The following is a 57,671-nucleotide window of genomic DNA, read 5'->3' on the forward strand; positions in this document are numbered from 1 at the left end:
GCGCGAACGCCGCCCCGATCGCGCCATCGAGACCAACGTCGAATTCTGGGCCGCGGTGATCCTCGACTTCGCCGAGGTGCCCGCGCACATGATGCCCGCGATGTTCACCTGCGGACGTACCGCAGGCTGGTGCGCACACATCCTCGAACAGAAGCGCCTGGGCAAGCTCGTCCGCCCGGCCGCCCTCTACACCGGCCCCGAACCCCGCACCCCCGAGTCCGTCGACGGCTGGGTGGCGCGAAACCCATCCTGAGCGGGAAGTTGGTGGTGTGGCGCTATCGTCGTGCTGATGGCTGGGAACGTGCGGAATCCCGGGGCCTCTGTGGCCTCGCGTCTGTTGGCGTTGCTGGCCGTGTTCGACGAGAAGACCCCTGCGCTGACACTGACCGAACTGGCCGAGGGTGCCGATCTGCCCGTTGCCACCGCGCATCGTCTGGTGCGTGAACTGGTCGATTGGGGCGCGCTCGTCCGCGGCGACGACGGCCGCTACGTGGTGGGACGCCGACTGTGGACGTTGGGATTGCTGGCGCGGGATCAAGCCGATCTGCGAGAGATCGCCTCGCCGTTTCTGCACGACATCTACGGCGCGACCCTCGCCACGGTGCATCTGGCCATCCGCGACGGCGACGAAGTTCTCTATCTCGACAGGTTGGCCGGACACGCGTCGGTACCAGCGGTCAGCCGAGTCGGAGCTCGCCTGCCTCTCTATGCGACCGGAGTCGGCAAGGTGTTGTTGGCCTACGCCCCCCGCGAGGTGCACGATCGCGTGCTGAGGAACCTGGCCCGCATCACCCCGTACACCGTCACTCATCCGGGGAAGTTGGACGTCGAACTACGCCGAGTGCATCGTGAGGGGTATGCGCAGACGGTCGAGGAGATGACGTTGGGGGCGTGTTCGGTGGCCGTACCGGTCCGCGGCGAGGGCGAGAGTGTGGTGGCTGCGCTGGGCATCGTGGTTCCGAGCATCGGCCGTGATCGAGCCAGAATGGTTGCCGCTCTGCAGGTTGCCGCCCGAGGAATCGAGCGAAGCCTGCGGGGGTGAGAGGAAGCTTTTCACTGAGTGGAAACTCCGCCTTGTTCGCGGCCAGAACGCGCGGTGTACTCGATGCATGCGTACACAGGTCGCCATCATCGGTGCAGGGCCCGCGGGTCTGCTGCTGTCCCACCTGCTCGGGGAGCAGGGAATCGACTCCGTTCTGATCGAGTCGCGCACACAGGAATACGTGCTCTCCCGAATTCGCGCCGGCATTCTCGAACATTCGACGGTCCAGTTGCTCGACGAGCACGGCCTCGGTGAGCGGTTGCATCGCGAAGGCCACGAGCACCGCGGAATCTACCTGCAGTGGCCGGAAGAGCGGCACCACATCGACTTTCGCACCCTCGTCGATCGAAGCGTATGGGTGTACGGGCAGACCGAGGTCACCAAGGATCTCGTTGCCGCGCGCGAGAAGGCCGGTCAGCAAATCTTCTACGACGTCTCCGATACCGCGTTGCACGACGTCGAATCCGAGTCGCCGTTCGTGACGTTCACCGACGCGTCGGGAACCCCGATGCGGATCGACGCCGACGTCATCGCCGGCTGCGACGGTTCCTTCGGGCCGAGTCGGGCAGCGATGCCGGATTCGGTGCGCAACAACTGGGAACGGGTGTATCCGTACTCCTGGCTCGGCGTACTGGCCGACGTCGCGCCGTCGACGGACGAGCTGATCTACGCCTGGCATCAGGACGGATTCGCGATGCACTCCATGCGATCGTCGACGGTCAGCCGGCTGTATCTGCAGGTGCCCAACGGAACCGATATCGACACGTGGTCCGACGAGCGAATCTGGGATGCGTTGGCCACCAGGCTCGGTCACGGCCAGGACGGGTGGACGCTCAACCCGGGGCCGATCACCGAGAAGAGTGTGCTGCCGATGCGTAGTTACGTGCAGACCCCGATGCGACACGGGAATCTTTTCCTCGCCGGAGACGCCGCGCACATCGTTCCGCCCACGGGCGCAAAGGGTCTCAACCTCGCGGTGGCGGATGTGGCAATGCTTGCGCCTGCATTGGCGGCATTGCTGAAACAGGGCGACGCCGACAAAGCGAATGCCTACAGCGACACCGCCCTTCGTCGCGTCTGGCGCTGCACGCACTTCTCCTGGTGGATGACGACGATGCTGCATACCGGCGACGACCCCTTCGATGCGCAACTGCAACTCTCGCAATTGAAGTGGGTGGCCTCCAGCGAAGCGGGTGCGATGGGACTGGCCGAGAACTACGCCGGATTGCCGATCGGATTCTGACCCCTCTGGAGTGCCGAACTCGAGGTTATGGATGGAATCTGCCCGGAATCCATCCATAACTTCGAGTTCGGCGGGAAATTCACTTGCGACGATCCAGGACGTAGGTGACCGCGACGCCGGCGACCAATCCCCAGAACGGAGCACCGAGGCCTCCGACGTCGGTGCCGGAGATGGTGACCAGCAGGGTGATCAGGGGCGCGAGCACCGGGCGACCGGTCGGGTCGGAGAATGCAGCCGTGAATGCACCGCGCAGTGCCTCGAGCATGGCGAGGCCTGCGAGTGCGGCGATGAATGTTGCGGGTACCACGGCCAGGCCACGCACCAGTAGCGGAGCGAGCACACCCACCACGATGGCCAAAGCGCCGCAAGTGATTCCGGCGATGTACTGCCGCGACCGTTCGCCGACGGCAACGAGCAGCGCGTTGGTCGGGCCGGCAAGACATGTCGACACCGCACCCAGTGGAGCCACCAGAAGTGACCAGACGCCGCAGGCGATGGTGACGACGGTCATCGGGGGCCGATGGCCCGCGGAGTTCAGGACGGCAGCGCCCTGACCGTTCTGTACTGCGACCACGGTGATGGCGAGCGGTATGACCAACTGCGCCATTGCTGCCCCACTGAACGAGGGCGCAACGAGTTCGGGCAGACCGATCAGGGGTAGTTCTGTTGCGGGGCCGCTCACTCGGGTATAGCCGCCGGTGACCGCAAGAGCGGCGAGACCGGCGGCCAATGCGGCGAGTACCGGGGGAATCCGTCTCGACCACGTATCGGATCGCGTCAGGGCCAACCACGCCACGACCATGCTGCCTGCGACGAGCACGTGGGACGAAACAGACTGTACGAGTCCGGTTCCGAACGACAGGAAGGCGCCGGCCACCATCGCCATCACCACGCTGTGCGGGAGGAATGCCATCAGTTTCGACACGACACCGGTGGCCCCTAGGACGATGATGAGCACCCCTGTGGCGAGGTACGCCCCGACGACTTCCGGCCAGGTCAGCGAGGCCAACGACTGACCGACCAGAACGGTGCCCGGAATGGTCCAGAAGAAGCTCAGCGGCATCCGGTAGGCCCAGCTCGCCACCACGGTCAGGATGCCGTTGAGCACGAACACCCCGAACACCCATGACGCCGTCTGCGCGGCGGTGAGCGAACCGGCTGTCGCGGCACCGATGATGACCGCAACGGGCCCGGTCGCGCTGAACAGAACACCGGTTGCACCCGCGCCGACGTACTGCCCGCCGAAGTCGGCGCGCAGAGCACGCAGACCGGGCGGGCGACGGTCGGGCAGTTCGTTCGAGGTGAGACGCTCGAAAATGTCGGTCATTCAGCCACTTTCACTGGCTCGCTCGGTTGTGGATCGGATCGGCGCAGGGACCGAACAGCGGGAACGGCGGTGGTGACGAGAGCTCCGAGCACGGCCACGACCGCAAAGATGTAGAACGCCGTGGACGACGCGATGCCGGCACCGAGCAAGATGCCGCCGAGCAGGGGCCCGAGGATGCCGCCGAGACGCCCGAATCCGGCGCACCATGCAACACCTGCGGCGCGGGCGGTGGTGGGGTAGTAGTTCGAGACGAATCCGTAGATCAACACCTGGGTACCGATGGCACCGATGCCTGCACCTGCCACGGCGACGAGCAGGACTCCGAGTGGGAAGTTCAGCGTCAGCAGAACCAACGACAGCGCGGCGAGACAGAACGTGACCGCAATGACGCGTTGCGGTCCGGTCCGGTCGGCGACACGGGATGCAGTCAGACCGCCGACGATGGCACCGCCGTTGAGGACCAACAGGAACGACAGTGATCCCTTCGCGTTGTATCCGGCCTCGGACATGATCTGTGGCAGCCAGGTGTTGAGGCCGTAGGTCAGCAGAAGACCGGAGAAGCTCATCAGTCCGAGGAGGGCCGTCGGGCGCAGCAGTGGTTTGCGGGCCAGTGCGGCGAACCCGACGCGATCGCCGGCGACGACAGGCTCGGCCTCGGGCATCGGAATGCCGGTCCGAGCGCAGATCTGCTGCGCATCGTCGACGCGTCCGTGTGCCAGGAGCCACCGTGGGGACTCCGGCATCCGCAGCAGGGCGAGGGGGAGCAGTACGACCAACGGGAGTGCGCCGATCCAGAACAGCCCGCGCCAGCCGATCGAATCCTGCAGGGTGATCGCGGCCAGTGATGCCAGCACACCGCCGGCCGGAATGCCGCTGTAGACGATGGCATTGAACAGGTTTCGTCGTCCGGGCGGTGCGAATTCGGCAATCATGGCACCGACGGTGGCGACGAGTCCGCCGACTCCGATGCCGGTCAGGAACCGGAGAATGCCGAACATCGTGATGTTCTGCGCCAGTGCGGTTGCCGCCATCCCGACCGAGAACCAGACGATGCACGTCAACATCGTTCTGCGGCGACCTATCCGATCACCGAAGGCACCGGCTGTCAGTGCCCCGACCATGACTCCGATCAAGGCATAGGAGCCGAGTGCGCCTGCGGTTTCCGGATCCAGCGCGCCCAGCTGGGCGGAATCGGCGAGCAGAGTCGGCAGTACGGTGCCGTAGACGACGAGGTCGTAGCCGTCGAAAACAATTGCTGCAGTGGACAGTGCGACGATCCACAGCACGCTTCGGCGGTGTCGGTCGCTGGCCCAACTGGTGGTGGCGGTGGAGTCCGGTGCAGTCATCGGGGATCCTTTTCGGTCAGGGAGTACCGCAGGGAAGCTGAATCGGCGCTGACGGCCGAGCGGGTGAGACAACTGTCGCAAACTGTGTGCCGTGTCACACCAGGGCTTTGCCTAGTGCTTACCTTGACATTGCGAAACTTGTTGTGCTCCAATCATGTTGTCGAGGATTCGTCGGCCGAACGGGCAGCGGCCAATTCGGCCCTGGAACGGATGCCCATCTTGGCGTACACCCTGGTCAGGTGAAACTGAACGGTCTTGACCGACAGGAACAACTCGGCTGCTACCTCACGATTGGTCATTCCTGTGGCGACCAGGCCGGAGACAGCGTCTTCCTGCGGGGTCAGAGCATCGTGTGCGCGGTTCTTCAGAACAGCATGCACGCCACCCGCTTTGAGTTCACGGTCGCACCGTCGAACGTACGTGGTGGCACCCAGTGCGAGATAACCCTCGCGTGCCGCGCTGACGACGGCATCGGCCTCGCGCCTCTTGCCGGCCCTGCGCAGTGTCTGCCCGTAGGCGTAGTTGACTCGCGCGCGGTCGTACGTCAGGGGCAGCGGTGCCAACGAGGCGAGTGCATCCTCGAACGATGCTCGGGCAGAGTCGAGATCGCCCATCGCGCCGTGCAGCCGGCCACGAGCGCACGCCAGGCGCGCGTGTGCCGAGCGATGACCACGATCGCGCACTCTCGCCTCGTGCGGAATCAAGAATTCGTCGGCCTGCTCCAGTCGGCCCTCGACTATCAGCGCATTGGCGTACACGTCGGGCCACGCCCAGAAACCGGGCTCGGACACATCGGCGTGAGCCCACTGCTCGGTCAACGGGGCAAGGGCGCGGAGAACTCCGGCGTAGTCGGCTTGCGCCTCCGCGATGGCGGCTCGGCCGAGAGCCGCTGGCACGCGCATGATCTCGTAGTCACGAGCGCCGGAATCGCCGCGGTGTGCGCTGGTCGCAGCGGCCTCCCAGTCTCCGCGGAGTGCGTGGATCTGCGAGGCGGTCCACTGGAGCAGAGGAACGATCAATGCGGCTCCGGAACGGTCGGCCAGGTCGGAACCCGCTGCGACCAACCGCAGGGCCGCATCCCACTCGCCGGTGACGAAGTAGGTGCGCGCCAGCCAACCGTGTGCCCACAACGAGATTCGGGTCGAACCACCGAGAAAGTCGGTCGGTGCTGCGGCTTCGAGTTCGGAGCGTGCGAGATCGATGTGGTCCGTCGCGAAGTGCAACCAGCCTGCGCCCATCTGCACCCGTTGTCCGACGGCCCCGGTGCTCGCGTGGCCCCACAGATCCCGATAGCTGCTCAGTGCTTCGGCGACCCGGCCGGTGCCCGCCAGGCCGAGACCACGAATGGACTGCGCCTCCACCGCTGTTGCGTGGTCGGCTCCGACGAGTTCGACTGCGCGATCGGCCCACAGCACGAGGTTGGCACCGTCGCAGCGCGCCAGATTGTGCAGTACCTGCCGATGGCAGATGACGGCAGCGACCTCGGGCTCGTGCCGCGTCCGTACCAGCTGCCAGGCCCGGGTGAGTCGAGCTTCGGCCTCGTTGGGGCGGCCGCGCAGTATTGCCAGATAGCCGAGAACGGCATTGCGAGTCGGGGTCTCGCGCAGGCTTTCGATCTCGGCGAGGTAATCCGAGGCAGTGCGCATGTCCCCGGCACCGATCAGTGCATCCACCGCGCGAACCAGACGATCCTCGCGTGCGTGCGGTTCCTGGGTGGACCTACTCGACAGCAGGTAAAGGCGTGCTGCCGTTGCCCATTCGCCTATCCCGGCACGGGTCGCGGCCAGGGCGTCCAAGCGGTCCGACAGCAGCGGATCGGGTAGTGGCGACGCTTCGACCAGGTGCGCCAGCCGATCGGCCGGGTCGGCCTCGGCTGCGGCGGCAGCTCGATGTACCTGTGCGCGCTCGACTCTGCTCATCGTCGCGAGCACCGCGGCTCGGACCGCTGGATCGTGAACCTCGAGGATGGTCGCCGCGGAGCTGCGTCGGACGGTCACCAGTGCGAACTGTTCTGCGAGATCGACAGCAGGCCAGGGATCGTCGATGCCGGCGACCTCGCACACCGTGGTCAACGGTCGGCCGTCTTCGAGAACGGCGACGGCCGACACCAGACGTCGAGCTTCGTCCGTGCAGAGAGCGAGAGTGGTCCGAACGTCTGCCTCGACGAAGGCGGGCGCAGGGAGGTCGGGTCGAACACCCTTCCAGCTCTCGCGCGGCACCTCGTCCAGCAGCGCCAAGACGTGTCGAGGACGTCCACCGGTGTGACGTGTCAGGTGAGCAGTCGAGGACGGTGACAGGATGATCCCCTGTAGTGCGGCGAGTTCGGCAACGGCCGACACCGTCATTGCCGGTACGGCCAACGAGAGGTCGGCGGCGCGATCGAGAACCCGATGGGCCTCGATGTTGCCCTGGGGCAGTGGTTTTCGGGTACACACCACCGCCAGGCCCGCTGCTCGGTGGTGTCGGACCGCGGAGGCGAGCGCACGGAGCGAGTCCGCGTCGGCGTCGTGCGCATCGTCGATCAACAGAAGTGTCGGACGATCCGGAGGCAACGCGTCGGCGATTCGATTGCCCCACTCGACCGCGTCGGAACTGTCGGCACGGCTTCCGGGTACGAGTTGGGTGACGAGGCCGAACGGGAGCTGTGCTTCCCACGGCACCGCACCGGTGCGCTGCACTTCGGCGTCGACTGTCCGCTCCAGCTCGCGCAGAATCGACGATGCGCCGATGCCCGCCGGGCCGTTCAGCACCACAAGAGCCGATGCCGTCGCGGAGGCGTCGACCGCCCGAACCAGGACGTCCAGCAGTTCACCGCGGCCGATCAACGGTGAGGGGGACATGACGTCACCGTATCCGCGGCGGAAGAGTGCGTCCGGCGATCGAGCCAACACGGTCATCACTCAGCCCGGGTCGCCGCCGGCCACCGGGAGCACGGTGCCGGTGATGTACGACGCCTCGTCGGAGGCGAGGAAGCAGATTGCTGCGGCTTGCTCGTCGAGTGTTCCGTAGCGCTTGAGCAGAGAGGACTCCACGGTCTGATCGACGATGGCCTGGTACCAGTTCTTTTCCTGCTCGGTCGAGGGCGCAGGGCCACGGGCGACTCGTCGCGCCGGTGCGTCGGTACCCCCGGGGGCGGTGGCAACCACTCGAACACCGTGCGGCGCTGCCTCGAGGGCGAGTGTGGCGGTGATCGCGTTGACGCCGCCCTTCGCTGCGGCGTAGGGGACCCGGTGGATGCCGCGGGTGGCGACCGAGGAGACATTGACGATGGTGCCGCCGCCGCGTTCGATCATGTGTGGGATCACGGCACGGCATGACCACAGCGTCGGGAACAGTGACCGGGAGATCTCCTTCTCGATCTGTTCGGGCGGGTATTCGGCGAACGGTTTGGCCCAGATGGTGCCGCCGACGACGTGAATGGACACGTCGACGCGTCCATGTGCCGCGAGTGCGGCGTCGACCACCGATGACGCGCCCTCCCAGGTTTCGAGGTCGGCGATAACGGGTGTGGCGTCGACACCGTCGTGCCGAAACTCCTCGGTGAGCGATTCGACCAACTCGGACCGGTCGGCCAGGATCAGTGATCCGCCTTCGGCTCCGATGCGCCGGGCGACGCATTCGCCGATGCCCTGGGCTGCGCCGGTGATCAGCACGACCTTGCCGGCGAACCGACCAGGGCTGACGAACCTGGGGCGCTTGTTCGACCGGGATTCGTGCATGGCGCGTTTCATCGTCGCTTTCGAGCGGTCGGCGTGATCGGCGATCAGCGTTCGGGCGCGCTCACGGTCCCCGGCCTCGAACGCGTCGACGATGTCGAGGTGATCTTGGGCGCACAGCGGATCACACCAGGTCGCGTTGCGCAGCACCTCCTCCATCGCAGCCTTGACCCCGAGGGCCCGATAGGCCTGCAGCAGATGCTCGTTGCCCGTCTGGGTGAAGAGGTAATCGTGAAAAGCGGCATTGGTCTCGGTGTACGCGGCGGCATCGACGAACCGATCGCCGTCGACGTAGCGGGTGGTGGTCTCGGCCAACAGCCGGTATCCGGAGATCTGCTGCGAGGACAGTCGCCCGATCACGAGTTCGAGGGCACCGAGTTCGAGGGCGCGCCTGGCCTCGAACACCGCGTCCGACTCGTGCACGGAGGGATGTTCCTCGCCGATCTCGTACCCCGAACTCGAAGCAGACACCGGGGGAGCTTCGGAACTCCGCACGACGAGCGGCTGGATATCTCGTGAGGACCAGATGCGTTGCGCTGCAACGGAGTGTGCCTCCGGAGTCAGGACCAGGTCTGAGCCCTCGTCCAACCCGCCCTGGTCGGCCGTCGAGCCGACCACGGCGACGCGCTGACCTGCGATCGCGCGCATGGTTTCCGCCTCGTCGGACGCAGAGAAGCCCGTGTCCCGCTTGTGCAGGGGTTCCTTCACGCGACTTCCGAACACCGCTCGTCCGAAGATGCTCCTGCCATCGAGAGCGGGTTCGAGATCCGCCGACGCCGCAGGAACGACGTCGGCATCGGCCGTGGCGACTGCCGCATCGATGGTCGATGTCCGGTCGTCGTTCGCCAGAACCTCTGTCGCAGAATCGGTGTCGTCGTCGAGACTCTCCTTCGCAGCTGCCGAGGACGGCGCGAACTTCTCGTAGTAGAAGCCGGTCGGTTCGATTCCGGCCTCGGTGAAATGCGTTCTGACGGCCTCGACCATGGGAGGCGGACCGCACAGGTAGACCGCGACATCGCCGCCGTTGAGGTGTGCGTCGTTCAACAGGGTAGTGACGTACCCCTTGTTCGCAGCGGTGGTCGAGGGGTCCGAGACACAGTGATCCCACGTGAATGCGTCCAATGTCGAGGCCAGGCCAGCGAGCTCGTCCAGCTGGACGACGTCGTCGTCGGTGCCGACGCCGTACACGAGATGCACGGAACGAGTGCTGGATTCGGCCGCCATGGTGCGCAGTATCGACAGGATCGGAGCCAACCCGGTGCCGCCGGCCAGCAGCAGTGCAGGTCGCTGGGCCTCGCGCAGAAAGAAGCTACCGTGTGGGCCGGTGAACGAGATCTTGTCGCCCACGGCCGCCGTGTCGCTCAGGTAGGTGGACATCAGTCCGCCCGGGGTGAGCTTGACCAGGAATTCCAACTCGTCCGATCCGGAGACGCAGCTGAAGGAGTAGGACCGGGTTTCCTCGGAGCCGGGGACGGTGATGTTGACGTACTGGCCGGGAAGGAAGGCGAGCGTGCCACCTGCCGGTGCCTCGACAGCGAGCCTGACCGTCGTGGGAGTGAGTTTCTCCACGGCGGTCACGACCGTGTCATGTCTTGCCGCTTGGGTTTTCGCCACCGCCGAGGTGCTGGCGATCTGCAGCACCAGATCGGACGTGGGCTTCATGCTGCAGGGCAGGCAGTAGCCCTCGTCCGATTCCGACTGCGAGAGCGCGTCGTCGAGGTAGGTACCGCCGTCGTACTCACCCGATTCGCACAGAGCCTTGCAGGTTCCGCACGCGCCGTCCCGGCAGTCGAGAGGGATGTTGATCCGCGAGCGGTACGCGGCGTCGGCGACGGTCTGTTCGTCCTCGCACGTGATGAAGCGGGTGACGCCGTCCTCGAAGGACAGTGCGACGGAATGACTCACGATGGAACTCCTCGGGATTACGGCAGGTCGATCAGAAGTGATAGATGTCGACGACGTGGTGGATGTAGTCGTTCTTCAGCACCACGGTCTTGCGCCGGATGAGTGGCGAGTCGCCGGAGAAGTCGATCGTGTAGAACGAGGTTCCGTAATACGGATCGATGGTCTTGTACCGGAAATACATGGTGTGCCAGTTGAATCGGACGTCGACGATATCTCCTCGACGTTCGATGACCTCGACGTTGCTGATGTTGTGACTGGTCCGCGGCTCGGGTATCGATGTGGCACTGGAACGTTCGGTACGGATGCGGAACACGCGGTCTTCCAGGCCACCCTTGTTCTCGTAGTAGATCAGCGAGATGTCGGTCTGAGGATCCTCGGTGAGCAGGTCGTTGTCGTCCCAGCAGGGCATCCAGTATTCGACGTCGTCCGCGTAGCATGTGAGCCACTTCTCGAACTCGCGATCGTCGAGGTAGCGCGCTTCGCGGTAGAGGAACTGCTCGATGGAGGACTGGGTGATCAGCCGAGCCGGGGCGGTCTGCCGGCTGTCGGTGTTGTCGACGGTGGCAGTCATGTCAGACCTCCTGTGCGGCAGTGGGTGCGGAATCGGCTGCGCGCTGCTTGTCGAGAGCAGCGAGCAGTGTCGTGCGCCAGTAGCCGTGTTGAACGGGGAACAGGCCCTCGTCTTCGTTCTTGACACCCGCCGAGATGACACCGGGCATGTCGAGTGCCTCGGCCACCGGATCGGGTCCGGTGAGCCAGTGCTCCGCGCCGCGGCTCATGTCGTTCCACGGCGCATTGGTCGCCTGGAACGTCAGCTGGCACGAGCGGAACTCTTCCAGGTCGTCGGGGGTCGCCATGCCGGAGGCGTTGAAGAAGTCCTCGTACTGCCGGATGCGATGTGCGCGAGCCTCTTTGCTCTCACCCTTGGGTGCGATGCAGTAGATGGTGACCTCGGTCTTGTTGGGCGCGATCGGCCGGAAGTGCCGGATCTGCGTGCTGAACTGATCCATCAGGTAGACGTTCGGGTACAGGCACAGGTTGCGTGAACCCTTCACCATGAATTCGCCCTTGGCGTCGCCGAACTTCTCCTTCAGCGAGTCCATCTGGTCCCACAGCGGGCGGTCCTGAGGGTTGGCCGCCCAGGTCCACAGGCAGAGATGGCCGTTGGGGTAGGACCAGTAGCCGCCGCCGGACTTGCCCCAGCCACCTGCGTCGAGCGCCTTGGTGGTGTTCTTCGATTCGCCGTTGTTGCGGCGCGAGGTGGTCGCGGCGTAGTTCCAGTGCACGGCGCTGACGTGATAACCGTCGGCACCGTTCTCCGCCTGCACTTTCCAGTTTCCGTCGAAGGTGTACGACGAGGACCCGCGCAGAACTTCGAGGCCCTCGGGAGACTGGTCGACCAGCATGTCGATGACCTTCGTCGTGTCACCGAGGTGCTCGGCGAGGGTCGAGACATCGTCGTTGAGGCTGGCGAAGAGGAAGCCGCGGTAGCTCTCGAAGCGAGGGACCTTGGTGAGGTTGTGCGAACCGTCGACGTCGAACGTGTCGGGGTAGCCGGCACCGTCGGGATCCTTGACCTTGAGCAGAGTGCCGTCGTTACGGAACGTCCAGCCGTGGAAGGGGCAGGTGAGCGTGGTGCGGTTGTCGGTCTTGCGTCGGCACAGCATCGCACCGCGGTGCGCGCAGGCGTTGATGAGGCAGTGCAGTTCACCGTCCTTGTCGCGGGTGATCACGACGGGTTGACGGCCCATGTGCACGGTGAAGTAGTCGCCGTTGTTCGGGAGCTGACTCTCGTGGGCGAGGTAGATCCAGTTGCCCTCGAAGATGTGCTTCATCTCGAGCTCGAAGACCTCCTCGTCGGTGAAGATGCTGCGGTTGGCGCGGTAGATGCCCGCCGCGACGTCGTCGATCACCGCGCTGTCGATCGTGTTCTGTACGTGATCCAGCATGTCGGTCATATCGGGTTCCTCCAGGCGCTTCGAGTTCGATTACAAGCGACTGTGTCAGGGAGTGGTCGCCGTCACACCAGGGCTTTGCCTAGGCCCAACCTGGGTGACCATTGATCGCTGTTGCTTATCAATCAGTCGAAAATAGGTCTTTGTCAACGATGGATTCCATCCCTACTGTGGTCAGGGTCACCCACCATGCACAGAGAGGCTCGGTCATGGAACTTCGGCACCTCTACCACTTCGTAGCCGTTGCCGAGACTCGGCACTTCGGGCAAGCCGCTACGAGGTTGCACCTGGCTCAGCCGGCGCTGTCGCAATCGGTGCGTCAGTTGGAGGCCGAGTTGGGTGTGACGCTGCTGGCCAGGACGACCCGTCAGGTGAGCCTGACTCCGGCCGGGGAGTTCTTCTATCGAGAGACGCTGCGCAACCTGGACAATCTCGAGCAGAGTGCGCGGGGAGTGCGCAGGATCGCCGACGGCCGATACGGACTGGTGCGCATAGGTTTCACCGGCACAGCTGCCTTCGACCAACTGCCGCCGATCGCACGCGCGATCAAGCAGAGGCTGCCCGGCATTGCCCTGGAAATTCACGGGGACCTACTCACCCCGGCGCAGGTGGACGGTCTGCGCTCGGAACACCTGGACATAGCGGTGCTACGTCCTCCCGTTGCGGGTGACGATCTGGTGTTGCGCACGATCACCACGGAATCGTTGGTGCTCGCGTTGCCCGTCGATCACCGGTTCTCCACCGAACCGGCGCTCGACGTCGCCGATCTCGCCTACGAGGACTTCGTCATGTACGCCGACACGCATTCGGTGGTCAACGAAGCCGTGGTGACGAGCTGTCGCGCTGCGGGCTTCAGCCCGAGGCGCGAGCACGAGGCCCCGGACACCTCGGTGTTGCTCGCGCTCGTCGCGGCCGGATTGGGCGTGGCGTTGGTTCCCGAATCCGTCCGCGCTCTGCAGTTGAACGGCGTCGTGTTCCGCGACATCGCCGGCGCGAGCACTATCGATCTGGCGTTGGCCTGGTGCCGAGATCGGCCGTCGGCACTCGTCGATGCGCTTGTCGGTGCCCTCGAGGACGCAGGAGTGCTCCCTCGACTCGAACCATCCGTACCGTTTGCTCAGCCGAAGGACATGTCATGAAGATCGTCGCAGTCGAGGCTGTCCCGTATTCGATCCCCTACCGGAAGCCGCTGAAGTTCGCCAGCGGTGAGGTTCACGCGGCCGAGCACGTACTCGTTCGGGTTCACACCGACGACGGTGTGGTCGGTATCGCCGACGCTCCGCCCCGGCCCTTCACCTACGGCGAGACCCAGCGTGGAGTGGCTGCGGTGATCGAGACCCTCTTCGCGCCCGCAATCGTCGGCCTCACCCTCGTCGAGCGCGAGGTGGTACACGCGAAAATGGCTCGTACCGTTGGCAATCCGGTTGCGAAGTCGGCAGTGGACATGGCCATCTGGGATGCCCTGGGGCAGACCCTCGACCTACCCGTCACCGAATTGCTCGGCGGATACACCGACCGGATGCGAGTGAGCCACATGCTCGGGTTCGATACGCCGGCTGCGATGGTCGACGAAGCCACCAGGATGCGGGAGACATACGGAATCGAGGTCTTCAAGGTCAAGGTCGGCCGTCGGCCCGTCGACCTCGACACAGCAGTCGTACGTGCTCTGCGAGAAGGACTGGGCGACGGCGTCGAACTCTACGTGGACGGCAATCGAGGCTGGACCGCCGCCGAATCGGCGCGTGCCATGAAAGAGATGTCGGATCTGGGGCTCACTCTCGCCGAGGAACTGTGCCCGGCCGACGACGTCCTCGGCCGCCGCTGGCTCGTCCAGCAACTCGACATCCCCTTCGTAGCAGACGAATCCGCGACCACCCCGGCCGAAGTCACCCGCGAAATTCTCGGCGGATCGGCGACCGCGGTGAGCATCAAGACCGCCCGCACCGGATTCACCACGTCGCAGCGGACCCACCACCTGTGCGAGGGCCTCGGCGTCGACGTGGTGATGGGGAACCAGATCGACGGACAGCTCGGCACGGCCTGCACGGTTGCCTTCGGCGCGGCGTTCGACCTGACATCGCGTCGAGCAGGCGAGCTGTCCAACTTCCTCGACATGAGCGACGACCTGCTCACCGAGAGTCTCGAGATTCGCGACGGTGCGCTCGGTGTCCTGCCGGGATCGGGACTCGGCGTGCGCATCGACCCGGACAAACTCGCGAAATACCGCACCGACCAGTGATTTTCAGCCTCCGATAACACGTACCAGACACAAGGAGTTCACCATGAGCATCGACCACGCAGCAACGACAGACCTCCCCGCCGAGGTGGCAACAGCTGCCGCGTCGGGTGCGAACGCCACCCAGCGCTTCACCTCCGACAAGCAGGCCGCTGCCGACACCCCGCCCGAACGCGTGAGTCTGCTCGCCCGTCAGGTGATTTCGGCAATCTACGACACGGTCCGCGAACACAAGGTCACCTACGAGGAATACAACGCCCTCAAGGCATGGCTGATCAACGTCGGTGAGACCGGGGAGTGGCCGCTCTTCCTCGACGTGTGGGTCGAACACGTCGTCGAGGAGGTGGCCGGAGAGTCGCGTGAGGGCAGCAAGGGCACGATCGAGGGCCCCTACTACGTTCCCGATGCCCCCGAACTCGGTTCCGCGGCGATCCTGCCCACCCGCGATGGGGAGAAAGGCACCCCACTCCTGTTCAAGGGGCAGGTGCGCGGCGTCGACGGTGCCGCGCTGCCGCATGCGGTCATCGAGATCTGGCATGCCGACGCCGACGGCTTCTACTCTCAGTTCGCACCCGGCATCCCGGAGTGGAACCTGCGCGGCACGGTCACTGCAGATGATCAGGGACAGTTCTGGATTCACACCATGAAGCCCGCGCCGTACCAGATTCCGACCGACGGAGCGTGTGGAAATCTGATCTCCGCGGCCGGGTGGCACCCGTGGCGTCCGGCGCACCTGCACCTCAAGGTCGCGGCAGCAGGACACCAGCAGATCACCACCCAACTCTATTTCCCCGGTGACGCACACAACGACGACGACGTCGCGAGTGCGGTCAAGCCCGAGCTCATTCTCGACCCGAGCGATGTCGACGGCGGACAGGAAGTCACGTACGACTTCGTTCTCGACAAGGCCTGAGCGGCATGCTTTTTGCAGTGAAGATGGACGTCGCGCTCCCGCAGAATCTCGATGCGGACGTGCGAACCGACACTCTCGCACGGGAGAAGGCCTACTCGCAGCAGTTGCAGCGCGACGGCGAATGGGTGAGCATCTGGCGACTGGTGGGCCAGTACTCGAATCTGAGCATCTTCGACGTGCGAGACAACGAGCGACTTCACGAGATTCTATGGAATCTACCGCTGTTTCCGTACATGAGCATCGACGTGACTCCGCTCGCCGGGCACCCTTCGGACATCTCCACGGGGTGAATCGTGTCCTGGCAGGGTGAGCAGTGGCGGTACGAGCTCGGCGATGTGTTCGCCGGGCTCGTACCCGAGCATATCGACGATCGCCCGTTGACCGGGTCGATCGAGGGCGTCACGATCGGTGAGCTGGGCACGTTCGAGGTCGGCGGTTCGCCGCAGACGGTGCGACGAACGCGATCGGCTGTGCGCAGACGACCCACCGATGCGGTGAAAGTCTGTGTGCAGCTGCAGGGTCGGGCTCTGGTTCGCCAAGGCGACAACGAACTGGCTCTTCGTCCTGGACAGTTCGGTCTCTACGACACCCGAAAAGCGTACGATCTTCGACTCGAGGGCGAGTGGCGTTGTGCGGTGATGGTGTTCCCTCCCGACGCGCTTCGGCTACCGCAGAAGTTGATCGATGCCGCGATGCAGCGCCCGCACGACATCGGTGCCGGTCCCGGCGCTGTACTCGAGTCCTTCGTACGAGCGGCACTGGGACAGACGGAGAAGGACTCGGTCGATCCCGGCTCGGCTCTGCGCTTCGCCGATGCCGGTCTCAGCCTCATCGGCAGTGCCCTGACCGTCGACGCGCACATCGACGTCGAGGGACCGGGAGAGCAGGCGAGGAAACTCGCCGTCCTGACCTACATCGAGCAGCATCTCCTCGACCCCGGTCTGTGTCATCACTCCGTCGCGGCCGCGCTGGCGATGTCCTCGCGTAGCCTCGACAGGCTCTTCGTCGGCGAAACCACAACTGTCACAGCAACTATTCGGGAGATGAGGCTCGACGGTGCCAGGCGAGACCTCCTCGCGTCCCGAGCAGTGAGGTCTACCGTCGGCGCTGTGGCCGCCCGCTGGTGCTTCTCCGATGCAGCGCACTTCAGTCGCCTGTACAAGCGCAGATTCGGCATCAGTCCAGCTGCGGAACGTTCCGCACTTCGCTGACCTCGATTCTGCGAACATATCTGTCCAACAACGGATCCGGCGATATTCGGCGGATATCGACAAGAACTGTGTCGGAAATCGTCAATCGCGTCGTCGGCTCGCTGCGCACACTGGAGGCCTACCGGTGTGGGGCCGGTCACTTCGAAGGGATTGAAGACGATGGACGAAGCATTCGATTACGTGATCGTCGGTGGCGGATCCGCCGGCTGTGTACTCGCGTCACGACTCAGTGAAAACCCGGATGTGACAGTGTTGTTGCTCGAGAGCGGTGGCCGCGACGATCACCCGGACCTCACGGTGCCGCCCGCCTGGCCGTCACTGTGGGGAACCGATGTCGACTACGCCTACGACACGGTTCCGCAGCCGTGCGCCGGAGGCGCTGCGCACAATTGGCCCCGCGGGCACACCCTCGGCGGCAGCAGTTCCATCAACGCCATGGTCCACCTCCGAGGTCACCGCAACGACTTCGACACCTGGGCACAGGTCGCGGGTGAATCATGGTCCTACGATGCAGTGCTGCCGTACTTCATGAAGTCCGAGACGGTGATCGGCGCGGACGCCAAGGTTCGCGGCGACAAGGGTCCGTTGCGTCCCGCACCGTCGTCCTCGCCGAACCCGGTGTCGCAGACCTTTCTCGATGCGGCGGCCGAGGCCGGCCATCCGATCACCGACGACTTGAACGGTACCGAGCAGGAAGGTGCAGGGTGGCACGATCTGGCCATCTCGGACGGTGCTCGTCTCAGCGTGGCTTCGGCCTATCTGGCACCCGTCGAAGCGCATCGACCCAACCTGACCGTATCGACCGGATCGAGGGCGCAGTCCCTCGTCGTCGAGGACGGCCGCTGCGTCGCGGTGAGGTACCGACGTGACGGGGAGTCGATGACGGCGTCGGCTCGGCACGAGATCGTTCTGAGCGCCGGTGCCGTGGATTCACCACGATTGCTGCTGCTGTCCGGAATCGGACCGGCCGAGGAACTTCACGAGCTGGGCATCGCCGTCGTCCATGATCTGCCCGGTGTGGGACGGAACTTGCACGACCATCCCCTGTGCAGCGTCGTCTACGAAGCAGCGCAACCGATTCCGCCTGCGTCGACCAATCACGCCGAGGTGTCCATGCTGTGGCGCAGCGACGACGAACTCGACGGTCCGGACATGCAGTTGATGTTCATCCACGTGCCGTTCCATCAGCCGTCCCTGGTCGCTCCGGAGAACAGCATCACGTTCGGTGTCACCACTGTGCCCGACAGTCGCGGCAGTGTCCGATTGGCATCGGCGGATCCGGACGATCTGCCCCTGATCGACCCGGCCTATCTGACCGAGACCTCGGACGTGGATCGTCTGGTCGACGCCATTGCGGTGGCCCGCACGATCGCGGCGACCGACGCATTCGCCGCGTGGGGTCTGACCGAGGTACTTCCCGGTGCCGAAGTCGAATCCGATGCAGCACTGCGGGATTACATCGCCCGTGGCACGGGGACCTACTACCACCCGGTGGGTACCTGCGCCATGGGAACAGGCCCGGATTCCGTCGTCGGTCCGGACCTTCGGGTACACGGTATCGACGGCCTGCGCGTCGTCGACGCATCCGTGATCCCGAGGGTCGTGTGCGTCAACACCAATGCTGCGACGGTCATGGTCGCCGAGAAGGCTGCCGATCTGATCGGCTGAGCTGCAGAGTATTTCGAGACAACGAGTACGAGAGAGAAGAGAATGGGCATGAGCAACACTCTGTTGGGTACCGACTGGAACGGCCAGATCTACAGCGGCGGTTGGCGTACCGGTGGTGGCGGGACCACGACCACCGTCGAGCCGGCGACCGGTGCGAGTTTGGGCGAGATCGGTCTGGCGAATGCCGCCGACGTCGACGACGCCGTGGCCAGGGCTCGCGCTGCGCAACCGGCGTGGGCGGCAACACCGGGACACGAGCGTGCGGCCGTGATCCGAGAGGTCGCCAAGGTGCTGGAGGCCCACCGCGGCGAGTTCGAGGAATGGCTCATCCGTGAGGGCGGGTCGGTACCGGGGAAGGCCGCCTTCGAGGTCGGACTAGTGTTGAGCGAACTGTGGGAAGCGGCGGCGCTGCCCACCCAGCCCTACGGCCATCTGTTGCCCACCAGCGAGGCCGGGCGTTCGAGCGTCGGCCGTCGCGTGCCGATCGGCGTCGTCGGTGTCATCAGCCCGTGGAATTTTCCGCAGATCCTGTCGATTCGCGCCGTGGCTCCTGCTCTGGCCCTCGGCAATGCCGTCGTCCTCAAGCCCGACGTGCAGACCGCGGTATCCGGCGGGGTACTGTTCGCGCGGCTGTTCGAGGAGGCCGGAGTTCCGGAGGGCCTGTTCCACGTGCTGCCGGGTGACGCCGAGCCCGGGGCCGCGGTGGCCGAGCATCCGGGCATCGGCATGGTCTCGTTCACCGGATCCACGGCTGTCGGCCGAAAAGTCGGTGAGGCAGCAGGCCGCACGCTCAAGCGCGTCTCCCTCGAACTCGGTGGCAACAACGCACTGATCGTCCTGGACGACGCCGATCTGGAAGCAGCCAGTTCCGCAGGCGCGTGGGGATCGTTCCTGCACCAGGGGCAGGTGTGTATGACAGCAGGCCGACATATCGTGCTCGAGTCCGTCGCAGACGAGTACCTCGATCGCCTTGCCGCTCGGGCGAAGAACCTTCCGGTGGGTAACCCGTTCACCGAGCAGGTAGCACTCGGACCGCTGATCAACGAGACGCAGCTGAAGAACGTCGACCGCATCGTCTCCGAGACCGTGGCGGCCGGAGCGGAGGTTCGCGCCGGCGGCAAGCATCGCGAATTGTTCTACGAGCCAACCGTTCTCGCGGGAGTCACGTCGTCGATGGCGGCCTTCCGGGAAGAGATATTCGGGCCGGTGGCCCCCGTCGTCGTGGTGCGCGACGAGCACGAGGCGGTTGCCGTCGCCAACGACACCGAATACGGTCTGGTGGCCGCGATCCAGACCGGATCGGCCGATCGGGGCAGGCATCTGGCCGACCGCCTGACCACAGGAATCGTCCACGTCAACGATCAAACCCTCAACAACGACGCGTACGCGCCCTTCGGGGGAACCGGGGCCTCGGGCAACGGCGCTCGATTCGGAACTCAGAGCAGTTGGGACGAGTTCACGCAGTGGCAGTGGCTCACCGTGCGAGACCACGCGCATACGTTCCCGTTCTGAGACCTGCCGAACTCGCAGTTGTGGAGAGGATAGGCCCGGAATCCATCCATAACTGCGAGTTCGACACCCGGTGGCGGTGCTGGGAATTAGGCTGACTTCATGCGCATCGACGAGTATCGACAGCACGACGGTCTCGGCCTGGCGAAACTGGTGGCCGACGGCGAGGTGACGCCCCGGCAGTTGCTCGATTGTGCTCTGGCGCAGGCCGAATCGGTCGATCCATCGCTCAATTCCATCGTGCGACTCATGTCGGAGCAGGCGAACGAGCAGGTGACAGGAACGCTCGAGGGTCCGTTCGCGGGCGTACCGTTTCTGATCAAGGACCTCTCGCAGGACTATGCCGGGTTGCCCACTGCGAGTGGATCTCGTGCGTTGCGGGATCTGCCGATGCCCGAGCACGCAACGGTGGTGCAGCGCTGGCTCGACGCCGGCCTCGTCATCTTCGGCAAGACCAACACCCCGGAGTTCGGCGCGAAGGGAATCACCGAGCCGACGGTGTTCGGTCCGGCACGAAATCCGTGGGATCGCAGCAGAACTCCCGGTGGTTCCTCGGGCGGGTCGGCCGCCGCGGTCGCTGCCGGCATCGCCGCGGTGGCAGGGGCGAGCGACGGCGGGGGTTCCATTCGCATTCCGTCGTCGTGCTGTGGACTCGTCGGACTCAAGCCCGGCCGTGGGCTGGTGCCGTCGGGTCCCACCTTCGGCGAGGCGATGCACGGAGCAGCCGTGAACGGAGTGGTGTCCAGATCGGTACGCGACACCGCCGCGATGCTCGACGTGCTGGCAGGCGGGGAGGCGACGTCCGGCTACCTGCCGGCCCGTCCGGAGGGCAGCTTCCTGTCTCTGACGAGCAAGGACCCGAAGCCTTTACGTATAGGTATGTATGCGGTGACGTCGGTGAATCCGACGCCGGATCCGCAGGCCGTTGCCGCGATGGAATCGGCTGCGAGAACCCTGACCGACCTGGGCCACACCGTCGAACTTCTCGACGCCCCGCCGTACGACGACGCGAGCCTCAACCGAGAATTCCTGTTGGCCTGGTTCACCTACCTGGCCTACGAGTTGGATGAGGTCAAGCGTCGAACCGGTTGCGGTGACGACTCTTTCGAGCGCGATACGCGGATCATGGCGGCTCTGGGGAGATCCGCAGGAGGCGTCGACTACCTCCAGGCGGTGGAAGGCCGCCACGCGCACGTACGGGCACTGGCCACCTACTTCGAGACCTATGACCTGCTGTTGACGCCCACCGTTGCGGAACTACCGCCGAAAGTGGGCGCATTCGACCTTGCGAAGCCGCTGGAATTTGCGTCGGACTTGTTGTTGCGCAGTAGAACCGCTGGCTTGCTTCGGCACACCGGCATCGTCGATCAGATGATCGACGACAACATCTCGTGGATTCCGTACACCCAATTGGCCAACGTCACAGGGCGTCCCGCGCTGTCACTACCCGGGTACTGGACGCCGAGCGGTCTTCCGATGGGTGCACACTTCACCGCTCCGCTCGGCGGCGAGGGGTTGCTCGTTCAACTCGCGGGTCAATGGGAACGAGCAGCGCCCTGGTCGCACCACTACGACACCCTCGGGTAGCTCCGCTTCCACGGCCGTTGTTTCGAATCGTTCGAGAACTCCGTGGCTTACCATTGCCGCACAGCGCGGCACGTCCTCGACTCGGGCCGCTCGCACGCCGACGGAAGGCGATCGAATCCGATGCCTGAGCAGAGCCGTCGCGGTGTCGGAGAAGCCGAGTTCGCTTTCGCTACCCTCGCGCTGGAATCGACCGGCCAGCTGCGAGTGCTCAGATATGCGATCTGTGCGCTGTGCATGTCCATGGTGATTCTCGGTGTCATCGTGCAAGTGCATCCGCTCGGGCCCGAGGGACTCCTGGCGCGGTCGGTCCACGGCGCAGTGATGGCGTCCGCAGCGGTGGTGGGGGCGTGGTGGTTCCTGCGGCCGTGGCCTGGCTACCGCGCTGCCATCGCATTCGTCGCATGGGCGGACGTCAGCGTAGTCGTGGCCGCCGCACTGACCACGGGGTCTCCCGCTCGGTTGTGCGCCACCATCCACATGGGTTTGGTCGGCGTGTTCATCGCATTTCTACTGGGTTGGCGCATCTTGGCGGCGCACTGTGCTTTCGCCGGCGTCGTTATCGCAGGCTTCACCGTCTGGGGCGTGCAGACCGAAGATGTGGGCGTTTTCGATCTCTACATCTACTTCGCCCCTGCGCTGTCTTCGGTTGTGGTCCTTCCGCTGGTGATCCAAGCGATCCTCGAGACCGCTCGACGATCGATACGCGCGACCGCCGTCCACGCGCGCCTCGACCCGCTGACCCGACTGCTCAATCGACGAGGCATGTACTCGGCTGTCGACGAGAGACTTGCCGAAACTCCCACGCCACCCCTGATCGGAGTGGCGGTGATCGACGTCGACCGGTTCAAACTGCTCAACGACCGTGGTGGACACAGCCTGGGCGACGCGGCCCTACGGTCGGTCGCCGACCGGCTCAGGACGGCGATCGGACCGACGGACGTGGCCGCACGCCTCGGTGGGGACGAGTTCGTCGCAGTCGTCTTCCCCGCGGATCGCGACGAACTCGACACTTTCGTCTCGGGCTGCTCGGTGTTGAGGTCGTTCGACCTCGATGGCATCGGCATCAGTACGAGTATCGGAATCGCCTGGACGCCGACCACCGATCGCCGGCTTCGTCTCGACGAACTACTGCACCGAGCCGATGCCGCCATGTACGACGCGAAAGAACGCGGGGGAGAAGTGTCGGTCGTCGATTTCGCCTAGTCGACGTACTCTCCCGAGCGCGTCTACCGCGTCGCCCCCAGCTGAGCCTTTCCCAGAATTCCCGACGGGCGTTGCCGCACACGGCCGTCCACGATGTCGACGACTCCGCCTGCCCACTCGGGATCGGTGTCGGCGGCAGCCTGGGGATCGGCGTGGGCATCGGTGCCCTCCTCGGCGGTCACGGTGATCGAACGCTCCAGGGCCTCCCGGACGCTCATCAGTGACGTACCGGGCTCGGCGAACACCTCCGTTGCCGCGTTCCCACGGCGCACCACCATGTCGTGGGTGAGGCTGTCCACCAACGAGATCACCGTGCCCGGAGGCATGGCGGTGATGGTGGCGACGGCACGCCCCACCAGGCCGGTCGGCAACAGCGGAACCGGAATCTGTACGCGACGCAGACCGGCAACGCTGCCGTACGCCTTCAGCAACTCCGGGTAGCTCATCGTCTCGGTTCCGCCGATGTCGAACGTTCCCGGGCGTGCGGTGTCACCGAGGGCACGGGCGATGATGGCGACCACATCGACGACGGCGATGGGCTGCACCTGTCTGCGCATCCAGGTCGGGATGGGTGTGAGGGGCAGACGCTCGGTCATCCGTCGCACCAGCTCGAAGGAGGTCGATCCCGAACCGAGAATGATCGCCGCCCGCAGCACGGTGGCGTCGACGGAACTGTCGAGGAACGTCTCCTCGACCTGGAGGCGAGAACGCAGATGATCGGACAACGGGGTGCCGTCGTCGGGGATGAGGCCGGAGAGGTAGACGATGCGGCGCAGGCCGTTGCGCTCCGCGGCGGCGGCCATGGACTGCGCGGCGTGGCGATCCTTCTCGACGAAATCGCCCTCGTCCATCGAGTGCACCAGATAGACGACGGCGTCCACATTCTCGGTCGCGGTGTCGAAGGTCTCGTGATCGTCGAGGTCGAAGTGCACCGCGGTGACGTGAGCGCCCCACGCGAAGCGCGACTTCTTGCTCGGATCGCGCATGGCAGCGTGCACGTCGTGCCCCTGCTCGAGGAGCACGGGGATCAGCCGAGACCCGATGTATCCGGTTGCGCCGGTGACCAGCACTCGCATGAGATTCTCGTTTCTGTAGACAGAGGCCATACCCCGTCGGAGCAGTCTCACTCCCCGGCGTCGGAGGCAGATGACACACTGTGCGGGTGAGTGCGCGCATCAGGAACAACGTTCGGGTCGTCGGGGCTGCCGACGGCCCCGTGGTGATGCTCGCTCACGGGTTCGGCTGCGACCAGACTCTGTGGCGTTCGGTGACCGATATTCTGGCTCCGGATTTCTCGGTCGTGCTCTTCGATCACGTCGGGTCCGGAGCGTCGGACCCCTCGGCGTGGGATGCCGACAAGTACGCGCCGTTGGATGCCTACGCCCGCGACATCGTCGACATCGTCGAGGAACTCGATCTTCGTGACGTGACGTTCGTCGGTCACTCGGTGGCGTCGATGATGGGTGTTCTCGCGGTCCAGGCGGCTCCCGAAAGATTCAGAAAGCTCTTTCTCCTGACGCCGTCCCCCCGGTACATCGACGACGGTGACTACCGCGGTGGGTTCAGCCGTGAGGACATCGACGAGTTGCTCGAGTCGTTGGACAGCAACTATCTCGGCTGGTCCGCATCGATGGCACCGATCGTGGTGAATGCGCCGGATCGACCGGATCTCGAGAACATGTGGACGGCGAGCTTCTGCCGAACCGATCCCGAGTGCGCACGGGTGTTCGCCCGCACCACCTTCCTGTCCGACAATCGCGCTGATCTGGCCGGGGTTGCCCTGCCCACGATGATCGTCGACTGTGCGCGGGATTCGCTGGCCCCGCCTCAGGTCGGCCGATACGTTCACGAACACATCGCCGGCAGCACTCTGCAGACCCTCGACGCCAGCGGGCACTGCCCGCACGTCACCGAACCCGAGCAGACCGCCGAGGCGATTGCGACCTTCGTGAGATCGTCGTGATCAACGAGCTCGACATCGAGGACCTGTACGAGAACGCGCCCTGCGGCTATCTGTCGGTTCTTCCGGACATGCGGATCGTGAGACTGAACTCGACGCTGGCGAACTGGCTCGGCTTCGACGTCGACGCCCTGATCGGGACCGACTTCACCCAACTTCTCACCGCCGGTGGCCGGATCCACTACGAGACCCATTTCGGTCCGATTCTGCGGATGTCCGGCCAGCTCGACGGCATTGCGATCGATTTCGTGACCTCCGATCGGCGTCGGCTGCCCGTGTTCATGACCGCGAACGTCAAGACCGACGAGACGGACACGCCGGTACTGATTCGCATCACCGCGCTCGACGCCAGGGACCGTCGCACCTACGAGCGCGAGTTGCTCGAGTCCCGAACGCGAGCGGAGCTGCTGGCGAAGACACTGCAGCGGTCGCTGCTGCCGCCAGCGCTGCTGCCGCCGTCGGGAATGACCGCTGCCGCGCACTATCACGCGGCATCGAGCGACGAGGTGGGTGGAGACTTCTACGATCTGTTCCCGCTGTCGGACGATCGCTGGGGATTCTTCCTCGGCGACGTGTGCGGCAAGGGTGCGTCGGCGGCAGCCGTGACGTCGTTGACGCGGTACACCCTGCGCGCGGCTGCGGTGTACGACCACGACCCGGTCGCGGTACTGCACAACCTGGACTCGGTTCTGCGGCAGGAGTTCCGCGAGAACAATGCGCAGTTCTGCACAGCAGTGTTCGGAGTGCTCAGCCGCTCGGCCGGAGGATTCGAGGTGTCGATGGCCAGTGGCGGTCATCCGCCTCCGCTGGTGATGCGCGCCGACGGCAGCGCGCAGTACGTCCACATGACGGGTGGGCAACTGGTCGGAATTCTGCGTCACGCGCGCTTCGTGCCTGCCACCGTGACGTTGAGCGCGGGCGACACCCTGATGCTCTACACCGACGGGCTCACCGAGGCCCGGGTGGGCACAGGTCGATACGACGACGAGGGCGCGCTGCTCGAGTTCGCGAGCGCACACGCCCCGGCGACGCCCGCGATGATCGTCGAGGATCTACGGGTCCTGCTGAACAGCTTCGGCACCGGCTTGGCCGACGACGCAGCCGTGATGGCGCTTGGAGTGTCGTCAGTCGAGAGCGGCGAGGGCTGACGCCAGATCGGCGTGCAGTGCGAACTCCTGATCGAGGCCCATCAGTTTGATCGGGCGGCTGGTTGTCGGCCCGTCGGCGACGACCGAGAAGACAAGGGTGTCCCCGTGATCCTTCTGCGTCGACGCCAGCACGGTCATGGCAGCCGAGGCCAGGAACGAGACCTTGCTCAGATCGACGATCAGTGCGGCAGGTGTGGTGGAAACCTGCGCGTCGATCGCGGTCGACAGCGCGGGGGCCGTGGTGACGTCGAGTTCACCGGCGACAGCGATGACGGCCGCGCGCCCGTCGTTGCTGGACTGAATGGAAAATCCGGCGGTGTTCGTATCGGCTGGCATGTGTACTCCTGAATCGTTACCCGCCGCGCTCGTCGACGGGGCATGCGGACCATTCAATCAGTAGGTCCTAGCTGAACGTGACCTGCGTTCCTCTGAGCGCGGGAGCGCCGACCGTCGTGGTCCAGGACGGCACTGCGTCGGGCGAGATCCCCGTGGCCCCGCCGTAGACGACGGCCAGAGTCTGCTGCTCGGTGACCGAGTTCGCGTACGACGCGGGCACGGGGGAGAACTGAGGAACCGGAAGTGACGGGATGTCCTGTTCGCCGGGGTTTCTCGACGGCACCTGGTACGAGCCGTCGTTGGGGGAGCCGCCCGGGTACTGCGGGAAGTATTCGCCGGTCGAGCGGTCGAGCGAGGAGTAGCAGGTCGGCCCGCGGTCCTGCTCGAACAGTCGCGGTTCGTCCTGGTTCGGTAGGTACCGACCCTTCGGGTTGACGAACGGCATCGAGACGTTGATGCCGGGGTACTCGTCGCCTTCGCCCAGCAGGATCTTCCCGCGCCTGGCACCCTCGGCGAACTGGCCGACGGTGCACCCGAGAGCCGGGGAGAACTCGGCGAACACCTCGAGTGCTTCGCGGGAATTGGCGGCCAGCCCGATGAGATCGGCAGAGTTGGCATCGAGGAAATCCGCGGTCGTGCTCGAGGCCGACGTGATCGAGGAGTACAGCGTTTCGAGGGCCGGCCGCTTCTCGACGACGGTGTTGCCGGTGGTCCGTAGGTTGTCCAACGCGTTGATCAACTCGGGAGCCGCATCGGAGTAGGTCTGCGAGAAGTCGGCGAGCCCGCGCAGGTCTTCCTGGATTGCGGGCAATTCGGTGTTGAGCCCGGCAAAGATGTTTTCGAGTCTGTCGATCGTGAGGCCGAGTTTCTCACCGCGACCGCTCAGACCCTGTGCGAGTGCGCCGAGGGTGTTCGACAGGTCCTCCGGCGGCACTGCCTGGAGCAGCGGCAACAGGCCGTCGAGCACCTGTCCGACCTCGATCGCGTTGCCGCTGCGATCCTGCTTCAACACCGTGCCCTCGGTGATCGGCGACCCGGGCCTACCGTCCGGCAGAACCAACGCGACGTACCGTTCGCCGAACAGTGTCTTCGGCAGCAGTCGCGCCGTGGCGTTCGACGGAATCATCTCGGCCATGTCCGGCTCGATGGCCAACTCCGAGGTGACGACGCCACCGGCCGTCGTCGCCGATCGCACTTCGCCGACGATCATTCCCCGAACCTTGACGTCGGCGTTGCTGGGAAGTGCGTTGCCGACGGAATCGGTCTCGAGGGATACCGTCACGACGTCCTTGAACGTCTTGTTGTACGAGGTGACGCTCCACCCGACGAACATGACGATGAGTACGACGAGACCGATTCCGAGGAGTCGGTTCTGGACCGGCGAGGGGGAGCCGGTCATGGATGAGTCGCAACGACGACAGCAGTCATGTCGCGAACCTTAGTGGTACACAACGTCACACTTACTACCGAAGATTGGTTTGTGAGATGGACCTAGCACTTCGGCAATAATGTGATGTGCGCCATACCGTGTCAGTCGGCAATCAGCCGGGGGGAATGGAACCAGCCGCCCTGCCCACCTTCACGCTGACGGCCGATGACGTATCGACCCGGAGCAATTCCGGTGGCTCCGTGTTCGGGGTGAATGAGGTACGCCGTCTGGGAGTTGGTCAGGATGCCCAGAGCAAGGCCCCGGACGTCGTGAACGGGACTCGCCCACGAGCACCATCCGCCGTCGGCGACCAGGCTGTGCGGGTTGCCGCCTGCGGCGCTGCGCAGTAGTTCGATTCCCGTCAGTGGCACGTCCTCGCGCCGGGTCTGTTCGGTGGGGACGACTATGCCGTCGAGCAGTGCGTACGGTACGACGATCAGATCGCCTTGAGCTTGCAGGCCGTCGATGACGGGCACGGATATCTCCTTGTCGAGATAGTCGAAAACGTCGAGACCGGTGAGGTCGGTCAGTGCGGACAGGGTGATGTTCGAGTTCATGTGTTTCACCTTGGGTGTGTTGAAAGGGGTGTGGTGTCGAGATGTGGTGTCAGGTTCTGCGGAGTAGTCGGCCGTAGTCGGCTCCGGCCAGACCGTAGGTCCAGCCCGCGGCGTCGACCGCGGACGAGAACGCGCCGGGGACGCGAAGCCCGTAGCGACGGCGTTCGCCGTCCCGTTCGCGAGAGCCGTTGACGGCGAGCAGTATTCGCCCCTCGTCGCCCCAGCCTGCGGGTGTGGCGAACAGTTGCAGGGTGCAACCGGGATTGCCCGGATCGTCGTCGGTGTCGACCAGTCGCAAACCGGCTCGGTCCAGATAGGTGTCCCAGCCCATTCGTTCGATGGCGCTGCGTCGGATCTCGACGTTGCGTTCGACGGTGATGCGCTCGACCGTCGGATCGTGGATCACCCACTTGGGAACCACGGTCCCGTTCAGGACGTGGACACCGCTGCCGTCGACGAACTCGACCGCTGGAGAGGACGAATTGTGCAGTCGCACTTCACCGTGCACCGGATCGGGAATCGGTTCGGTGTGCAGAGCCGTCGGCCGTTCGGACATCACTGCGATGTCGTCGAACGCCCACCACCATCCCGTCGATTCGACGAGGGCCGATTGAACGTCGAGAAGTTCGTTGTCCTCGCGCCCGAATGTCATGAGTCCGAAGGAGCGATAGATGTCGTAGTAAGCGACGCGATGGGCTTCCTGTTGGCCGTACCAGGTGATGCTGCCGAAGGGGTGCGGCGCGAGGGATCGGACGGCCGCGGCTGCGCCGTCGAAGAGGCTGGTGTGCAACGAGTTCCGCACGGTTCGGCGGATGATCGGATCGGGACTGATGCCGGCCCGGGCAGCGTCCTCCGGACTTCGGGTGGCGACGGTGACACGCGCTTCTCGATCGCCCCGCACATTCGGATTCTGGTGGAAATACCACCGCGGCCATTCGATTCTTCGTCGGTCGATTCGCTGGTCCATCCGGTGTCGGGAATCGGACAGAACGGTTGCGATCCGGGCTGCCACACTTGCATTCTTCGCCAATGTCCTGGCGTTGATCAATGCTGCTGCGGCTGCAGGAGAGGGCACCCAGGCGAACTTCGGTTCCTGGTATCCGGATCGCCGATACAGTTGTGCCACAGCTGATTCCGCGGCTGTTCTGTCGGAGGGGCCGGCCTTCAGGCCGTAGTCGAGCCATCGATCGCGCTGCGCGCAGACCGCACGAATGCTCTCGGCATAATCATCGGGATTGTCACTGAATGTGCCTCGACGGGGAAATGTCGACGGCATCGGCACGGCGCTCACGTGAGGGAGGCGGTGTCCGCCTTTCCGGTTGTCATGAAGAAAAGAGTGACACGAGAATGGGATGAGCGCAAGAGGGTCAGCCGCGCGAGCGGAGGATCAACTGGGCCGCACTGATGTCGTCGATGACGAGGTCGGTGATCAATCCGCCGCGCAGCGCGGCGGTGAGGGCGTCGAGTTTGGACGCTCCTGCGACGATGCAGACTCGGCGCGGTACCACCTTGAGTCGGTCCAGGCTCGGTCCACTCGATCTGTCGTTCAATGCAATTCGATCGTGGCTGCCGTCGGACCGCAGGAACACGGTGGCGATGTCTCCGACGACGCCGTCGCGTTGGAGTTCGGCTCTGTCCTCGCGTTCGAGGTAGCCGGCGCTGTAGACGTGACTCGGAACCGCGCCGCTCATGACGCCGATGCTGAACACGGCGAGGTTCATCCGATCCTGCAGTTCGAGTACTCGCTTGATGCTGCGTTCGCGCCACAGGTGTCTGCGGGTTTCGGGGTAGTCGAAGAATGCGGGCACCGGAAATCCCTGCGCCACAGCACCGTAGGCGTCGGCGAAGGTTCGGACGATGTCGGTGGCGTAGGAGACGCCGGTGGTGCGGGTGTTCGCTGCACCGTTGAGCTGCACGACGGTCGAGTTGTGGGTTCGTTTGGGTGCGAGCTTGCGACTGACGGCGCTGACGGTGGTTCCCCAGGCGACGCCCATCACCATGTCGGACTCGAAGAACGATGTCAGCAATCGGCCTGCGAAGGTGGCGACGCGATCGAGGCGCTGCAGTTCGTCGACGGTTTCCGACACGGGGACGACATGTGCACGAATGTCGTACAGATCGGCGAATGCGCGCTCGATTCGTGGTGCCTGGCCGAGGGGGGTGGAGATCTTGATTTCCACCAGTCCTGATGCCCGCGCGAACGTGATGAGTCGCGAGACTGTCGACCGAGATACGCCCAGCTCACGGCCGATCGCCGCCATCGTCATGTCCTGGAAGTAGTAGAGGCGCGCCGCCTGGGTGGCATGGCCGGTCCGCAGATCCGATTCGGGCGCACTGCGTTGGTCCGTCACCATCGCAGTATACGACCGCTTTGCACATATGTGCATCAGCTGTGCAACGCAGTGCAGGCCGTCTACCGTGGCAAACAGCACGCAATGTGGCGTGCATCACCAACTTTGCGGAGGCTACACAATGGCTCGTAAGGAACCGGAATGGGGACTGCCGGCGCACATGGCTGCCGAGTTCGCCGGAACCATGATTCTCATTCTGTTCGGCGTCGGCGTCGTCGCGCAGGTCGTTTCGGGGGGTGAATCGGGAAGTCTCGGAGACCACGACTCGATCGCCTGGGCATGGGGGCTGGGCGTGATGTTCGGCATCTACGTCGCGGGCCGTATCACCGGCGCACACCTCAACCCCGCGGTCACGATCACGTTCGCACTCTTCCGCGGATTCAGCTGGAAGATGGTTGCGCCCTACATCCTCGCGCAGACCGCAGGGGCCTTCGTGGCCGCGCTGCTGGTGCGCTGGAACTACAACGACATGATCAACGCAGTGGACCCCGGGCACACCACCGCCACCCAGACGATCTTCTCGACGCTTCCCGGAAACGGAACGTTGCCCGTCAGCGTGTCCTCGGCACTGATCGATCAGATCATCGGCACCGCGATCCTGCTGTTCCTCATTGTGGCCGTGACCGATTCGCTCGGCACCGCACCGATGGCCAACATGGCTCCACTGATCGTCGGCCTCATCGTCGTCGCCATCGGCTTCGCATGGGCCACCAACGCCGGATACGCGATCAACCCGGCCCGAGATTTCGGACCTCGCCTGGCGTCGTACATCACCGGTTACGGTGGAGCCTGGCGTGATCAATACGGCGGCCTGTACTTCTGGGTCCCGATCGTCGGACCTCTCGTAGGCGGACCGATAGGAGTGTTCCTGTACGACCTGCTCATCGGAAAGAACCTACGCAAACAAGAAGGTTCGACGCCCGAGCCGCCATCACGACTCCCAGCAGACACCCAGACCACAGGAGAGAAGCCATGACCGAGTTCGCAGGAAAGTACGTCGCCGCGATCGATCAGGGAACCACGTCTTCACGCTGCATGATCTTCGATCACGCGGGCACCGTCGTCGCGGTCGATCAGAAGGAACACCAGCAGATCTTTCCGCAGGCCGGTTGGGTCGAGCACGACGCGTCGGAGATCTGGGACAACGTGCGCGCCGTCGCGGCCGGTGCCATGGCCGCAGCGGATCTGACGCGTGAGGACATCGCCGCAGTCGGTATCACCAACCAGCGTGAGACTGCGCTGGTGTGGGATCGCAAGACGGGCAAGCCGATCTACAACGCCATCGTCTGGCAGGACACCCGTACCGATCGCATCGCCACCGCCCTCGGCGGCGGCGACGCCAACAAGTACACCGCCAAGACCGGCCTGCCCCTGGCCACCTACTTCTCCGGGCCGAAGATCAAGTGGATCCTCGACAACGTCGACGGTGCACGGGCCAAAGCCGAAGCGGGAGAGCTGTGTTTCGGCAACATGGACACCTGGGTGCTGTGGAACATGACCGGCGGGGTCGACGGCGGGTTGCACTACACCGATCCGACCAATGCCTCGCGCACCTTGCTGATGGACCTGGACACCCTGCAGTGGGACGAGAACATTTGCGCGGACATGGACATCCCGATGTCGATGATGCCCGAGATCCGCTCGAGCTCCGAGGTGTACGGCACCGGCCGTGAGCGCGGACCGTTCAGTGGAGTGCCGATCGCCGGCATCCTCGGCGATCAGCAGGCAGCGACCTTCGGGCAGGCCTGCCTGTCTCCCGGGGAAGCCAAGAACACCTACGGCACAGGCAATTTCGTGCTTCTCAACACCGGTACCGAAAAGGTCATGAGCAAGAACGGCTTGCTGACCACGGTCTGCTACAAGATCGGCGACCAGCCGACGGTGTACGCACTCGAAGGTTCCATCGCCGTGACGGGCTCGCTCGTGCAGTGGCTCCGCGACAACCTGGGCATGATCTCCTCGGCCGCGGACATCGAGACCGACGCACGGTCGGTGGACGACAACGGCGGCGCGTACTTCGTGCCCGCATTCTCCGGACTCTTCGCCCCGCACTGGCGCTCGGACGCCCGCGGTGCCATCGTGGGATTGACGCGGTTCGTCAACAAGGGGCATCTGGCCCGTGCCGTCCTCGAAGCCACCGCGTACCAGACGCGTGAGGTGATCGAGGCCATGAACGCCGACTCCGGTGTCGATCTCGAGGTACTCAAGGTCGACGGCGGCATGGTCGTCAACGAGCTGCTGATGCAGTTCCAGTCCGACATCCTGAATGTCGACGTGGTGCGTCCCGTCGTGGCCGAAACCACCGCTCTCGGAGCGGCGTACGCGGCAGGCCTCGCCGTCGGATACTGGGCGAGCGAGGACGACATTCGTCAGAACTGGGCCGAGGACAAGACATGGACTCCGTCCATGGACGAAGACCAGCGGGCGAAGCTCTACGCCGGCTGGAAGAAGGCAGTAACACGTACTCTCGATTGGGTTGATGAAGAATGAGTTCCACCACAACGGCTTTGAGTCCACAGTCGCGCGCAGATGCGCTGGCGAGGATGGAAGCCGAAGAGCTCGACATCCTGGTGATCGGCGGCGGCGTCGTCGGCGCGGGAACAGCGTTGGACGCAGTGACCCGCGGATTGAAGGTGGGCCTGCTCGAAGCGCGGGACTACGCGGCCGGCACGTCCAGTCGCTCGAGCAAGCTGTTCCACGGCGGTCTGCGCTACCTCGAGCAGTTCAACTTCGCGTTGGTGTTCGAGGCGCTGAAGGAGCGTTCGCTGGTACTGAACAAGCTGTGCCCGCACCTCGCTCGCCCGGTGCCGTTCATCTATCCGCTCGAGAAGGTGATCGACCGTCCGTACGTCGGTCTCGGCATCGGCGTGTACGACGTCATGGGTGCCGGACGCGGTGTCCCGAGTCATCACAAGCATCTCGGCAAGAAGAAGACGCTCGAGTCCTTCCCGTCCGGTAAGCGTTCGGCGATCCGCGGTGCGGTGAAGTTCTACGAGGGTCAGGTCGACGACGCGCGGCACACGATGATGCTTGCTCGTACCGCGGCTGCCTACGGTGCGTTGTGCGCCAACAGCACTCGCGTCACGGGGTTCCTGCGGGAGGACGACAAGGTCGTCGGCGTCGTGGCGAGCGACCTCGAGACGGGCCGGTCCTTCGAGGTCCGGGCCAAGCAGGTCATCAACGCCGCGGGTGTCTGGACCGACGAGGTGCAGCAGATGGTCGGTGGGCGTGGACAATTCCAGGTCCGCGCCTCCAAGGGCGTGCACCTGGTGGTGCCGCGCAATCGCATCAACAGTGCCACCGGCATCATCACGCGTACCGAGAAGAGTCTGCTGTTCGTCATTCCCTGGGGCAGTCACTGGATCATCGGTACCACCGATACCGACTGGAAGCTCGACCTGGCTCATCCGGCCGCGAGCCAGAGCGACATCGACTACATCCTGGGCCACGTGAACAAGTTGCTCGCCGATCCGCTGGATCGCACGGACGTCGTCGGCGTGTACGCGGGATTGCGTCCGTTGCTGTTCGGCGAATCCGATTCCACCAGCACTCTTTCGCGCGAGCATGCGGTGTCCAGCCCGGTACGCGGACTGACCGTCATCGCCGGTGGCAAGTACACCACCTACCGCGTGATGGCCAAGGATGCAGTCGATTCCGCGGTGCACGGGCTCGAGCGGACGGTACCGAAGTGCGTCACCGAGGACATTCCTCTCGTCGGTGCCGACGGTTACCTCGGTGCGTTCAACTCCCGCGCGCTGACGGCCGAACGCACCGGGATGCGCGTCTCACGCGTCGAGCATCTGCTCGGTCGGTACGGCACTCTGATGGGTGAGTTGTTGGATCTCATCGACGCCGATCCCGAGCTCGGTAAGCCTCTCGAGAATGCACCGGAGTACCTGAAGGCCGAGGCCGTCTATGCCGCGAGTCATGAAGGCGCGCGGCACCTCGAGGATATTCTGACGCGTCGTACGCGCATCTCCATCGAGGTTCCCGATCGCGGGGAGGCAGCGGCCGAGGAAGTGGCGCATCTCGTCGCACCGATCCTCGGGTGGGACGCTCAGCACGTCGCCGAGGAGATCGAGCACTACCGGCTTCGTGTTCTCGCAGAACGGGATTCGCAGGAGCAGCCCGATGACGACACTGCCGATGCAGCACGGCTCGGGGCACCGGACGTGCGCGCCGGGGTGAGCTGAACCGAGTAATGGCGGCGGTCCTCGTGAAGAGGGCCGCCGCCATCGCTTGTCGGTACCGGGTCAGCCCTGCAGCAACGTGAACGAATGCTCTCGGATCAGGATGGACGGGCCGCCGGCCTCGTAGGCCTGGTCCGGGTCACTCGAGGTCGACTGAGTCCACGTGCCCTTCGGCAGGGTGAATTCCACGGTCCCGGGTGAGGCGTTGACCATCCACGCGAACGACGCATCTCCCTCGCCTGCGCGCATCAACACCAGGATGCTGTGCGCATTACCGTCCGACCAATCCTCGTCGGACAGCTTCTCGCCGTCGGCGCGGTAGAAGTCGACGGTGTCCGGGCCGGCTCCCTCTTCCTCGGAATCGCTGTCGTGGCGGAACCAGGTGGGACGCAGGGCCGGGTGCTCGGTGCGGAGCGCGATGAGATGGGTGGTGAAGTCGATGAGGTCCTGATCGGCTGTGCTCCAGTCGAACCAGGAGACCTCGTTGTCCTGGCAGTAGGCGTTGTTGTTGCCGTTCTGCGTTCGGCCGAGCTCGTCGCCGCCGAGGATCATCGGAACTCCGGCCGAGAGCAGCAGCGTGGCCAGGTGGTTACGTTGCTGGCGGGCCCGCAGCGCGTTGACGCCCTCGTCGTCGGTCGGGCCCTCGGCTCCGCAGCCCCACGAGCGGTTGTCGGACTCGCCGTCCTGGCTGTCCTCGCCGTTCTCCTCGTTGTGCTTGTCGTCGTAGGAATTCAAGTCGGCCAACGTGAAACCGTCGTGTGCGGTGATGAAGTTGACGCTGGCCAACGTGGGTCGACGGGTGCTCTCGTAGACGTCAGGGCTGCCGGTGACGCGCTGAGCCAGTGCGGGAAGCGCACCGCCCTCGCCGCGCCAGAAGTCACGGACGTCGTCGCGGAACTTACCGTTCCACTCCGACCAGCGGGCCGGGAATCCGCCCACCTGATAGCCCTGGGTGTCCCATGGTTCGGCGATGAGCTTGACCGGGGCCAGCGTCGGGTCCTGATGCACCAGGCTCAGGAATGCGCTGTGCACGTCCAGATCCGAGTCCTGACGGGTCAATGTGCTCGCGAGGTCGAACCGGAAGCCGTCGACGTGCATTTCCGTCACCCAGTACCGCAGTGAGTCCAGGATCAGCGCCAGGGCTGCGGGATGGCCGACGTTGAGACTGTTGCCGGTACCCGTAGTGTCGTAGTACGCGCTCCGGTCGTCGTCGACCAGTCGGTAGTGCGAGCCGTTGTCGATTCCCTTGAGCGAGAGCGTCGGTCCGAGATGGTTGCCCTCGGCGGTGTGGTTGTAGACGACGTCGAGAATGACCTCGATGCCGTTCTCGTGCATGGCCTTGACCAATGCCTTGAACTCGTCCACCTGGCCGCCGGTGTCCCCGCTGCTGCTGTATTCGTTGTGCGGCGCGAAGAAGCCGATGGAGTTGTATCCCCAGTAGTTCCGCCGCCCTTCCTCGAGCAGATGCGAATCCTGGACGAACTGGTGGATCGGCAGCAACTCCACCGCGGTGACGCCGATGCGCTTGAGATGTGCGATCGCGGCGGGGTGCGCCAGGCCGGCGTACGTTCCTCGAATATCCTCGGGTACATCGGGATTGGTGGCGGTGAATCCCTTCACATGCACCTCGTAGACGACCGTCTTGTCCAAGGGCGTGCGCGGTGACTCGTCGCCGGACCAATCGAAATTCGACTGCACCGCAACGGAATACGGCATGTGAGGCCCCGAGTCCTCGTCGTTGCGGGTCTCCGGCTCGGCATGCAGATGCGAGAAGACCGACTCGTTCCAATCGACCTGACCGGTGATGGCGGTTGCATACGGGTCGAGGAGCAACTTCGCCGAGTTGTGCCGCAGCCCCGACGCGGGATCCCACGGGCCGTCGACGCGCAGTCCGTAGCGGGCACCCGGCGTGACATCGGGAACCAGATCGTGGAAGACGTGGCCGGTGAGCTGCGTCAAAGGCGTTGTACTGCGCTCTGTTCCGTCGTCGTTCAGCACGACCACGGACACCGAATCCGCTGTTTCGGAGTAGACGGCAAGGTTGGCACCGTCGGTGGACAGTTGCGAGACACCCAGGGGATACGGGAGGCTTGATGAGGAGGGCATGCTGGCCGCTGTACCCCCAGGAAGGGCGAGCGAAACGCCTGCATACCGGCCGTTCGGCTACTATCGATGCCGAGATTGCGCCCGTAGAATGTCCGCGGAACGCAGGTTACGAAGGACGAGGCGATGAATTCCCCACAACCCGACGGCAGTTCGGCCCAGCTGGACGAGCTGTTTCCGGGTGACAACGCCACCGACGCGCGTTTTCGCAAGCTGGATTGGACGGCGACCGATCTCGGACCGGTGGAGAGCTGGCCGCAGGAGTTGGTGACGGCCGTACGAACCGTCATGCCGTCGACGATCCCGATGCTGATCTGGTGGGGTCCGCAGCTGGTGCAGATCTTCAACCACACGTACACCGATTTCCTCGGGGCTAAGTTCCCGGACGCTGCGGGTCAGCGAGCCAGTGACTGTTGGTCCGAAATGTGGGACTACGTCGGCGGATTGTGCACGCAGGTGATCGATGACCGGAAGCCGGTTCACGGTGTTCGGCAGATGTTCCTGATGAATCGTCACGGCTACCCCGAGGAGACGTACTGGACCTTCTCGTACAGCCCGATCTTCGGAGCGGGCCGCACGGTACTCGGCGTGTTCGTCGCGACGACCGAGGTGACCATGCAGGTGCTCGGCGAACGCCGGATGCGTGCGCTGCTCGCCCTGGGGTCGCTGACCGGTGACGACATCGGCGGTCCCGTGGGGATCTGCCGACGTGCCGTCGAGGCATTGGGCAACGAGGCACGTGAGTTCCCCCTCGTGGCGGCCTACCTGCGCCGCGGCTTGGCCGACGACGGAGAACTCGACCACATCGCGACGTCGGGTGCGGTCGGATGCGAAGCCGCAACCTGGGACCTCGCACACGTCGTCGACGTCTCGGACGGACGGCTGATCCATTCGACCGTCGACGTCGACGGGGCCGTCACGAGCGCTGTGGTCGTTCCGTTGGCCCTGGCAGGATCGGTTCGGCCCGTCGGAGCCCTGCTGATCGGAGTCGACGAATACCTCGCTCAGGACGACTCCGTCGAGTCCTTCCTCGTTGCGGTGGCCGAGCGAGTGTCGACCGCACTGACCGCCTCGCACGCCTTCGAGATGGAGAGACGACGCGTTGCGGCACTGGCGGAGGCCGACGAAGCCAAGACGCGTCTGCTCGAGAACGTCGGACACGAGTTCCGCACTCCCTTGACCTTGCTCACTGGTCCGCTGGATGCGGTACGGGGGAGTGTGGCGTCGACGCTGACGGAGTCCGACCGAGAGTCCCTCGATGTCGTTCACCGTGCGTCGATGCGACTGCGCAGGCTCGTCGACGATCTGTTGGACGTGGTCAGCGCGGATGCCGGTCAACTCGTCGCGCATCCCGAGCCGACCGACCTCGCCGCGGTGACGCGCGATTGCGTGTCCATGTTCGCGTCGGTCGCCTCGGATCGAGGACTCGAGCTCGTCTCCGACGCAGGGGAGGACGTGGTCGTCCTGATCGACTGCGAGATGTGGTCGAAGATCGTGTTCAATCTTGTCGCGAACGCCGTGAAGTACACCCAGTCCGGTCGGATCTCCGTACGACTGAGGGGCGACACCGACACCGTTCGCCTCGTCGTGGCCGATACCGGGCTCGGCATCCCCGCCGACGATCTGCCGCGCATCTTCGAGCGGTTTCACCGCGTCGAACGATCCGGCGCTCACAGTATCGAAGGCTCCGGCATCGGGCTGGCCCTCGTATCGGACCTTCTCACCGCCCTCGGCGGGCGTATCGACGTCGACAGCGAGGTGGGCCGCGGCAGTGTCTTCACCGTTGTGGTGCCGCGCCTACCGGTGGAGGCCGCCGCAGCCGTCGACCGGCCCGCAGCCGCTGCCGATTCGGTGTCGGCGATCTTCGCCTCGTACGACTCGGCGACGGTGACCGCCGACCGAGCGGACATCCTGCTCGTCGAAGACAACGTCGATTTGCGCAACTATCTCGTGCGCCTGCTGATCGCCGAGGGCTGGTCCGTCACGACCGCGGGCGACATCGAGACCGCACTCGACAGCGCCCGATCGACTAAGCCGGGGCTCGTACTGTCCGATGTGATGCTTCCCGGTCACAGCGGTCTGGAACTGGTGGACGAGATCCGCCGCGACGACGACCTGCAGCGGGTGCCGGTGATCCTGCTGACCGCCCGAGCGGGAACCGACTTCGTGCTCGACGGCCTCGGGCGCGGTGCCGAGGACTACATCGTCAAACCGTTCCACGACCGCGAGCTGGTGGCCCGCGTTCGAGTGCACCTCGAACTGTCCCGCATGCGCGAGCAGTTGCTCGAAGAAAGCGACAACCAGGCCGCGACACTGCGCAGTGCCCTCGACACCCGTGCGGCCATCGGCCGTGCCGTCGGAATCCTGATGTCGGTGTACCGCATCGACGCCGACGCGGCCTTCGCGCAACTGACCGAACTGTCGCAGAACTCGAACCGCAAAACTCGCGACCTGGCAACCATGATCGCCGACGACTTCACCGCTGGGCTCGGCCGCGAAGGTCAGTGATTGCGGCGGTAGTTCTCGCGTTCCCGTTCGAGTTCGGCCGTCTTCTTCTCGCTCTTCAGGTCTGCCGGTAGCCCGTGGATCTCGAGGCGTCGGGCGCGGTTCTGGTCCATGTACGCCGCCGTGTAGAACAGCGCGAGCAGCAGGCTGAGCAGCACCATCGAGGCGCGTAGCCAGATCGCTCCTGGGAAGAGGACGAAGAATCCGATGAAGATCGGTAGGAACGGAATCATCGACCGCAGGATGTGACGCGGCGTTGCTCCCGGCCCGACGAGATCGCGTCGAACCCAGTCCTGCATGGAATCGGGGAGTTTGCGGCCGAGGACGGCGTAGCCCAGCCATTGGCCGAAGCGGGGACGGGTGCGGGTCGGGCGAGTGTTCACGACAGTGCTCCTGCTGCGATGGCCGCGTCGTTGACGCGGGTGAGGACGCGTCGCAGTTCGTCGAGCTCGCCGAGTGACGCGCCGAGCTTCGCCACGACGGCGGGTGGGATCTTCTCGGCCTTCTTGCGGAGCGCGGCCCCGGCCGGAGTGAGCGCGACGAGCAGAACGCGCTCGTCCTCGGCGCTTCGATTACGGGTGAGCAACCCCATCGACTCCAGACGCTTGAGAAGCGGCGAGAGGGTGGGCGAGTCGAGTTGCAGTGCCGATCCGATGGCTTTGACCGACATCGGCGACTCGCCCCACAACGCCAGCATCACCAGATACTGCGGATGCGTCAGTCCCATCGGCTCGAGCAGTGGCCGATACACCGACAGCACGGCACGGTTGGCGACGGCGAGCGCAAAGCAGACCTGGCGATCGAGCGCGAGTGGATCTTCGGTGGTCGTCACGCCGTCGAGGCTACCAGAAATACTTAGTGCACTAACAATTAGTGGACGACTTGATATCCAAACTGAGAACTCGATGCCCGAAAGATGTTGCGAAAAGGGGCAAATGCTCGTGCGGTGATGTGTTGTCAGAGTCCCGGTCGGTCCGAATCGAATGAGTTCTCGTTCGGCATTTCATCCGGTCGGTTGCTGTGCAATGCTCCATGCACTTCGCCATTTCTTTGTGACAAATCCCGCCCTGTGACAAATCTCGAGAGGATCGCCATGCGTCGTCGACGCATCTTCACCCCGTTCGTCGTCGCCGCAATGCTGTCCGTGTCCTCGGTCGGCGTCGCGACGGCCGATCCCGTCGAGCCTGTGGCTCGGATCGTCGACACATCGATCGCGTCCGACACCCTACGAACTCTGAGCGTGGAATCGCCCGCGATGGGGGCCGTCGTCGAGGTCCAGGTGCTCACTCCGGCAGTGACGACCGGATCCCGGCCGACGCTGTACATGCTCAGCGGTATCGGCGAAGAGGACCCCGACAACAGCATGTGGCTCCGCAAGGGCGGAGCGGCCGAATTCTTCGCCGACAAGAACGTCAACGTCGTGCTGCCTCTGGCCGGCCCCGGCAGCTTCTACACCGACTGGCAGCGCGACGACCCGAAGCTGGGTCGATACCAGTGGGAGACGTTCCTGACCAAGGAGCTGCCGCCGCTGATCGACGCGGCCGTGGACGGCAACGGACGCAACGCGATCGCCGGACTGTCGATGGGCGCGCAGTCGGCCATGATGCTGGCTGCACGTAACCCGGATGTCTACTCCGGGGTGGCGTCGTACAGCGGTTGTTTCGCCTCCTCGGAGCCCATGGGGCAGGCGAGTATCCGCGCGATCGTCGGAGCATTCGGCGGAAACGCCGACAACATGTGGGGTGGCCCGCTCGATCCCGCCTGGACACAACATGATTCGGTGGTCAACGCCGAAAGTCTGCGCGGCACCGACGTGTACGTGTCGGTGGGAACGGGAGCGCCAGGGCCGCACGAGAGCTTCGACAGCGCGTCGGCACTCGACGTGGTGGTGGTCGGTGGTCTCATTGAGGTGGGCGCGAACTACTGCACCCATCGACTTGCGGATCGACTCGGCCAGTTGAACATCCCCGCCACGTTCGACTTCACCGAGACCGGAACCCACTCGTGGCCGTACTGGGTGGAGCAACTGCCCAAGAGCTGGCCCACGCTGGCGGGATCGCTCGGGATCTGAGCTCACCCGCGGTTGGTGTCGCGAAAGTCCTTGGGAGTGCAGCCGAAGCGGGCCCGGAAGGCACGGCTGAAGTGGGCCGGGTCGGTGAATCCCCAGGACGCCGCCAGGGCTCCGATGGTCGTGCGGGAATTCTGGGGTTCGCACAGAGCGCGTTTGACGCCGTCGAGTCGCTGCATCCAGATCCACTCGCTCGCGGTACAGGGCTCACCGGCGAACGCTCGATGCACCGTACTCAGCGACAAGTGCAGGGACGCAGCCACTTCTGTCACGGTGAGGTCCGGATCCCGCAGCCGCGCGGTCATCGCACGTTTGATCTCACCGAGTCTCTCGGAGGCCGCATACGGCGCCGGCTTCTCGACCCCGGTGAGTCCGACCAGGCCGGCGACCAGGATGTACTCGACGCTCTGCGACACGGCCTCGGCCGAGGCAGTACTCATGTCGGCGTCGTCCATGATCGACGAGATCATGCTGACGAGCAGTTTCCCTGCTCCGTGTCGTCCGGACACCGCCCGCGCGGTCAACGAGCCCGTATCCCGGACGAGCGTCCTCAGCGTCGCTCCGGGGAGCATCAGGACGTACTGGGAAAACGGGTCGTCGAAGCGAAGACTGTACGGCCGGGTGGTGTCGTAGAGCGCGAAGTCTCCCGGTTGCAGGACCGCAGTTCGGTCGTCCTGGACGACGAACCCGGTCCCCGACGTCTGGACACTGACCAGGAAGTAGTCGTCACTGGTTCGGGAGATACCTGCAGGCGTTCGCAGCACGCTCTGAGCTGTCGCCGACACTCGCGACAACCCGAGAGTCGCAAGTCCGGTGGACTCGATATGCCCGGTGATGGCCGACGCGTTCTCGGGAATCGTGCACTCGAGATCGACGTACGTCCGACTCACCGCAGCGGTCCAGAAATCGACGCTGTCGGCCAGGTCGACGGAGTCGGTGCGCAGCGGATCGGCCATGTCAGGTACCTCCCGTCTCGTCACAGAGTAGAACGCTCCGCAGCGGTACGCAGCAGACCCGTGCGGTCGTGGCAGCCGAAGTACTCGAAGTACTGCTCGTCCGCCGCTGCCACGGTGACCTCGTGATAGAGCCTCAGCGACGCCGCGGGCCCCATCGTCGACAGATACTTCAGGGCAGCACCGAAGATCGCCACGTGCGTCGGATGCGACTCGGCCCACGCTTCGAGGTCGCGCAGACTGCGCCACCAACTCATCCCGAACGATTTGTCGGTATCGGTGCCGTCGTCGGTCACGACGGTCATGTACCGGTTGGCGAAGCAGCCGATGGACAGTCCGTCGTCGCGGAGAAAGTCCATGCCGGCCCGCAACACCGGTTCGACGTCCCGCAGGTACATCTCTCGTTCGGATCCGGCCGTATCGGCCCAATCCTGCCCGGATCGGATGAGGCAGAGGTTCTCCTGCGGCACAATTGTGACTCTGTCGCCGTCGCGTACGACCTGAGGCTCCCCGCCGGGAGCAAGCGAGTCGCTCTGCGACAACGGGATTCGATCCCGTACCCCACCCCAGTAGGCATGCTCTTCGATGGTTCCACTGAGTGAATCCGTCAGAGTGGCAACACCTTCCATGCGGCCGGTGGAGGAGAAGAGCGTCTCGTAGCGGTCGACGGTCGGTCTGATGATTTCGACGAAGCGGCCTCTGACGCTCGTCCAGTGCCGACCGACGGAGTCGAACCAGCGATCGAACACTGCGACGTCGTCCCAGTAGCCGATGAACACCGTCGTGTCGATACCCTCCTCGTCGGTGTAGCGCGCCCGGTCCCTTCGGGGAGGGCCCTCGTCACCCCACGGGGAGGCGTCGGGCAGGCCTTGTATTCCGAAGTAGCCCATCACTACTCGCTCGGTGGATACCGGAAAGCGCGCGACGTACGACGGAAAGGGCGGCTGGTAGCCCTCGGGTGTTCGACGCGGACACGACCGTGGAACGACGAGATGATCGGGGATCGCGGATTCGAGTTCAGACACGGGCCGCGTCCTCGTCGCGAGCGAGCTGTTCGGTGATCTCCAGACGTACCTCGGCGGCGACGTCCTCGGTGAAGTCGTACCGCGCGTTCGCGACAGGCTGCGCACCCGACACGACGCGGTCGCCGGGAGTCTTGTCGAGCCACAGTCTCGTCACGTCCGGACGCGAATAGTGGCCGGCCGGGTCGGCGGCCGCCTTGGCGATCGAAATGAGGCTGGTGTCGATATCGGCGTAGACGATGCCTTCGGCGTCCGGTGCGAGTGGCTCGTGCATCAGTTGGCCGTCGGGCGCGAAGATGCGGGCATGACCGCCGCCTGCGGTGAGCATCGCGCGCTTGGCGTCATCGGTGCACATGATGTCGATCATCTCGGGGGAGACGGTCGCGCAGGGGCTGATGACGAAGCAGCCGCCTTCGACGGCGTAGATGCGGCTGGCAGCGGTGTTGACCTCGGGCCCGAGGGCGTAGGCCGCGCCGGTGTAGAGCGAGAAGCTGGGCCAGGCTCCGATGTGCACCTGCTCGTTCTGGGCGTACATCGCGTACTTCGACAACGGTTGCAGGTGCTCCCAGCAGCACAGTGCGCCGACGCGTCCGAGGTCGGTGTCGTATACCGACAGGTCGGAGCCGTCACCTTCGCCGTACACGGTGCGTTCGACATGCGTCGGCTTGAGCTTGCGGCGCATCGCGACGGTCTTGCCCTCGGCGTCGATGATCCACTGGGCGATGTAGAGACTGGCCTTGTATCGCTCGCTCAGGCCCATCACGACCATGATGTGATTGTCCTTGGCGGCCTGCGTAATTCGAGCTGCTTGGGGTGTTCCGTACTCCAGTGAGTTGTCGAAGTAGCGCTGCGTGAACTGAAAACCCCATGCCGGTGCGTCGAGCCAGATGTACCAGGGATAGCCGGGCAGGTAGGTCTCGGGAAACGCGATGAGCTCGGCTCCGGCGCGGGACGCGTCCTCGATCAGGCCGATGGCCTTGTCGATCGACGCGTCGAGATCGAGAAATACCGGCGCGGCCTGGACTGCTGCGGCGCGAAACTGGTGGTGTGTCATTGCGGGCCTTTCGTGTGGGAGGGCACCAGTTTTGCCTGCTGAGAGGCCGATGGATGGCCTCGATGTGTCGGAATAATTGACTCTCCGTCGCATGCCAGGGCGGCGAAACACGGCGGTAACCGGGGCCCGGTGTGTCGACACATGTTCGTCATCCCGGCCCGTTGGCTCGGGGCTGAGGACGGTGCGCATCTGCCGCACAATGTGTGCGCGATCACACAAGACCTTCTCGCCTGTCCGGGCGCAGTCTGGACCGGACACGCCACAGGTGCCGCTATCGGCGCCCGAGAAGGAGCCAACAAACATGACTGCAGTCCAGGAATCGGCCGCACCGACGTTGCCGACCGGCACCGCCACCGAGCTCTACATCTCGGGGCAGTGGCGCGGTGCATCCGACGGAGGCACCTTCACCGATATCAACCCCACCACGGAACAGCCTCTGGCCGAGGTTGCTGCGGCCACCGCGTCGGACGTCGATGCCGCGGTGCGTGCGGCCCGCGCACAACTGGGTGGAGAGTGGGGCGCGACCCCCGGTGCGACTCGGGGGAAGCTGCTCAACCGGATCGCCGACCTCATCGAGCGGGACGGGGATCTGCTGGCGCGGCTCGAGGCTCTCGATGTCGGCAAGCCGGTGGGCCAACCGGCCATGCTCGACATCCCCAATGCCGCAGCCACGTTCCGACACTTCGCCGGCTGGGCCGACAAGATCACCGGCAGCTCCATCCCCACCGCGGGATACTTCGGGCAGCCGACGCACTCGTACACCGTCCGTGAGCCGGTGGGCGTCATCGGGATGATCGTTCCCTGGAACACCCCGCTGATGATCGCCGGATGGAAGCTCGCGCCCGCTCTGGCCGCCGGAAACACCGTGGTCGTCAAGCCGCCGGAGGATGCGCCACTGTCCATCCTGCATCTGGCTCGTCTGATCGACGAGGCGGGCGTACCTGCCGGAGTGGTCAATGTCGTTCCAGGATTGGGTGAAGTGACCGGAGACGCGTTGGTCGGGCATCCGGACGTCGACAAGATCAGCTTCACCGGCAGTCCTCGGGTCGGCAAGCTCATCGCCAACAAGGCTGCCGATACGTTCAAGCGGACCACGCTCGAACTCGGCGGAAAGTCCCCGCAGATCATTCTCGAGGACGCGGATCTCGAGGCGGCGATCAACGGAACCGCGATGGGACTGTTCTTCAACCAGGGCCAGGTGTGTGCTGCCGGAACCCGAGTGCTCGTGCATCGCTCGCTGTACTCGCAGGTGGTGGATGGTTTGGCCGCTGCGGCGTCGGCTCAGGTGTTGGGTGATCCGTTCGATCCGTCGACGACGATGGGCGCACTGGTCAATGCCACCCAACGCGACAGTGTCCTCGGGTACATCCAGGCCGGACGCGACGGCGGAGCGCGGGTGGCGGCGGGCGGCGGGCGGCCCGACGGCGCAGGGTATTTCGTCGAGCCGACGATCTTCGCCGACGCGGACAACAACATGAAGATCGCGCAGGAGGAGATCTTCGGGCCCGTCGGAACGGTGATTCCGTTCGACACCGCCGACGAGGCCATCGCCATCGCCAACGGCACGGTGTACGGGCTGGCCGCCTCGATCTGGACCCGCGACGTGTCGAGGGCGCACACGCTGGCCGCGCAGGTTCGTTCCGGTGCGGTGTGGGTGAATGGTTGGGCGGCAATCGATCCCGCGCTCCCCTGGGGTGGCATGAAATCCAGTGGCACGGGCCGTGAACTCGGGTGGGCGGGCATCGAGGCCAACACCGAGGAGAAAGTTGTCACGATAGTTCTGTAGAGCTGACGCAGGTGAGCGGAAACTCGACCCCTGCTACGAGGTTCCGCTCACCTGGGGTAACGCGCTGTTTACCGAAGAACACGCGATTCGTAACGAGCAGGTCGCAAGATTTAGTTCAACGGGCGTAGAAGCAACGTCCGAACGGATCGGAAGGCGATGATGACGATGCCCGAACCCTAGGTCCGAGCAGGGAGCCGCTACCGTAGGGCTGTGCCGAAGCTCGTGGATCACGACGAACGCCGCCGCGCGATCACCGCGGCAACCTGGCGTTTGATCGCTGCCAAGGGGATCGATGCCGCGAACATGCGGGACATTGCGACCGAGGCGGGATACACGAACGGTGCGCTGAGCCACTACTTCGCGGGCAAGGACGAGATACTTCGCACCGCGTTCGAGCACGTCTTCGAGGCAACGAACCGCCGCATCGACGAAGCGCTCGGCGATGCAACGGGATTCGATGCCCTCCGCATCTTCTGTCGAGAAGTGATGCCGACGACCGACGAGACTCTACTCGAGGCGAGAATTGCAGTCTCGTTGTGGCAGCGCGCGATGTACGACGAGCACATGGACGACACCAACCGTCGATCCCTGGTCTCGTGGCGGGCGCGGATGGCGGAGTTTCTCGAGCAGGCTCGCGAGGAAGGTGACGCAGGCGACTTCGACGTCGATCTCGCCGTCGAAACGTTGCTCAACATGATGATGGGCATGCAGATTCTCGGCGTGCTCACCCCCGACGACACCACTGCCGAGCGGCAGTTCGAGATGCTCGACCGGTTCATAGCTCAGCTGTAGCCACCCTGCGGGCGGACGACTCGTGTTCTCTCGCATGTCTTCGTTATTCAACGTATGTAGAACCAACACTCGACCTCGAGGATGACTCATGCCAACCCTTACGCCCCACGCAATCGACCACGCGTTGTCGTTGCCCACCGAAGACGAGATCGCACAGGTTCGAGGCATCGTCGACGCCGCTGGATTCGTCACTGCCGCAACCCGGTTCGTCTACGTCGGACTGGACGAACCGGACAAGGCCGAGCTGTATGTCGCGGAACCGACCACCCGACGCACCTTCCGGGTGCTGTTGCACGACATTTCGACACCCGACGCCGTCGACCTTCTCGTGTCCCTCGACGAGCCTCAGGTGATCGGCTCCACCCGGCTCGACGCGATCCGTGATGGCCAGATGCCGGTGCTCGACGAGGAATTCGAGCTCGTCGAGAGTGTGCTCTCCACCGACCCGGACTGGCTTGCCGCACTGGCCGCGCGCGGACTGGACGTAGCCGACGTTCGAGTGGCTCCCCTGTCGGCAGGCGTATTCGACTACCCGGGCGAGCATGGTCGACGCATACTGCGCGGCTTGGCTTTTCGGCAGGATTACCCCGCCGATCACGCGTGGGCGCATCCCATCGACGGACTGGTCGCCTTCGTGGACGTGATGAATCGGACGGTGGACAAGGTTGTCGACCTGGGTGTGGTTCCCATCCCGGAGGAGTCGGGCAACTTCGACGATCTTTCTGTCACCGGCCCGCTGCGCAGCACGCAGAAGCCCATCGAGATCACCCAACCCGATGGTCCGAGCTTCACGGTTCGGGGCAATCGCGTCGACTGGGAGAAGTGGTCCTTCCGAGTCGGCTTCGATGTGCGAGAAGGTTTGGTACTGCACCAGATCGGGTTCGAGGACGCCGGTACCGTCCGGCCGATCGTCCACCGCGCTTCGATCGCCGAAATGGTTGTGCCCTACGGTGATCCATCGCCGGTGCGGTCGTGGCAGAACTACTTCGACACCGGTGAGTACCTGGTGGGACGGTATGCGAACTCCCTCGAACTCGGCTGCGACTGCGTCGGGGACATCACGTATTTCGATGCTGTGATCGCGGACGAATTCGGCAATCCGAAGACGCTGACCAATGCCGTGTGCATGCACGAGGAGGACTTCGGGGTGCTGTGGAAGCACACCGATCTGTGGTCGGGTTCGCACGAGACCCGCCGCCAGCGCCGACTCGTGATCTCCTTCTTCACCACCATCGGCAACTACGACTACGGCTTCTTCTGGTACCTGTACCTCGACGGCACCATCGAATTCGAGGTCAAGGCAACCGGAATCGTCTTCACCTCCGGGCATCCCGGTGGTGACTACCCCTACGCAACAGAGATCGCCCCTGGACTCGGAGCGCCGTGTCACCAGCACCTGTTCAGCGCGCGACTCGACATGATGGTCGACGGTATCGGCAACTCCGTCGAGGAGATCGAGACCCGCCGAGTGCCGATGGGGCCGGACAACCTGCACGGCAACGCCTTTGCCCTGCAACACACACCGCTCGCGACCGAATCCGAGGCCCAACGCGTCGCCGACGGCACGGTCGGCCGCGTCTGGCACGTCACCAATCCCACCTCGCTGAGCCGGCTCGGAAAGCCCGTCGGATACACGCTGCACCCCGAGGGTCAGCCGCTGCTGCTGGCCGATGACAACTCGTCGATTGCGCGACGGGCCACGTTCGCCACCAAGCATCTGTGGGTGACGCAGTTCGACCGGAGCGAACGTTATGCCGCAGGCGATTTCGTCAATCAGCACCACGGTGGAGCCGGTCTGCCCGAGTTCGTGCGAGCAGACCGTAGCCTCATCGACGAGGACATCGTGCTGTGGCACACGTTCGGGCTCACGCACTTCCCGAGGCCGGAGGACTGGCCGATCATGCCGGTGGACTACACCGGCTTCAAACTGAAGCCTGCAGGATTCTTCGATCGCAACCCCACCCTCGATGTGCCGAGAACGACCTCTGCGCACTGTGCCGTCTCGAGCTGCGCGGGCGGTGAGCAGAGTGTCTGATAGCCAATCGAATTCGACGGCCGGTGCGCTACGCGGTTCCATCGGCGTCGTCGGGATCGTATTCCTGGTCATCGCCGCTGCAGCGCCGCTGACCGCCATCGGTGGGGCCCTGCCGGTCATGATCGCGACAGGCAACGGAGCAGGTGCTCCGCTCGCCTACATCGTCGCGGCGATCGTCCTGCTGATCTTCAGCGTCGGCTACGCGGCCATGAGCCGTCACATGGTGGACACCGGTGCGTTCTACGCCTACGTGGAGAAGGGGCTCGGGAGAACCATGGGCCTCGGCGCTGCGGGTCTGGCGCTGCTGACGTACACCGCCATTCAAGCGGGCATCTACGGCCTTGCTGCATCGACCGTCGACAGCCTGGTCGTGAAGTACGGCGGACCCGACCTGCCGTGGTGGTTGTGGGCGCTCGGTCTCGTCGCGATCGTGGCGCTGCTCGGCTACCGCAGCATCGATCTCGGTGCCAAGGTGCTCGGGGTCCTGCTGGTGCTGGAGATCGGCATCATCGTGATCCTGTCGATCGCGGTGTTCGCCAAGGGCGGTGCCGCCGGCATCGACGTCGAATCCTTCACGCCCTCGGCCTTCTTCAGCGGATCCCCGGGAATCGCCCTGATGTTCGCGATCGCGTCGTTCGTCGGCTTCGAGGCCACCGCTATTTACGGCGAGGAGGCACGTAACCCCACTCGGACCGTTCCGATCGCGACCTACGCCGCCGTCGTCACCATCGGATTGGTGTACGCGGTGTCGAGTTGGGCTGTGGTACTCGCCTTCGGCAGTGCGTCCGTAGCGCAGGCCGCTGCCGACGACACGGCGGGATTGACCTTTGCCGCTGCCGCCCAGTACTTGGGTCCGATGTCGGCGGACATCATGGAAATCATGTTGGTGACCAGTCTCTTCGCCGCGCTGCTCGCGTTCCACAACGCGATCGGACGGTACGTATTCGCACTGGCTCGCAAGGGCGTTGCCCCGTCGATTTTGGCTCGCACGCACTCTCGGCACGGCTCCCCGCACATGGGGTCGCTGTTCCAGACCGCCTCGGCAGCAGTGGTTCTCGTGGTCTTCGCGGCAGCAGGCGCAGATCCGGTGCTGGAACTGTTCACCTGGATGTCCGGACTGGCCACCGTGAGCATCCTGGCTCTGATGATCCTCACGGGCGGCGCGATCATCGCGTTCTTCCGTCGATCGACCGTGGATAGACGCACCTGGCACACCGTCGTCGCCCCGGCACTCGGAACCCTGGGATTGGTGGCGATTCTGAGTCTCGTGCTGGACAATTTCACGCTGCTGATCGGTGGTTCGGGAGTGCTCGCTGCCCTTCTGTTGATCGTCGTCGTGGCATTCTTCGTGGGAGGAACAGTGACGGCACGAGCGACTCGGAGTCGAACTCTCGAGACGACGGAGGTCTGACACCGATGGTCATGACGGTGCTGATGGCGCTCGGTGCAGTGGGTGCTGTTCTCCCGCTGCTCGGACGTGGCAAGCACACGGGGCGGGTGCGGTGGGCTCACCTGTGCATGGGCACCGTCATGGCAGCCATGGTGGCCTTCGGTACCGACCCATCCATGGCGCTGATATCGATACTCGCTCTAGTTGCGGCTGCCGTACACGTCACCGCGGACCGGCCGAGCAGAACCCGCTCGATTCCATGCGCGGTGGACCTGACTTGCATGGCCGTGCTGCTGATGATGCTGCCGCCCATGCACTCCCACGCGGAATCGCAGGCGACGACGCGGCACCGGCACGGAGTCGAGGCCGATCCGAGGATCATCGCCGCGCTGCTCCTGGTGGGGTGGATGGCCGTGACGATCCATTTGCTGCGCACGAACCCGCCTGGACTGCGAGTGACCGCTGGTTCCGCACTGATGATCCTGGGAATGGCACCGATGGCCTTCTGACCCAGCTTGCTCATGGTGGTGCGCATCTGACCCACAATGTGTGCGCGCAGTGACATGTTTGTGCTCGCGGATTCGACCACTGTTGTGTCGACGGTCACAACAGAAGGAGGTAGCGCATGTCGACGGATTACATCGTAGTGGGAGCAGGATCAGCAGGAAGCGTCCTCGCCAGGAGGCTTCTCGACGCAGGACACACCGTGCACGTGATCGAGGCCGGTCCCGTGGACACCGACCCGGCGATTCACTCCCCGCAGGGCTGGCCGACGCTGTTGGGCGGCTCGCAGGACTGGGGACTGTTCACCACCCCGCAGAGACACGCCAACGATCGGCGTATCTTCTGGCCGCGCGGACGCGTACTCGGCGGCAGCTCGTCCCTCAACGGAATGATCTACGTGCGAGGGCATTCCAGCGACTACGACGGGTGGGCGTCGGTCACCGGTGATGCCGGGTGGGCCTGGGAGAGCGTGCTGCCTCTGTTCAAGCGTTCGGAGTCGCACGAGCTCGGTGCCAACGAGTTCCACGGCGGCGACGGGCCACTGCCGGTGTCCATCATGGGTACCCCGCATCCGCTGGCGGCGGCCTTCGTCGACGCGGCAGTCGAACACGGCCACAAGCTGATCGACGACTTCAACGCCGACGAGATGGTGGGTGCCGGCTACAACCACACCACCACCCGTGACGGCGAACGAATGAGCGCGTGGAAGAGCTTCGTCGGACCGGTGCTGAACAATCCCGATCTGACCGTCACCACCGGGGCGCTCGTGCACAAGGTGGTGCTCGAGAACGGCCGAGCTATGGGAATCGAGTTCAGCCGCGGCGATACCGAACCGCAGCGTGCGTTCGCCGACCACGAGGTGATCCTGTGTGGCGGCACACTGGGCTCTCCGAAGGCATTGCTGCTCAGTGGAATCGGGCCAACAGCGCACCTCGCAGCACTCGGAATCGACACGGTCGTCGACCTGCCGGGCGTCGGCGAGAACCTGCACGACCATTTGTTGCTGAGCAACATCTACGAGTCACTCGAGCCGCTCGCCGCCGGCACCAACAACCTGCTCGAAGCGCAGTTGTATGCCCGCAGTACCGGATGGGCAGGCGCTGCACCGGATCTGCAGCCTCTGTTCATGCACATTCCGTACCCCGCCGACGGATATCCGGTGCCCGAGAACGGATACACCATTGCACCCGGCATCGTCGCTCCCCGCTCGCGGGGGACTCTGCGGTTGGCGTCCTCGGACCCCAGCGAACTGCCACTGGCGGATCCGAACATCCTGGCCGATCCGTACGACCTGGAGGCCATGGTCGACGCGGTCGAGATCTGCCGCGAGATCGGTGCCTCCGACGCGTTCGCGCCGTGGCGCAAGGCCGAGGTGGTCCCTGGACCGAGCGCGCGCACCCGCGACGACCTACGGGCCTACGTCCGACAGACCGCCGGTACGTACCACCACCAGGTCGGCACCTGCAAGATGGGAGCCGAGTCGGACGTCGATGCCGTTGTCGGAGCAGACCTTCGGGTCCGCGGTGTCGAGGGGCTACGGGTCGCGGACGCGTCGATCATGCCCACGGTGCCGTCGGGCAACACCAACGCGCCATCCATCATGGTGGGAGAGAGGGCCTCGGATCTGATCCTGGGAAGCTAGGGGACCGGACAGGCTTGTTGCACCCGCGAAACGTGGAGGTGACGTCACCGAAGTGCAGTGACGTCACCATGGATGGTGCATGCCTCGTGCGGAGGTCATCGGTATTCGAGCGGAGTCGACATGGTCGTGCACGATTTGTCCACCCACCGTCGAAGCGATCGATTCGAGGTGTGGCGGGAGGTGATCTGCCGTGAGTTCACTCCGCTCACACCCGAGACCGAGTCGATCGTCGACGGCGGTTTCGATGCCCGCGTCGAATTGAGGCCACTCGGGTCGACCAATCGCGCCGTGCTCGAGTCCGTAGGGCAACGCATCGCGCACGGAGAGAAGGAAGTAGCGCACACCGGTGAGGGCGTCTACTTCGTGAACGTCCAATTGGCCGGTACCTGTCGGGTTCGCACGGAATCTGCAGGTGCCGTCAATGTCGTGCCCGGTCAATTCACCGTTGTGGACACCACTCGTCCGTACTGGTTCGACTACGAGGGTCCCTGGCGCGTCATGTCCTACCAGGTCCCGCACAGCTGCCTGGCGCAGTCGGGCCTACCGCAGGCACCGACGATCGGACGTCCGTTGGATACGTGTGCGGGTACCGGCCTGGCACTGACGTCGATAATGAAAGCTCTGTGGGAGCTCGCCCCGGATGAGTCGACGTCGTCAGGCTTACATCTCGAGCGCGCTTTCTATGCCACTGTTGCGGCAGTTCTCGGTGAAACGTGGGGGACTGCCGCAGACTCGTCGAGCGCGATCACAGCGGCGGCGACCGAATACATCCGCACGCATCTGGGTGACCCAGAGTTGTCCGTTTCGGTTGTCGCGCGCGCGTTGTCGGTGTCGCCGCGGACCGTCCACTACGCCTTTTCCAAGGGAGCGTCGTTTGCCACGGTGTTGCGTGAGCACCGACTGGCTGCGATCGCCGCTGTGCTGAGAGACCCGAACAACTCGGCCGGTATCTCGCGGATTGCGATTCGCCACGGCATGGTCGATGCGAGCTCGTTCAGTAGGGCCTTCCGACAGCAGTACTCGATGTCTGCACGCGACTATCGGGCACAGGCGCGCCGCTCGGCGTGAGGACCCGGGGACGTTGCGCACACAGCACAGAGTCTTGCGCTGCACAGCAAGACCATCGGAGTGCTCCGGCGGTGAAATGGGAGTCTGCAACTCGCCGACTGGAAGAGGACGCCCCATGCCCATCAGTTTCGATCTCACCGACCAGCAGGAAGCACTGAAGAAGGGCGCGCGTCAGTTCGCCGACACCTATCTCCACGACCTGTCCGCACAGGTGCGATCCACGCCGGACCCACTCGAACGCGCTCTGTTGGCCCGACCGGTATTCGAGAAAGCGGTGGAAGCGGGATTTCTGAAAGGCTTGATTCCGATTCCGTTCGGTGGACTCGCCTCGAGCGGTGTGGACGCAGCGCTGTTCGTCGAAGAATTCGCCGCTGCCAGTCCAGATTTCACGATCAGTCTGGCGGGTCCCCTGATAGCTCTGGCTCCGGTGTACGAGGCCGGGACCCCGGAGCAGATCGCCCGTTTCGTCGCGCCGTTCCTGGTCGATTCCGGCAGCCCGGTGGCTGCCATGGCGTACAGCGAACCCGGTGGCAGTGCCAATTTCGATGCGCCGCCACCTGCCGAAGGGACCCGGACAACCGCAATTCTCGACGGCGATCACTGGGTTCTCGACGGCGAGAAGGTCTGGGCGTCACATCTGGGAGGGTGGGACGGATCGGGACCCGACATCATGACGGTCGTGTGTCGGACTCCCGGTGGCGTCTCGATCATCGTCGTCGAGCGCGAACAGCTCGCGACCGGTTTCTCGGTGGAAGAGGTGTACGACCTACCCGGCCTCAAGGGGTGCCTGACCTCGCGCGTCAGATTCGACAACGTCCGCGTCCCGAAGTCCAACCTGATCGGGGAGGAAGGGCAGGGAGTGCAACTGACTCGCAACGCATTCTTGGCGAGCGGCGCATCGATCGGAACGTTCTCCGTCGCCGCCATGCGCCAAGCCTTCGCTGCGGCATTTGCGTTTGCCACGTCGGAGAAGAGGGGCGGGCCGGTGCCGATCATCGACCATCAAGCGGTCGCCGACGTGCTCACCGACGCGAAAGGCAAGATCGAAGCGGTTCGACTGCTGTCGTGGCGCGCGCTCGACGCAGTGATGTCACAACATCCGAGCGCACTCGAAATGGCTCTGCACGCCAAGATCTTCGGATCCGAGACCGCGGTCGCGGTCATCAACGACCTGGTCAAGATCGTCGGCGTCGAGGCGTACAACCCGAGCTTCCCGATACTGCGGTATCTGGCGGACGCCACTGCGTACCCGATCATCGAGGGCAGTAATACCGGTGTACGTCGCCGGCAGATGCACGACGTGATGCGAACTGTTGGATGGGACCCACTCGCTGCGTCCGGGATGGCGTGAGGGCTCCCGCTCACCCGGCGCGATACGCGCGCGGCGACATGCCGTAGGTCTCCTTGAACAGTTTCGAGAAGTTGGAGGAATCGATCAAACCGTGACGCGCGCAGATGGTTCCGATACTGTCTGCGGCGAAACGGGGGTCGCGGAGATCACGGTGGCACCGATCGAGTCTCCTGGATCTTATCCAGCCCGCCACCGTGCGACCGTCGGCCTCGAAGAGCTTCTGCAGGTACCGTACCGAGATGTGCAGTCGCGCAGCGAGAGTGGCGGTGGAGAGCGTCGGATCGTCGAGATGTGACTCGACGAGGCTCTTGGCCTCGAGCAGCAGCGTGGAACCCGGTGCGTAGTCGGGTGCAGCATCGTCGAGGGCGGCGCACAGCAGATCGAGTACCGCGTTCTCGAGCATCGGTGCCGTCGGCAGTGTTCCGTCGACGGTGGTGCGGCGCAGCCCGTGCAGGAACGGCGACACCAGCGCGCCCACACCGTGATCGCCGTCGATTCGACGGGCGGCGACGGTCGTCAACTCGCGAGAGGCCAGGTGCAGTGCCTCGCGTGGGAACATCACCACGAACATCGCGAAGTCCCCGGCGAAATGCAGATCGTACGGCGCGCTGGTGTCGTACACCGCGAAGTCACCCGGATGCAGTACGGCCTCGCGATCGTTCTGCACGATCGTCCCGGATCCGCTCAGCTGAAGGCCGACCTTGATCAAGCCGGGATCGGCACGCTTGATGGTGGCACGAGTGCGCCGGACATCGACCTCACGGCCCGCAACCTCACTCAGTTGCAGCGATCCCAGAGTCGACGACACCAGAGTGCCCTCGAACGACGACGGCCCGGTGGACACAGCGTCGAGAGGCACGAACGCCGTGGAGACGTTCTCGCGCCAGTGCTCGAAATCCTGTGCCACCGGGCTCATGTCATACGGCCGGGCGGTTGTCGATCAGCCTGCGGGCCTTGCCGATGGACCGTTCGAGGGCGGCCGGTGCCACGACGTCGACTCCGACGCTGACGCCGATGCGATCCTTGACGAGCTTCTTCAGCGTTGCCGCCGCCATCGGATGCGTGTCGAGCGCGGCGTCGGGGCGGGCCTCGACGAGGACGGTCAGGGTGTCCATGCGTCCGGCGCGTTCGAGCACGCACTGGAACTGCGGAGCGAGGGCGGGAACGGTGAGAATCAGCTCCTCGATCTGAGTCGGGAAGAGATTGACGCCACGCAGAATGATCATGTCGTCGGTGCGGCCGGTGACCTTCTGCATCCGACGCATCGTGCGAGCCGTACCTGGCAGCAGTCGCGTCAGATCGCGGGTGCGGTACCGGATGATCGGCATCGCCTCCTTGGACAAGGACGTGAACACCAATTCACCCTCCTCGCCGTCGGGCAGAACCTCGCCGGTCACCGGGTCGATGACCTCCGGGTAGAAATGATCCTCCCAGATGTGGAGTCCGTCCTTGGTTTCGACGCATTCCATCGCGACGCCCGGGCCCATCACCTCGGACAGGCCGTAGATGTCGACGGCGTCCATGTCGAGAGTCTTCTCGATCTCCTTGCGCATCTCCTCGGTCCAGGGTTCCGCGCCGAAGACGCCGGTCTTCAGCGAGGTCTTGGCCGGGTCGATGCCCTTCTTGACCATCGCGTCCACGATCGTGAGCATGTAGGACGGCGTCACCATGATGGCGTCGGGCTCGAAGTCCTCGATCAGCTGGATCTGACGATCGGTCATGCCACCGGACATCGGAATGACGGTGCAGCCCAGTCGTTCTGCACCGTAGTGTGCGCCGAGACCGCCGGTGAAGAGGCCGTAGCCGTAGGCGACGTGCACCTTGTCCGACGGCTTGACGCCACCGGCCCGGAGACTGCGGGCGATCAGGTCGGCCCAGTTGCTGATGTCGTTCGCGGTGTAGCCGACGACCGTGGCTTTGCCGGTTGTTCCCGAGGACGCGTGGATGCGCGAAACCTTGTCCTGCGGCACCGCGAACATCCCGAATGGGTAGTTCTCGCGTAGATCCTTCTTGGCGGTGAAGGGGAACTTCGCGAGATCCGACAGATCCTTCAGATCGGTCGGGTGCACACCGGCGTCGTCGAAGGCCTTCTTGTAATGAGCAACGTTGTCGTACGCATGCTGCAGCGACCACTGCAGGCGCTCCAGCTGAAGGGTGGATATCCGGTCCCGAGAGGCGAACTCGATGTCGGGGGTGTCGGTGGGGGTGGACAGCACACTGGTCATGAGGGTTCTCTCGGTCTCAGGCGTCGAAGTCGACGGTCACGGTGTCGCTGACGGGGAAGGTCTGGCAGGTGAGCACGAAGCCGGCGTCGACTTCGTTGTCCTCGAGCGCGTAGTTGCGGCGCATGTCGACGTCGCCGAAGGTGACCTTCGCGCGGCAGGTGCCACACACGCCGCCCTTGCACGCGAAGGGGAGATCGGAGCGCAGCTGCTCGGCCGAATCGAGGATCGACTCGTCCTGAGGCAGTGCACCTTTCACTTCACGTCCGTCGAGGATGATCGTGACCTCACTGCTGGGCCCGGTGATGCCGGGCTCGCGGTGCTTTTCCTGCGGCGGGGGCACG

At 64.7% G+C, this 57,671-nt stretch carries 48 protein-coding genes (1 of these 48 running past the window's edge); 27 read left to right on the forward strand and 21 right to left on the reverse strand.

The window, feature by feature from the left end; translation table 11 throughout:
- The 3 genes from CH295_RS11105 to CH295_RS11115 all read left to right on the forward strand — a co-directional run.
- The coding region (locus tag CH295_RS11105; protein ID WP_288143184.1) for a citrate/2-methylcitrate synthase at positions 1–253 on the forward strand (253 nt) is incomplete at its 5' end.
- Positions 254–289: 36 nt separating this feature from the next.
- Entirely contained in the window at positions 290–1,042 is a 753-nt protein-coding gene (locus CH295_RS11110) for an IclR family transcriptional regulator (protein ID WP_094740972.1), read from the forward strand.
- A gap of 67 nt (positions 1,043–1,109) precedes the next feature.
- Entirely contained in the window at positions 1,110–2,285 is a 1,176-nt protein-coding gene (locus tag CH295_RS11115; protein WP_094740710.1) for a 4-hydroxybenzoate 3-monooxygenase, read from the forward strand.
- A gap of 79 nt (positions 2,286–2,364) precedes the next feature.
- Here CH295_RS11115 and CH295_RS11120 read toward each other — a convergent pair whose 3' ends face one another.
- The 6 genes from CH295_RS11120 to benA form a co-directional block, all read right to left on the reverse strand.
- Entirely contained in the window at positions 2,365–3,612 is a 1,248-nt protein-coding gene (locus tag CH295_RS11120; protein ID WP_094740711.1) for a benzoate/H(+) symporter BenE family transporter, read from the reverse strand.
- On the reverse strand, positions 3,609–4,958 hold the full coding sequence (locus CH295_RS11125; RefSeq protein ID WP_094740712.1) for an MFS transporter: 1,350 nt from the start codon (positions 4,956–4,958) through the stop codon (positions 3,609–3,611). Before CH295_RS11125 ends, CH295_RS11120 begins: the two co-directional genes overlap by 4 nt.
- Before the next feature lie 152 nt (positions 4,959–5,110).
- On the reverse strand, positions 5,111–7,798 hold the full coding sequence (locus CH295_RS11130; protein ID WP_094740973.1) for a helix-turn-helix domain-containing protein: 2,688 nt from the start codon (positions 7,796–7,798) through the stop codon (positions 5,111–5,113).
- 60 nt (positions 7,799–7,858) lie between these two features.
- Positions 7,859–10,579 carry a benzoate 1,2-dioxygenase electron transfer component BenC gene (gene benC / locus CH295_RS11135; RefSeq protein ID WP_094740713.1) on the reverse strand — a complete coding sequence of 907 codons (2,721 nt, stop codon included), beginning with the start codon at positions 10,577–10,579 and terminating at the stop codon, positions 7,859–7,861.
- 31 nt (positions 10,580–10,610) lie between these two features.
- Positions 10,611–11,150, reverse strand: coding sequence for a benzoate 1,2-dioxygenase small subunit (gene benB, locus CH295_RS11140; protein WP_037187472.1), 540 nt, complete (start codon positions 11,148–11,150; stop codon positions 10,611–10,613).
- A 1-nt stretch (position 11,151) separates the two neighbouring features.
- Positions 11,152–12,537 (reverse strand): benzoate 1,2-dioxygenase large subunit, encoded by a 1,386-nt coding sequence (benA, locus tag CH295_RS11145; protein ID WP_094634057.1) that lies wholly within the window; start codon positions 12,535–12,537, stop codon positions 11,152–11,154.
- Positions 12,538–12,743: 206 nt separating this feature from the next.
- On the opposite strand from benA, the gene CH295_RS11150 reads away from it, so the two are divergent.
- From CH295_RS11150 to CH295_RS11190, 9 genes are all read left to right on the forward strand, one after another.
- Complete coding sequence (locus tag CH295_RS11150) at positions 12,744–13,673, forward strand: LysR family transcriptional regulator (protein WP_094634058.1); 930 nt, start codon at positions 12,744–12,746, stop codon at positions 13,671–13,673.
- The gene (locus tag CH295_RS11155; RefSeq protein ID WP_094634059.1) at positions 13,670–14,773 is read left to right on the forward strand and encodes a mandelate racemase/muconate lactonizing enzyme family protein; all 1,104 of its coding nucleotides are present in this window, start codon (positions 13,670–13,672) and stop codon (positions 14,771–14,773) included. Before CH295_RS11150 ends, CH295_RS11155 begins: the two co-directional genes overlap by 4 nt.
- 43 nt (positions 14,774–14,816) lie before the next feature.
- On the forward strand, positions 14,817–15,683 hold the full coding sequence (catA, locus tag CH295_RS11160; protein ID WP_094740714.1) for a catechol 1,2-dioxygenase: 867 nt from the start codon (positions 14,817–14,819) through the stop codon (positions 15,681–15,683).
- A gap of 5 nt (positions 15,684–15,688) precedes the next feature.
- Positions 15,689–15,973, forward strand: a complete 285-nt coding sequence (catC, locus tag CH295_RS11165; protein ID WP_094634061.1) for a muconolactone Delta-isomerase — start codon at positions 15,689–15,691, stop codon at positions 15,971–15,973.
- 3 nt (positions 15,974–15,976) lie between these two features.
- A complete protein-coding gene (locus tag CH295_RS11170) occupies positions 15,977–16,894 on the forward strand; it encodes an AraC-like ligand-binding domain-containing protein (RefSeq protein WP_094740715.1) in 918 nt (305 codons plus the stop codon).
- 159 nt (positions 16,895–17,053) lie between these two features.
- Entirely contained in the window at positions 17,054–18,562 is a 1,509-nt protein-coding gene (locus tag CH295_RS11175; RefSeq protein ID WP_094740716.1) for a GMC family oxidoreductase, read from the forward strand.
- Positions 18,563–18,610: 48 nt separating this feature from the next.
- On the forward strand, positions 18,611–20,074 hold the full coding sequence (locus tag CH295_RS11180) for a benzaldehyde dehydrogenase (RefSeq protein WP_094740974.1): 1,464 nt from the start codon (positions 18,611–18,613) through the stop codon (positions 20,072–20,074).
- A 99-nt stretch (positions 20,075–20,173) separates the two neighbouring features.
- Positions 20,174–21,658, forward strand: a complete 1,485-nt coding sequence (locus CH295_RS11185) for an amidase (RefSeq protein ID WP_094740717.1) — start codon at positions 20,174–20,176, stop codon at positions 21,656–21,658.
- A gap of 120 nt (positions 21,659–21,778) precedes the next feature.
- Positions 21,779–22,861, forward strand: coding sequence for a GGDEF domain-containing protein (locus CH295_RS11190; protein WP_094740718.1), 1,083 nt, complete (start codon positions 21,779–21,781; stop codon positions 22,859–22,861).
- Positions 22,862–22,884: 23 nt separating this feature from the next.
- On the opposite strand, the gene CH295_RS11195 is transcribed toward CH295_RS11190, so the two are convergent.
- A complete protein-coding gene (locus tag CH295_RS11195; RefSeq protein WP_170945867.1) occupies positions 22,885–23,937 on the reverse strand; it encodes an NAD(P)H-binding protein in 1,053 nt (350 codons plus the stop codon).
- A gap of 86 nt (positions 23,938–24,023) precedes the next feature.
- Between CH295_RS11195 and CH295_RS11200 the strand changes: the two genes are divergently transcribed.
- Both CH295_RS11200 and CH295_RS11205 read left to right on the forward strand, forming a co-directional pair.
- Positions 24,024–24,824 (forward strand): alpha/beta fold hydrolase, encoded by an 801-nt coding sequence (locus CH295_RS11200; protein WP_037187486.1) that lies wholly within the window; start codon positions 24,024–24,026, stop codon positions 24,822–24,824.
- Positions 24,821–25,969 carry a PP2C family protein-serine/threonine phosphatase gene (locus CH295_RS11205; protein WP_094634065.1) on the forward strand — a complete coding sequence of 383 codons (1,149 nt, stop codon included), beginning with the start codon at positions 24,821–24,823 and terminating at the stop codon, positions 25,967–25,969. Before CH295_RS11200 ends, CH295_RS11205 begins: the two co-directional genes overlap by 4 nt.
- Here CH295_RS11205 and CH295_RS11210 read toward each other — a convergent pair.
- The 5 genes from CH295_RS11210 to CH295_RS11230 form a co-directional block, all read right to left on the reverse strand.
- Positions 25,946–26,305, reverse strand: coding sequence for an STAS domain-containing protein (locus CH295_RS11210; RefSeq protein WP_037187491.1), 360 nt, complete (start codon positions 26,303–26,305; stop codon positions 25,946–25,948). The genes CH295_RS11205 and CH295_RS11210 overlap by 24 nt on opposite strands.
- Before the next feature lie 67 nt (positions 26,306–26,372).
- The gene (locus CH295_RS11215) at positions 26,373–27,704 is read right to left on the reverse strand and encodes an MCE family protein (RefSeq protein WP_037187493.1); all 1,332 of its coding nucleotides are present in this window, start codon (positions 27,702–27,704) and stop codon (positions 26,373–26,375) included.
- A gap of 131 nt (positions 27,705–27,835) precedes the next feature.
- Positions 27,836–28,291 (reverse strand): DUF8820 family protein, encoded by a 456-nt coding sequence (locus CH295_RS11220; protein WP_094740975.1) that lies wholly within the window; start codon positions 28,289–28,291, stop codon positions 27,836–27,838.
- 49 nt (positions 28,292–28,340) lie between these two features.
- The gene (locus tag CH295_RS11225; protein WP_502694487.1) at positions 28,341–29,582 is read right to left on the reverse strand and encodes a DUF6745 domain-containing protein; all 1,242 of its coding nucleotides are present in this window, start codon (positions 29,580–29,582) and stop codon (positions 28,341–28,343) included.
- Between the two features lie 76 nt (positions 29,583–29,658).
- The gene (locus tag CH295_RS11230) at positions 29,659–30,642 is read right to left on the reverse strand and encodes a sugar-binding transcriptional regulator (protein WP_094634117.1); all 984 of its coding nucleotides are present in this window, start codon (positions 30,640–30,642) and stop codon (positions 29,659–29,661) included.
- A 121-nt stretch (positions 30,643–30,763) separates the two neighbouring features.
- Here CH295_RS11230 and CH295_RS11235 point away from each other — a divergent pair, with 121 nt between their 5' ends.
- Genes CH295_RS11235 through CH295_RS11245 form a run of 3 tightly spaced genes read left to right on the forward strand, consistent with a single transcriptional unit; the run spans position 30,764 to position 34,835 of the window.
- Positions 30,764–31,618, forward strand: coding sequence for an MIP/aquaporin family protein (locus tag CH295_RS11235; RefSeq protein WP_032379865.1), 855 nt, complete (start codon positions 30,764–30,766; stop codon positions 31,616–31,618).
- Positions 31,615–33,132 carry a glycerol kinase GlpK gene (glpK, locus tag CH295_RS11240; RefSeq protein WP_094740719.1) on the forward strand — a complete coding sequence of 506 codons (1,518 nt, stop codon included), beginning with the start codon at positions 31,615–31,617 and terminating at the stop codon, positions 33,130–33,132. Before CH295_RS11235 ends, glpK begins: the two co-directional genes overlap by 4 nt.
- A complete protein-coding gene (locus CH295_RS11245; protein ID WP_037187502.1) occupies positions 33,129–34,835 on the forward strand; it encodes a glycerol-3-phosphate dehydrogenase/oxidase in 1,707 nt (568 codons plus the stop codon). Before glpK ends, CH295_RS11245 begins: the two co-directional genes overlap by 4 nt.
- Before the next feature lie 60 nt (positions 34,836–34,895).
- On the opposite strand, the gene glgX is transcribed toward CH295_RS11245, so the two are convergent.
- A complete protein-coding gene (gene glgX / locus CH295_RS11250; RefSeq protein ID WP_094740720.1) occupies positions 34,896–36,938 on the reverse strand; it encodes a glycogen debranching protein GlgX in 2,043 nt (680 codons plus the stop codon).
- Between the two features lie 123 nt (positions 36,939–37,061).
- Between glgX and CH295_RS11255 the strand changes: the two genes are divergently transcribed.
- Positions 37,062–39,443, forward strand: coding sequence for an ATP-binding protein (locus tag CH295_RS11255; RefSeq protein WP_094740721.1), 2,382 nt, complete (start codon positions 37,062–37,064; stop codon positions 39,441–39,443).
- On the opposite strand, the gene CH295_RS11260 is transcribed toward CH295_RS11255, so the two are convergent.
- A complete protein-coding gene (locus tag CH295_RS11260) occupies positions 39,437–39,823 on the reverse strand; it encodes a DUF5313 family protein (RefSeq protein ID WP_094740722.1) in 387 nt (128 codons plus the stop codon). The two genes, CH295_RS11255 and CH295_RS11260, sit on opposite strands and share 7 nt — an antisense overlap.
- Complete coding sequence (locus CH295_RS11265; protein ID WP_094740723.1) at positions 39,820–40,272, reverse strand: MarR family winged helix-turn-helix transcriptional regulator; 453 nt, start codon at positions 40,270–40,272, stop codon at positions 39,820–39,822. The genes CH295_RS11260 and CH295_RS11265 overlap by 4 nt, the downstream gene beginning before the upstream one ends.
- Positions 40,273–40,533: 261 nt before the next feature.
- On the opposite strand from CH295_RS11265, the gene CH295_RS11270 reads away from it, so the two are divergent.
- The gene (locus CH295_RS11270) at positions 40,534–41,511 is read left to right on the forward strand and encodes an alpha/beta hydrolase (RefSeq protein ID WP_094740724.1); all 978 of its coding nucleotides are present in this window, start codon (positions 40,534–40,536) and stop codon (positions 41,509–41,511) included.
- Between the two features lie 2 nt (positions 41,512–41,513).
- Here CH295_RS11270 and CH295_RS11275 read toward each other — a convergent pair whose 3' ends face one another.
- From CH295_RS11275 to CH295_RS11285, 3 genes are read right to left on the reverse strand one after another with little or no spacing between them, the layout of a single operon-like run.
- Entirely contained in the window at positions 41,514–42,464 is a 951-nt protein-coding gene (locus tag CH295_RS11275; protein WP_037187511.1) for an AraC-like ligand-binding domain-containing protein, read from the reverse strand.
- 20 nt (positions 42,465–42,484) lie between these two features.
- Entirely contained in the window at positions 42,485–43,486 is a 1,002-nt protein-coding gene (locus CH295_RS11280) for a phenylacetaldoxime dehydratase family protein (protein WP_094740725.1), read from the reverse strand.
- Positions 43,479–44,537, reverse strand: coding sequence for a carbon-nitrogen hydrolase family protein (locus CH295_RS11285; protein ID WP_037187516.1), 1,059 nt, complete (start codon positions 44,535–44,537; stop codon positions 43,479–43,481). The genes CH295_RS11280 and CH295_RS11285 overlap by 8 nt, the downstream gene beginning before the upstream one ends.
- Before the next feature lie 301 nt (positions 44,538–44,838).
- Between CH295_RS11285 and styD the strand changes: the two genes are divergently transcribed.
- The 8 genes from styD to CH295_RS11325 all read left to right on the forward strand — a co-directional run bounded on the left by styD (position 44,839) and on the right by CH295_RS11325 (position 55,105).
- A complete protein-coding gene (gene styD, locus CH295_RS11290; RefSeq protein WP_094740726.1) occupies positions 44,839–46,323 on the forward strand; it encodes a phenylacetaldehyde dehydrogenase StyD in 1,485 nt (494 codons plus the stop codon).
- A 222-nt stretch (positions 46,324–46,545) separates the two neighbouring features.
- Complete coding sequence (locus CH295_RS11295; protein WP_094740977.1) at positions 46,546–47,115, forward strand: TetR/AcrR family transcriptional regulator; 570 nt, start codon at positions 46,546–46,548, stop codon at positions 47,113–47,115.
- 88 nt (positions 47,116–47,203) lie between these two features.
- Positions 47,204–49,150 (forward strand): primary-amine oxidase, encoded by a 1,947-nt coding sequence (locus tag CH295_RS11300; protein ID WP_094740727.1) that lies wholly within the window; start codon positions 47,204–47,206, stop codon positions 49,148–49,150.
- Entirely contained in the window at positions 49,143–50,561 is a 1,419-nt protein-coding gene (locus tag CH295_RS11305) for an APC family permease (protein ID WP_094740728.1), read from the forward strand. The genes CH295_RS11300 and CH295_RS11305 overlap by 8 nt, the downstream gene beginning before the upstream one ends.
- Positions 50,562–50,566: 5 nt before the next feature.
- A complete protein-coding gene (locus tag CH295_RS11310) occupies positions 50,567–51,049 on the forward strand; it encodes a hypothetical protein (protein WP_094740729.1) in 483 nt (160 codons plus the stop codon).
- Between the two features lie 116 nt (positions 51,050–51,165).
- Complete coding sequence (locus CH295_RS11315) at positions 51,166–52,686, forward strand: GMC family oxidoreductase (protein ID WP_094740730.1); 1,521 nt, start codon at positions 51,166–51,168, stop codon at positions 52,684–52,686.
- A 120-nt stretch (positions 52,687–52,806) separates the two neighbouring features.
- Positions 52,807–53,754, forward strand: a complete 948-nt coding sequence (locus CH295_RS11320) for an AraC-like ligand-binding domain-containing protein (RefSeq protein WP_170945868.1) — start codon at positions 52,807–52,809, stop codon at positions 53,752–53,754.
- A gap of 115 nt (positions 53,755–53,869) precedes the next feature.
- Positions 53,870–55,105: an acyl-CoA dehydrogenase family protein gene (locus tag CH295_RS11325; protein WP_094740731.1), complete on the forward strand. Its 1,236-nt coding sequence runs from the start codon at positions 53,870–53,872 to the stop codon at positions 55,103–55,105.
- Between the two features lie 10 nt (positions 55,106–55,115).
- On the opposite strand, the gene CH295_RS11330 is transcribed toward CH295_RS11325, so the two are convergent.
- The 3 genes in view from CH295_RS11330 to paaE are tightly spaced (at most 16 nt apart) and all read right to left on the reverse strand, a layout consistent with a single transcriptional unit that may run on beyond the window.
- A complete protein-coding gene (locus tag CH295_RS11330) occupies positions 55,116–56,021 on the reverse strand; it encodes an AraC-like ligand-binding domain-containing protein (RefSeq protein ID WP_094634082.1) in 906 nt (301 codons plus the stop codon).
- A gap of 1 nt (position 56,022) precedes the next feature.
- A complete protein-coding gene (gene paaK, locus CH295_RS11335) occupies positions 56,023–57,330 on the reverse strand; it encodes a phenylacetate--CoA ligase PaaK (protein ID WP_094634083.1) in 1,308 nt (435 codons plus the stop codon).
- A 16-nt stretch (positions 57,331–57,346) separates the two neighbouring features.
- Positions 57,347–57,671: the end of a 1,2-phenylacetyl-CoA epoxidase subunit PaaE gene (paaE, locus tag CH295_RS11340; protein ID WP_094740732.1), read on the reverse strand. Its footprint extends 770 nt past the window's final position; the window shows 325 of its 1,095 coding nt (coding positions 771–1,095); the start codon falls outside the window, past its right edge — the gene reads right to left on this strand; it ends in the stop codon at positions 57,347–57,349.

The organism is Rhodococcus sp. 14-2483-1-2 (assembly GCF_002259405.1).
Lineage (GTDB): Bacteria > Actinomycetota > Actinomycetes > Mycobacteriales > Mycobacteriaceae > Rhodococcoides.

What these genes read in the sequence shown, in the direction of transcription:
- CH295_RS11110 (WP_094740972.1), top strand. Translation starts at nt 290, where the DNA reads ATGGCTGGGAACGTGCGGAATCCCGGGGCCTCTGTGGCCTCGCGTCTG.
- CH295_RS11115 (WP_094740710.1), top strand. Translation starts at nt 1,110, where the DNA reads ATGCGTACACAGGTCGCCATCATCGGTGCAGGGCCCGCGGGTCTGCTG.
- CH295_RS11120 (WP_094740711.1), bottom strand. Translation starts at nt 3,612, where the DNA reads ATGACCGACATTTTCGAGCGTCTCACCTCGAACGAACTGCCCGACCGT.
- CH295_RS11125 (WP_094740712.1), bottom strand. Translation starts at nt 4,958, where the DNA reads ATGACTGCACCGGACTCCACCGCCACCACCAGTTGGGCCAGCGACCGA.
- CH295_RS11130 (WP_094740973.1), bottom strand. Translation starts at nt 7,798, where the DNA reads ATGTCCCCCTCACCGTTGATCGGCCGCGGTGAACTGCTGGACGTCCTG.
- benB (WP_037187472.1), bottom strand. Translation starts at nt 11,150, where the DNA reads ATGACTGCCACCGTCGACAACACCGACAGCCGGCAGACCGCCCCGGCT.
- benA (WP_094634057.1), bottom strand. Translation starts at nt 12,537, where the DNA reads ATGACCGACATGCTGGATCACGTACAGAACACGATCGACAGCGCGGTG.
- CH295_RS11150 (WP_094634058.1), top strand. Translation starts at nt 12,744, where the DNA reads ATGGAACTTCGGCACCTCTACCACTTCGTAGCCGTTGCCGAGACTCGG.
- CH295_RS11155 (WP_094634059.1), top strand. Translation starts at nt 13,670, where the DNA reads ATGAAGATCGTCGCAGTCGAGGCTGTCCCGTATTCGATCCCCTACCGG.
- catA (WP_094740714.1), top strand. Translation starts at nt 14,817, where the DNA reads ATGAGCATCGACCACGCAGCAACGACAGACCTCCCCGCCGAGGTGGCA.
- catC (WP_094634061.1), top strand. Translation starts at nt 15,689, where the DNA reads ATGCTTTTTGCAGTGAAGATGGACGTCGCGCTCCCGCAGAATCTCGAT.
- CH295_RS11175 (WP_094740716.1), top strand. Translation starts at nt 17,054, where the DNA reads ATGGACGAAGCATTCGATTACGTGATCGTCGGTGGCGGATCCGCCGGC.
- CH295_RS11180 (WP_094740974.1), top strand. Translation starts at nt 18,611, where the DNA reads ATGAGCAACACTCTGTTGGGTACCGACTGGAACGGCCAGATCTACAGC.
- CH295_RS11185 (WP_094740717.1), top strand. Translation starts at nt 20,174, where the DNA reads ATGCGCATCGACGAGTATCGACAGCACGACGGTCTCGGCCTGGCGAAA.
- CH295_RS11190 (WP_094740718.1), top strand. Translation starts at nt 21,779, where the DNA reads ATGCCTGAGCAGAGCCGTCGCGGTGTCGGAGAAGCCGAGTTCGCTTTC.
- CH295_RS11195 (WP_170945867.1), bottom strand. Translation starts at nt 23,937, where the DNA reads ATGCGAGTGCTGGTCACCGGCGCAACCGGATACATCGGGTCTCGGCTG.
- CH295_RS11210 (WP_037187491.1), bottom strand. Translation starts at nt 26,305, where the DNA reads ATGCCAGCCGATACGAACACCGCCGGATTTTCCATTCAGTCCAGCAAC.
- CH295_RS11215 (WP_037187493.1), bottom strand. Translation starts at nt 27,704, where the DNA reads ATGACCGGCTCCCCCTCGCCGGTCCAGAACCGACTCCTCGGAATCGGT.
- CH295_RS11220 (WP_094740975.1), bottom strand. Translation starts at nt 28,291, where the DNA reads ATGAACTCGAACATCACCCTGTCCGCACTGACCGACCTCACCGGTCTC.
- CH295_RS11235 (WP_032379865.1), top strand. Translation starts at nt 30,764, where the DNA reads ATGGCTCGTAAGGAACCGGAATGGGGACTGCCGGCGCACATGGCTGCC.
- glpK (WP_094740719.1), top strand. Translation starts at nt 31,615, where the DNA reads ATGACCGAGTTCGCAGGAAAGTACGTCGCCGCGATCGATCAGGGAACC.
- CH295_RS11245 (WP_037187502.1), top strand. Translation starts at nt 33,129, where the DNA reads ATGAGTTCCACCACAACGGCTTTGAGTCCACAGTCGCGCGCAGATGCG.
- glgX (WP_094740720.1), bottom strand. Translation starts at nt 36,938, where the DNA reads ATGCCCTCCTCATCAAGCCTCCCGTATCCCCTGGGTGTCTCGCAACTG.
- CH295_RS11255 (WP_094740721.1), top strand. Translation starts at nt 37,062, where the DNA reads ATGAATTCCCCACAACCCGACGGCAGTTCGGCCCAGCTGGACGAGCTG.
- CH295_RS11270 (WP_094740724.1), top strand. Translation starts at nt 40,534, where the DNA reads ATGCGTCGTCGACGCATCTTCACCCCGTTCGTCGTCGCCGCAATGCTG.
- CH295_RS11275 (WP_037187511.1), bottom strand. Translation starts at nt 42,464, where the DNA reads ATGGCCGATCCGCTGCGCACCGACTCCGTCGACCTGGCCGACAGCGTC.
- CH295_RS11285 (WP_037187516.1), bottom strand. Translation starts at nt 44,537, where the DNA reads ATGACACACCACCAGTTTCGCGCCGCAGCAGTCCAGGCCGCGCCGGTA.
- styD (WP_094740726.1), top strand. Translation starts at nt 44,839, where the DNA reads ATGACTGCAGTCCAGGAATCGGCCGCACCGACGTTGCCGACCGGCACC.
- CH295_RS11300 (WP_094740727.1), top strand. Translation starts at nt 47,204, where the DNA reads ATGCCAACCCTTACGCCCCACGCAATCGACCACGCGTTGTCGTTGCCC.
- CH295_RS11310 (WP_094740729.1), top strand. Translation starts at nt 50,567, where the DNA reads ATGGTCATGACGGTGCTGATGGCGCTCGGTGCAGTGGGTGCTGTTCTC.
- CH295_RS11315 (WP_094740730.1), top strand. Translation starts at nt 51,166, where the DNA reads ATGTCGACGGATTACATCGTAGTGGGAGCAGGATCAGCAGGAAGCGTC.
- CH295_RS11320 (WP_170945868.1), top strand. Translation starts at nt 52,807, where the DNA reads ATGGTCGTGCACGATTTGTCCACCCACCGTCGAAGCGATCGATTCGAG.
- CH295_RS11325 (WP_094740731.1), top strand. Translation starts at nt 53,870, where the DNA reads ATGCCCATCAGTTTCGATCTCACCGACCAGCAGGAAGCACTGAAGAAG.
- CH295_RS11330 (WP_094634082.1), bottom strand. Translation starts at nt 56,021, where the DNA reads ATGAGCCCGGTGGCACAGGATTTCGAGCACTGGCGCGAGAACGTCTCC.
- paaK (WP_094634083.1), bottom strand. Translation starts at nt 57,330, where the DNA reads ATGACCAGTGTGCTGTCCACCCCCACCGACACCCCCGACATCGAGTTC.